The sequence below is a fragment of the Micromonospora sp. NPDC003944 genome (genome assembly GCF_053605225.1).
Genome location: NZ_JBSGIV010000013.1, coordinates 1 through 57,671, shown reverse-complemented (window position 1 = coordinate 57,671; position 57,671 = coordinate 1). Strand labels below are relative to the sequence as shown.

The following is a 57,671-nucleotide window of genomic DNA, read 5'->3' as shown; positions in this document are numbered from 1 at the left end:
AGTTGTCGGCATGGTGGGTGGCGGCCAGTTGGCCCGGATGACCCACCAGGCCGCTATCGCCCTCGGCCAATCACTGCGTGTGCTCGCGACAGCCCCCGACGACGGTGCGGTGCTGGTCGCCGCCGACGTCCAGTACGGCGACCACACCGACCTGGCCGCCCTGCGTACCTTCGCCAAGGGCTGCGACGTCGTCACCTTCGACCACGAGCAGGTGCCCTCCGAGCACATCCGCACGCTTGCGGCGGAGGGGGTGCCCCTGTACCCGCCGGCGGACGCGCTGCTGCACGCCCAGGACAAGCAGGTCATGCGGGAGCGCCTGACCGAGCTGGGTGCCCCCAACCCGGCCTGGCGGCCGGTCGGGGAGCCCGCCGACCTCGTCGGCTTCGGCGAGCAGGTCGGCTGGCCGGTGGTGCTGAAGGCGGCCCGGGGTGGGTACGACGGCCGGGGCGTCTGGATGGTCGACGACGCCACGCAGGCCGCCGAGTTGGCGACCACGCTGCTCGCTGGCGGCACCCGGCTGATCGTCGAGGAGCGGGTGCCGCTGCGGCGGGAGCTGGCCGTGCAGGTGGCCCGTTCGCCGTTCGGTCAGGTGGCCGCGTACCCGGTGGTCGAGACGGTGCAGCGCGACGGCATCAACGTGGAGGTGCTGGCCCCGGCGCCCGGCCTGGACGAGGAGTTGGCGGTCGCCGCCCAGCAGCTCGCCATCGACCTGGCCACGGCGCTCGGTGTGATCGGTCTGCTGGCCGTGGAGCTGTTCGAGGTACGCGACGACGCCGGTCGTCCGGCGATCGTGGTGAACGAGCTGGCGATGCGTCCGCACAACTCGGGGCACTGGACCATCGAGGGTTCCCGGACCTCGCAGTTCGAGCAGCACCTACGGGCCGTGCTCGACTACCCGATGGGTGACACCGCGCTGACCGCCCCGGTGGTGGTGTCGGCGAACGTGCTCGGCGGTGAGCCGGGCGGGATGTCGATCGACGAGCGGTTGCACCACCTCTTCGCCGCCGAGCCGGGGGCCAAGGTGCACCTCTACGGCAAGCAGGTGCGACCTGGCCGCAAGATCGGGCACGTCACGGTGCTCGGCGACGACCTGGACGACCTGCGGGCACGGGCCGCACGGGCCGCGCGTTGGCTGCGCGAGGGGCACGAGTGACACTGGTTTCGCGAACGAGGAGAGGGCCGCAGTGAGCACGGTTGGCTTGATCATGGGCAGCGACTCGGACTGGCCGACCATGCGGGCCGCCGCCGAGGTGCTCGACGACTTCGGCGTTGCCTACGAGGTACGGGTGATCTCCGCGCACCGGACTCCGGTCGCGATGATCGAGTACGGGCGCGACGCCGCCGGCCGGGGCATCCAGGTGATCATCGCGGGGGCCGGTGGTGCTGCCGCGCTGCCCGGCATGGTCGCCTCGGTGACGCCACTGCCGGTGATCGGTGTGCCGGTGCCGCTGAAGCACCTCGACGGCATGGACTCGCTGCTGTCCATCGTGCAGATGCCGGCCGGGATCCCGGTGGCCACCGTGTCGATCGGCAACGCCCGCAACGCCGGCCTGCTCGCCGTACGGATCCTCGGTGCCGCCGACGATGACCTGCGCGCCAAGATGACGACCTACCAGCAGGACCTGGAGAAGCTGGTGGCAACCAAGGAAGCCACCCTCCAAGCAACCCTCCCCTAACCCCGCCCCGCGCCGCCCCGCCCCGCCCCCGCTCCCGCCCCCGCCCCCCGCTCCCGCCCCCGCGATCTTGCACTTCCTGTCGTTGTTATGTGGCTTTCACGCCTTATGCCGCGACACAAAGTGCAAGATCGCGCACGGCCAGCCGGCAGGGTCCGTCCCACCCCGCGAGCCCCGACCTCGACGGGTCGATCATGGGGTTGTGGTGCCCGGAGGGAGGGGGATTGCGGCTTTTGTCCCCCACCACAACTCCATGATCGGCGCGGCTGGAGGCTGGGGCAGAGCCGGGGCAGGCAGCGCGAGTGCGGGCGGGGCGCGGGGCACGACGCCGGCATCGGCGCGGCGGTCGGGACAGCGCGCCCACGGGCCGCCCACGCCCCCGGCCCGCGCCGCTCACGAGCCGCGCTCACTCACCCGGCCTGCGCTGCTCACGAGCCGCGCTCATTCACCCGGCCCGCGCCGCCCACGAGCCGCGCTCACTCACCCGGCCCGCGCTGCTCACGAGCCGCGCTGACTCACCCGGCCCGCGCTGCCACGAGCCGCGCTCACTCACCCGGCCCCGTCACTCACCCCGCCGTGACCCTCCGACTCATCTCATCTCATCTCATGCCGCGTAGCGCGGTCTGCAGGCGTTCCTGGGCGCGGCGGCGGCGTTCGTTGCTCGCGCCGAGCACCAGCAGCAGGATGCCCACCGGGATCAGCGCCAGCCACGGGCCGAGGCTGAACAGGGCGTGGATCGCCGTGATCGCGGTGACTGAGGCGCCGACGATGACCGGGGCCTGCTGCCGACTGGACGAGCCGAAGATCAGCACGGCGACCGCGCCGAGCAGCAGCAGCATCTGCCGTGTCGTGCTGGACTCGGTGGCAAGCACGATCGCAAGTGTCGGCACGAAGGCCGCGACCAGCGCGGGCCCGTACGCGACCCAGCTGCTCATGTCGGGTCGGTGGCGCAGTTCCAGAACTCCGACGAGGAGGGCCAGCGCGGCGAACGGCAGCGTGTATGCCTCGGGAAGCGCCACGTCGGCGACTCGCATCAGGATCCACCACGCGGTGATCTCACAGACCACCACCGCCCAGAACAGGATCCGGCGTTCCACCGGACGGCGGCCGGGTCGGGTCGCCGCCACCCCGAGGACGGCGCCCCAGGCGGCAAGCAGGGCGGCGATGTGCCGGGGCGAGTCGAAGGCGAGGGCCAACGCGATGAGCGCGGCAGCGTAGCCGGTCCACTCCACTGTCGAGGCTTCCCGCTGCGCCTCGGGGCGGCGAAGTCGGGGCAGGGTCGCGGCGAGCACCTGGAGGACCGCGCCGACGGCCAGCACGCCGAAGGCGGACCAGACCGCCGCCAGCCCGGCGACCAGGCCGACGGTGAGCACGAAGAGCTGCGCCATGAGTGAGGCGAAGAGCCAGCCGAGGATGCGGGCCCGCTGGGTGGTGCCGAACAGTGCCGCCACCGCCCCCACCCCGACCGCGCTGCCGAGGGTGAACAGGGTCATCTGCCGGTCGGACAGGCTGCCGGCGAGCCCGGCGCTGCCACCGGCCAGGCCGATGACGAACACCAGCACCCGGGCCAGCCGCAGCGAGCGGGCCCGCTCCACGAGCGGCGGCGGTGGGGTCAGCGCGAGGCCGAGCATCGCGATGGTGAAGACGGAGAGCGCGGCGACGGTGCTGGCGGGCCAGCCCTGACCCAGCGCGATGGGTGCGATCAGCAGCGTGATGGCTGCTCCGGGCAGCACCACCGGCACGGCCCGGGACCGCCGCCCGCCGCTGAACCCGGTGGCCGCCAGCGCGGCGGTCGCGGTGAGCAGCAGCGCGGTCAGCACGTGGGTCGGGTTGACCACGTCCGGCGGTGGGGTGAGCAGCTCCGGCGGCGGGCCCTGCCAGATCCGGGTCAGCGTGCGGTGCGGCTCGACCAGGGCGGCGACAAGTGCGGGTGCGACGGAGGCGAGGGCGAGGGCGGTCGGGAGCGCCGCCGCGGCCAGCGCGCCAGCGGCCGGGTTGACCCGCCACCGTCGTCGCTCCGGGTCGTCCGGCAGCCGACGTAGTGCGCCATCGAGTCGTACCGCCCAGCGTCGGACCGGCTGGGCGGCCCCGGCGGGCGGCACGGTGGCCGCGCGGATCAGCTCGGCCAGCACGCCGAGCAGGGCGGCTGCGGCCGCGTAGACGCCGGCGGCGAGGCCGGTGGGGATGGCGGCGAGGGCGCTGATGGTGGCCCCGCCGACCACCGCCACGCTGACCCAGGGCAGATATTGCGGCACCTGCCGGCGGACCGCGGCCACGGCGGCCAGGCCGAGGCTTGTCGCGGCCAGCGCGGCGGTCAGCACCACCTGCGCCGAGTGCTCGAACTCGGCGGCCAGCGCCGCCACCGCACCGGGGAGGGCGAGCAGGGCGGCACCGATCGCGGCACCACCGATCTGTGCCAGGTGCGGCGGCATCCCCTCGGTGTCGATGTCGTCGACCTGAGGACCGGCGAGGACGCGGGCCAGCGTGGCCACCACCACGCCGATCAGAGCGATGCTGCCCAGCGCCAGGGCCGTCGTCCACGGGCGGACCAGGCCGGCTCCGGCGGCGTGCAGCGCGACGACCCCGGCCACGGTGGCCCGGGACAGCGCGGCGCGCGCCTCCTCCGTGGCCACCGCGGCCATGCCGAACACGGTGGCGACCACTCCACCGACCAGGACCGGCGACCACCAGGTCAGATCGAAGGCGGCCGGCGCGCCGATCGTGGCGAGCACCACCGCCACACCGGAGACGTCCCAGCGCCAGGGTGGTGGTAGCAGGATGCCGGCGGCGAGGGCCAGCAGCGCCAGCGCGACCGGTGCCTGCCAGGTGGCGCCGCCGACGGGTGCGGCCGGCCAGCCGCTCAGGTCGCCCCTCCAGATCGGGCCGGGGGTGGCCAGCACGCCCACCCCACCGCGCACCGCCGACCAGCCGGCGAGTACGCCGATCAGGGCACCGCCGACGGCGAGCCCGAGGATCGGCCCGCGTCGCCACTCCTCCGGCATGCTGCGGGCGGCCACGGCGACCACCAGGAGCAGAGCGGAGGCCACTGCCAGCTGCCCACCCGGGGCGAGTACCGCCCCGATCCGCACCAGCGTGGCGATCAGGGCCGTGGTGACCGCCGCGGCGGCCAGGTCCGAGCCGTCGAGGGTGAGGTCGGCTCGACGGCCGGCGTCGATGGAGGGGGCCAGGAAGAGCAACACCGCCGCGACCAGCAGGAGTGCACCGACCCAGGCGTCGGCGACTGTCGCGCCAGGCGCCCCGAACGCGGCGGCGGTGACCATCAGCGCGCCCAGCCCGGTGCCGACCGAGAGCGGCACGGGGATGCGGCGCTGGGAGACCTGCACGACCGCGGCGTAGCCGAGAGTCACGCACACCGCCAGGAAGCTGGCCGCCAGGACCGGAACGGTCACCTCGCGCAGGCTCGCCGGTGTGGGGGTCGGGTCGCTCGGCATGGTCGCGGCCACGAACGCGGCCACCGCCCCGGGCAGCGCGAACGCGGCGCCACCGGCGGCCCACGCGGTGACCGTGTCGGCGGCGGCCGAGGCGATCCGGATCCGGGGTGCCACCGCGACGAGTGTGCCGGCCAGGAACAGGCTGATCAGGACCGCGGCCGTCAGGGTGGGGCTGGCCAGGCTGGCACCCGCACCGAACAGGCCGACCACGGCCGCCCCGATGGCGTGCGCCAGCGCGGCGCGGTCGGTGCGGGCGGAGAGCCCGATGACCCCGATGCCGATCGCGGTGACCACCATCGGCCAGGGTGCCACCGCCCAGCCGAGACCGAACGAGGCCGGGACGGCGAGCGCGGTCAGCACCGCCCCGGCGACCGCGAACTCCCGCCGGATCTCGGTGGGCAGGGCCAGCACCGCCGCGATGGTGAGCAGGAATGCGGCAGCCGCGAGCTGCCAGGTGGTCGGCCCGACCGCGGCGGCCAGCTCACCCGGGTACCGGCTGAGGTCGGGGTTCCAGGCGGGCAGCGCCGCCCGGACCGGCGCCACCCCGGCGCGCAGCGCGCCGCCGGCGACCACCAGACCGCTGACGGTCAGCGCCACCGCGGAGGCGATCTGTGGGCCGCGTCGGGCGGCCTCCGGGACCGCGCGCACCGCCAGCCCGGTGACGGTGATGACCGCCGCGATCAGCAGCAGCGCCCGGCCGGGCAGCGCCACCGAGGCGACTCGGCTGAGTGCGCCGATCACGGCCAGGGTGACGATGCCGGCCGCCACGTCGGGCAGCGGCGGGCGGCGCAGCACCAGTGCGCCGGCCAGCCCGACCACTGCGGCCAGCAGCAACACCACCCCGGCGCCGGTCGCGGCCGGCACGGTCTCCGCCCGCAGCAGGGCGGTGACCGCGTACGCCAGTGCGACGGCGACGGCGACGGCGTGCAGCAGCCAGGTCAGCTCCCGCAGGCCGGGCACCGGGCGGGTCGGCCGTGGGTCGGCCCTGCCGGCGCTGACGTCGATCAGCTCGGCGGCCTCCTCGGGGTCGCCCTCCGGCCGGCTCTCGGCGTCGCGTTGCCGGGGCGCTGACGGCGCGCTCGGCGATGGCAGGTCCTGCCGGACCTCACGTTCGACGGTCACGCCGGAGCAGGCCAGGCCGAGGTTGACGAGGGCGACCAGGGCCAGCACCAGTGCCCAGCCGCCCGGACCGGTGATGTGGTCGTACGCCAGCAGGGGCAGCACCGGCTGCGCGGCGAGCACGGTGGCGAAGCGGGGGGCGCGCAGACCCGTCCAACCGGCGTACCCGAAGGCGACGGCGGCGGTGACCGCGAAGATCACCCCCGCGAAGACGGTGCCGGAGCCGCCGCCGCCGATCCGGTCCACCGCCCAGAGGGCGTTGCCGGCGAGCGGCACCAGCAGCAGACCGACAGCGGCGATGGTCTCTGCGGTCGAGGTGAGCCCCCGCCGGGCCAGGACCGGTGGGGCGAGCAGCATCAGCACGGTGGCCAGCAGCAGAATGCCGAGCCGGGCCAGCGCGTCCATCGAGCTGGTGGCCACCGCGGCGAAGACCACGGCGGCCACGCCGAGCAGCAGCGCGCCCAGCCCGAGGGGGATGTTCTGCACCTCGCGCGACGAGGCCTCCGGCGGGTGCTCCGGGTCGTCCGCGTCCAGCCAGGTGGCCCGGGTCGGCGGCGGTGGCGGTGGCGGCTCTTCCGGGCCGGACGGGGTGCCCTGCCGGGGCACCCGGGGCGGCGCTCCGGTGGTGGCGGTCGGTGGCCGCCGCCCGGGGCGGCGGCGGAGCACCCGGCGGGGCCGGGTGGCCTGCTTGAGCCGTTCCTCGCTGGCGTGGGCGAGGATGTCCCGCTGGAAGAGCGCGGCCTGCATCTTGGCGGCGATCTGCCGCTGTTCACGCGCGATGGCGGCGTCGCGCGCCTTCATCTCCGCTATCGAACGCTCGATGTCGGCCAGATGCTCGACCCACTGTGGTTGATCTGCCCCACAGTGCGGGCATCGGACGGCCGGCTTGATCTCCCGGCCGCACGAGGAGCATTGAAAGGTCGCCACGACACCCCTCCACCCGCACTGTGGACATCCACTGTCGCAGCATGCCCAAAGCTGGCGCGGATTTCGACTCTTGTCGGCGGGTCCGGGGCAAACAACGACACCGGCCGGCCGTCGAGACGCTCGATGGCCGGCCGGTGCGCGTCGGTGTCGTCAGGGGCGACCCATGCCCCGGTACTCCCAGCCCGCCTGGGTCCACAGTGCGGGGTCGAGGCAGTTGCGGCCGTCGACGACCTTGCGGCCCTTGACCAACTCGCCGAGGGCTACCGGGTCGGCGTTGCGGAAGTCGGCCCACTCGGTGAGGACACAGACCAGGTCGGCGTCGCTGACCGCCTCGTTGATGCTGCTCTCGTAGGTCAACTCGGGGACCGCACGGCGGGCGTTCTCGGTGCCCTGCGGGTCGTACACGTGCACGTCGGCGCCGGCCTTCTGCAACAGCGCGGCGACGGCGAGCGCCGGGGCGTCGCGGACGTCGTCGGTGTTGGGTTTGAAGGTGGCACCGAGCACGGCGATCCGGGTGCCGGAGAAGTCCGGGCCGGCCGGGCCGGAGCGGCGGCCGAGGAGGTCCGCGGCGAGCTGGAGCACCCGGGTACGCCGACGCAGGTTGATCAGGTCGACCTCGTGCAGGAAGCGCAGCGCCTCACCGGCGCCCAACTCCTGGGCGCGGGCCTGGAAGGCTCGGATGTCCTTGGGCAGGCAGGCCCCGCCGAAGCCGAGGCCGGCCTGGAGGAACCGGTTGCCGATCCGCGGGTCGTAGCCGATCGCGCGGGCCAACTGGGTGACGTCGCCGCCGGACGCCTCGCAGACCTCGGCCATCGCGTTGATGAAGGAGATCTTGGTGGCCAGGAAGGCGTTCGCGGCGACCTTGACCAGCTCGGCGGTGGAGAAGTCGGTGACCACCAGGGGGACCTCGCGGTCCTCCGTGGCGGCCAGGTCGAACACGCCCTTGTGCGCGGCGTAGAGCATGCCGTTGGCCCACTCGCTCTTGACGCCGACAACGATCCGGTTGGGCCGCAGGACGTCGTCGACGGCGAAGCCCTCCTGGAGGAACTCGGGGCTCCACGCCACCTCGACGTCCAGGTCGTCGGGGGTGTGCTTGCCGACGAGCTGCTCGACCCACTCGGCGGTGCCGACCGGCACGGTGGACTTGCCGACGATCAACGCCTTGCGGGTCAGGTGCTGCGCGAGGCTGGTGACCGATGCCTCGACGTACGACAGGTCTGCGCCCATGCCGTCGGCCCGCTGCGGGGTGCCGACGCAGATGAAGTGCACGTCACCGAAGTCCGCCGTCTCGGCGATGTCGGTGCTGAACCGGAGCCGGCCGGCGGCCAGGTTGCGCCGGAGCAGCTCGTCCAGGCCGGGCTCGTGGATCGGCACCTGGCCGGCGTTCAGCATGGCGATCTTGTCGGCGTCGACGTCGAACCCGAGTACCTCGTACCCCAGTTCCGCGTAGCAGATGGCGTACGTCGCACCGAGGTAACCGGTCCCCAGGAACGTCACCCGCGGCCGGGGTGCGCCTGAGGGCGGTGTCACCGCGGCGATGGCGGGGGTCGGCTGGATGGTGGGGTAGGGGATCGTCACGCCTGTCTTCTCCGCTCGCACTGGCGCCGCTTCGTCGCGTCGCATTCTGCTGCGGCGCCTGGGCGGGGCACCGGAGGGTGGCTCACTGTCTCGGTCTCCATCATCGCCCAGCGCGTTGGGTGCACCATCTTGCCCGTACCTACGCGCCGGTAACATCACCTGAACTGCAGTCGCTAGTCTTCAGTCTGCGCGGTCGGCGGTCAGGAGTCGTCACAGACTGCGCATGATAGTGGTGAAGGGGAGGGCCGAGATGGCCGCAGGGGAGTCGTTCGACGTCTACCGGTTGCCCGAGGAGCACGAGGCGATCCGGGAAGCGGTGCGTGCGGTCTGCGCCGCGAAGGTGGCTCCGCACGCCGCCGAGGCCGACGAGACCGGGGAGTTCCCCAAGGCGTCCTACGACGCGCTGCGCGCGGCCGACTTCCACGCCCCGCACGTCCCCGAGGAGTACGGCGGCGCGGGCGCGGACGCGCTGGCCACCGCCATTGTGATCGAGGAGGTGGCCCGCGCCTGTGCCTCCTCCTCGCTGATCCCGGCGGTGAACAAACTCGGCACGATGCCGCTGCTGTTGTCCGGTTCCGCCGACCTCAAAGCTCGTTACCTGACCCCGGTCGCGGCCGGTGACGCGATGTTCTCGTACTGCCTCTCCGAGCCGGAGGCGGGCAGCGACGCGGCGTCGATGACCACCAGGGCTGTGCGTGACGGGGATCACTGGGTGCTCAACGGCGTGAAGCGGTGGATCACCAACGCCGGCGTGTCGGAGTTCTACACGGTCTTCGCCGTCACCGACCCGTCTGCCCGGTCCCGGGGCATCTCCGCCTTCGTGGTCGAGAAGTCCGATCCCGGGGTGAGCTTCGGCGCGCCGGAGAAGAAGCTCGGCATCAAGGGCTCGCCCACCCGCGAGGTCTACCTCGACAACGTGCGGATCCCGGCCGACCGGATGATCGGCGCGGAGGGCACCGGCTTCGCGACCGCGATGAAGACCCTGGACCACACGCGGGTCACCATCGCCGCGCAGGCCGTCGGGATCGCGCAGGGCGCGCTCGACTACGCGAAGGGGTACGTGACCGAGCGCCGGCAGTTCGGCAAGGCGGTCGCCGAGTTCCAGGGGATCCAGTTCATGCTCGCCGACATGGGGATGAAGCTCGAGGCGGCCCGGCAGCTCACGTACGCGGCCGCGGGCAAGTCGGAGCGGGGCGACGCGGATCTCACCTACTTCGGCGCGGCGGCGAAGTGCTTCGCCTCCGACGCCGCCATGGAGATCACCACGGATGCGGTGCAGCTGCTCGGTGGCTACGGCTACACGCGGGACTACCCGGTCGAGCGGATGATGCGGGACGCCAAGATCACTCAGATCTACGAGGGCACCAACCAGGTGCAGCGGATCGTCATGGCGCGGCAACTGCTCAACGGCTGAACAGCTGGGTCCAGGTCCGGTGGGTGAAGCGCCAGCCGGCGTCGGTACGCGCGAACCGGTCGTGGTCCTCTCCGACCACCCACGGGGTGGTGATCGGTCGGCCGTCGGCATCGTTGAGGTACACCGTGAGCACGGTGACGCCCTCGGCGGTGTCGCGGCCGTCGGTATCGGCGCCGGTGGCGACGAACCGCATGTTCGACGCCAGGTGCCGGATACCGGGGTACGGGTTGTTCCGGTCGAGTTCCTCGCCCCAGGCGCGGATCGCGTTGCGGCCCTGAGCGGGTTGGCCGAGGTCGAGGACGCCGTCGTCGACGAAGAGTTCGTGCAGGGTGCCGGCCTGTCCGGCGTCGACCCGCCAGGCGCTCTCCTCGACGAGCCGGGACAGGCTCAGGTGATCGGCGTCGCTGACGAGTCCCGGCAGGGAAGCGCCTTGTTGGGTCATGTCATCCACCACATCTGCTCTGCTGCTCCGACGAGCACGTCAACACGATCCTAGAAGCGGAACGAACTGCGCATAGCGACAACATGCGAGCGGGGCGGGTCTCGCTCGCGGACGTCGCCGTGGAGTGACTCCCCACACATCGGGAACGTCGTGAGCCCGAAGGGTGTTGGCGAGCGAAGTGACGAAGAAGTTGGTGGATAAGACCGGACACGGTTCCGCCGTCGCAGACGAGGTGCTGCCCGGCGACCTGATGACGAACCGCCAGCGGGCACAGCTCGTTCTTGTGCTTGGCGCCCTGATCGCGATCGGGCCGCTGACCATCGACATGTACCTACCCGCGCTACCCGCCATCACGGCCGGCCTGCAGACCACCGAGACCGCTGTGCAGTTGACGCTGACCGGCACGCTCGTCGGTCTCGCGTTGGGCCAACTGCTGATCGGGCCGCTCTCCGACGTGGTCGGGCGGCGCATGCCGCTGCTGGCTGGCCTGGCCGCGCACATCGTGGCCTCCGTGCTGTGCGTCTTCGCACCCAACATCGCGATACTCGGCGGTCTGCGCGTACTGCAGGGGCTCGGCGTCGCCGCCGCCACAGTGGTCGCGACGGCAGTGGTCCGCGACCTGTTCAGCGGTGCCTCCTTCGCCCGGATCTTCTCCCGGCTGATGCTCGTCATGGGCCTGGCGCCCATCCTCGCCCCGACGCTCGGCAGCGGCCTGCTGAGCTGGACCGACTGGCGCGGTGTCTTCGCGGCGCTCGCGGTTCTCGGCGCGCTGCTGATCGTCGTGGCAGCGGTCCGGCTCCCGGAGACCCTGCCGGTGACGCGGCGGCGGCACGGTGGGGTGAGCGCCACCCTCCGCGACTACCGGGGGTTGCTCAACGACCGGGCGTTCGTCGGCCTGGTGCTGGTCGCCGGGCTGGCGATGGCGGCCCTGTTCGCGTACGTCTCGGGGTCGTCGTTCGTGCTCCAGCAGGAGTACGGCCTCGACGAGCAGCAGTTCGGCATCGCCTTCGGGGCCGGCGCGGTGGGCCTGATCGGGGCCACCCAGTTCAACGTGCGGCTGCTGCGCCGCTACACCCCGCAGCAGATCCTGGTCAGCGCCCTGGTCGCCGGAACGGCCGCCGGTCTGCTGCTTGTCATGTTCGCGGCGACCGGTTTCGGTGGTTTGGGCACCCTGCTCGCGTCACTGTGGCTGGTCCTGGCCGCCGCCGGCCTCGCCCTGCCGAACGCGCCGGCCCTGGCCATGAGCCGGCACAGCGAGGCTGCCGGCACCGCCGCGGCGCTGCTCGGCGCGGTGCAGTTCGGCATCGGTGCGCTGTCGGCGCCACTTGCCGGTCTGTTCGGCACCGGGAGCGTACCGATGGCGATCGTCATCGCGGGCGGCATGGCCGCCGCGCTGGTCGTCATGCTCCTCGTCGTGCCCCGCGCCAGCCTCGGCACGGTCGAGGGGGACCTGGCGGTCGCGCTGCACTAGCCCAGAAGAGACGAAAGGGGCGGGCCGGTCCACCCGGCCCGCCCCGACGATCAGCGGATCTCGGTGGTGGTGTCGTCCTCGGGGCGCGGCTGCCCGCGCGGTGGGGCGGACCAGGGTGACTCGCCACCCACCCGGCGGGGCAACGGTTCGGTGGGCGTCGAGTCGGCCGGGTAACCCAGGGTGAGGGGCGCGGTGTCGCGTTCCGCGGGCGCGGGGGCCGGCCAGTCGGTCAGGGTGAAGTCGTCGGTGCGGGGGCCTCCGTCAGACGCGGGGGTGGGTGCCGGGGCGGGCTCGATCGTCCGGTTCGGCCACTGCCGCCACCGCTGCTGGCTGAAGGTCGCCATCAGCAGCAGGAGGCCGACCAGGAAGAGGGTGCCGTTCTCCACTGGCAGCCGCAGCGGTAGCGGGTCGCCGAACACCTTCCACTCGTGGGGGATCGCGTCGCGCACCGAGAAGGGTGCCACGAACATCCCGACGTACGGGGTGACAAGCAGCGCCCCGGCCACCAACGGGCCCAGCGGCGAGAAGCGCAGCGTGCCGAGCAGGCCCAGCAGGACACCGCCGACACCGAGGTACACGGCCGGCTCGATCAGGTTGGCGGTGTTGAACGTGCCGATCTCCACCCAGCGGTCGACCGTCCGGCTCGACCCGTCCTGCCCCAGTGTGACCAGCACCCAGGTGATGGGCGCCACCACCAGCCCGGCGAGGAAGCTCCAGAGATGTCGCATCCGCGCACCGTACCGTTTCCGTCATGACTGAGCACCTCTCCGCCGCTCCCATCGGCAAGCCGACGTCGTACTCACGCGTCACTCTCAGCAAGATCATGACGGCGGTGGACGTCAACCTCTACGGCACCGTGCACGGCGGGGTTCTGATGAAGTTCGTGGACGACGTGGCCGGGGCCGCCGCCGCCCGACACAGCGGCGGAACCGCGGTGACCGCGGCGATCGACGAGATCGTCTTCTCCGAGGCGGTCCGGGTCGGTGACCTCGTGCACGCGCACGCCCAAGTCAACTGGACCGGCCAGACCTCGATGGAGGTGGGCGTGCGGGTGGTCGCCGAACGGTGGGACTCGGCCGAGGACGCGCCGGTGCGGGTGGCCACCGCATATCTGGTGTTCGTCGGTGTGGACGTGGGCGGCGCGCCGCGGGCGGTCCGCCCGGTGCTGCCGGAGACGGCGGAGGACGAGCGCCGCTACAAGGAGGCGGAGATCCGCCGAGCGCACCGCCTCGCCCGCCGCCGTGCCATCCAGGCCCACCGGGCGGGCTGACCCACATCGGGTGGTGGGTCGGAGTGTGGGACGGGCACGCGTCGGTCGGCCTACCCGGTGCGCAGAATGGCGCTTCGAGGTAGGGCAAGATGGCGCCACGGCCCAGTCACAGTGTCGTGTCGGGCCAGGGGGAGGGTGGAGCAGTGGGTGACATGCTGTGGGCGCCGCCGGCGGACGTCCGTGAGCGCTCCCGGATCGGCGCCTACCTGCGCTGGCTGTCGGAGCACCGAGGGTTGGACTTCGCCGACTACGACGCCCTGTGGCGCTGGTCCACCACCGACCTGGACGGGTTCTGGCGCTCGATCTGGGACCACTTCGAGGTGATCGCGCACACCCCGCCGACCGCCACCCTGGCCGAGCGGGGGATGCCCGGCGCCCGGTGGTTCCCCGGCGCCACCCTCAACTACGCGGAGAACGTGCTGCGGATGCCGGGTCGGGCCGACGACGACCCGGTGGTGATCGCCCACGGGCAGACCCGTCCGCCGGTCACGCTCACCGCCGGTGAGCTGCGCGAGCAGGTCCGCCGGGTGTCGGCTGGGCTGCGCCGGCTCGGCGTGACCGCCGGTGACCGGGTGGCGGCGTACGCCCCGAACATCACCGAGACGTACGTGCTGCTGCTGGCCACCGCCGGCCTGGGCGCGATCTTCTCGTCCTGCGCGCCCGAGTTCGGCACCCGCAGTGTCACCGACAGGTGGCAGCAGATCGAGCCGACCGTGCTCGTCGCCGTGGACGGCTACCGGTACGGCGACAAGCCGGTGGACCGGCGAGCCGAGGTCGCCGCGATCCGGGCCGCCCTGCCGTCGCTGCGCCACACCGTCAGCATCGGCTACCTCGACCCGACCGGCCCCGTGCCGGAGGGTGCGCTGAGCTGGGAAGATCTGGCCGCGCCCACCGACGAGCCGTTGACGTTCACGCCGGTGCCGTTCGACCACCCGCTCTACGTGCTCTACTCGTCGGGGACCACCGGGCTGCCGAAGGCGATCGTGCACGGCCACGGCGGCATCCTGCTGGAGCATCTGAAGATGCTCGCCCTGCACCACGACCTGGGCTCGGCCGACAGGTTCTTCTGGTTCACCACCACCGGCTGGATGATGTGGAACTTCCTGGTCTCCGGCCCGGCGGTCGGCGCGGCCATCGTGCTCTTCGACGGCAACCCTGCGGTCCGGGCGGAGCCCGGCCAGCCGGCTCTTCGGGCGGAGCCCGGCCGGCCGGCTGAGCCCGACCTCGGCGGGCTGTGGCGGCTGGCGGCGGAGACCGGCACCACGTACTTCGGCACCTCCGCGCCGTACCTGTTGGCCTGCCGCAAGGCCGGGTTGGTCCCCCGGGAGGTCGCCGATCTGTCGGCGCTGCGCGGCGTGGGTTCCACCGGCGCGCCGCTGCCCGCCGAGGGCTTCCGCTGGGTGTACGAGACCGTCGGCGACCGCCTCCAGCTCCAGTCGCTCTCCGGTGGCACCGACGTGTGCACCGGGTTCGTCGGCGGAGTGCCGCTGCTGCCGGTGTACGCCGGTGAGATCGCCTGCCGGGCGTTGGGCGCCAAGGTGGAGGCGCGCTCCGCCGACGGCACGCCTGTCATCGGCGAGCTGGGCGAGCTGGTGATCACCGAGCCGATGCCGAGTATGCCTGTCGGTTTCTGGAACGACCCGGACGGCACCCGCTACTCCGAGGCGTACTTCGACGTCTACCCGGGAGTCTGGCGGCACGGCGACTGGATCACCATCAACGAGCGAGGTGGTTGCGTGATCACCGGGCGCTCCGACGCCACCCTCAACCGCGGTGGGGTACGGCTCGGCACCGCCGAGTTCTACTCGGTCGTCGAAGGGCTCGACGAGGTGCTCGACTCGGTCGTCGTGCACCTGGAGGACGGCGAGGGTGGCGCCGGCGAGCTGCTGCTCTTCGTGGTGCTGGCCGAGGGTCTGGAGTTGGACGACCCGATGCGCACGAAGATCTGCCGTGAACTGCGGACGGCGCTCTCACCACGGCACGTGCCCGACGAGATCCATCAGGTGCGTGCGGTGCCCCGTACCCTCTCGGCGAAGAAGCTCGAGGTGCCGGTCAAGAAGATCCTCACCGGCACCCCGGTCGACCAGGCCGCAGCCAAGGGCGCCCTGGCCAACCCCGAGTCCCTGACCGCCTTCGCCGTCCTGGCCCAGTCCCGCCCCCAAACCTGACCCCGCCCGCCCGCCCGCGCTCCGTCGATCTTGCACTTTCTGTCCCGACATACGGGGCAACCCATGCATACCGGCAACCGAAACCGCAAGATCGCCGGAGCGCCGGAGCGCCGGAGCGCCGGGGTTGAGGTCAGGGAAGGGTGTGGGTGACCCTTTCGGTGTCCTGACGGGCGGCCAGGCGGGCGGGGTCCTGGTTGGCGCAGAGGACCACGGTGGCGGCTCGGGTCAGCGGGGCCAGCAGCCAGTCGACCGGGTCGGGGTGCCGGGCGGCGTCGACGAGGATCCGCGCGCCCGGATCGATGCCCAACTCGGTGGCGCGGGCCTCGGCCCGGGCCAGCAGGTGCGCGTCGGTGGGGCCTGGACCGGATTGCGGCGTGAAGTGGTCGCCGTGTCCGCGTACCTCGACGACGTAGTCGGCGAACCCGGGCGGCACCTGCCGTAGCGGGGCGGCGAGCGGGGCCAGCCCGAGTGCGTACCGCTCGTCGGCGGACCAGGACTGCGCCTCGTCGAACTGGTCGGCGGCGGCGAAGAGCACGCCCACGTCGCCCGGCGTGTCGACGACGCCGAGCTTGGCCGACCAGCAGCCCAGCAGCACCGCCGCGGTCTGCCAGTGCGGCGGCAGCAGCACGCCGGCCGGGGTGCCGGGGGCGAGGCCCACCTCGTCGACGAGGAGGTTTGCGGTCTTCGACACCCAGTTCGCCAGGGTGGCGCCGGACAGTTCGGTGCGGTCACCGCTCGCGTCGTCGTACCAGGTGAGCAGCGGTCTGGTCGGGTCGGTCGCGATCGCATCGGCGAAGACCCGGGCAATATTGTCGGCCATCGGCGCGAACGATACGCCCCCGCCGGCCGTACTCGATGGCGATGACAAGTCGGCGTACCGTCGGGTCGCAGTCAGCGCCGCCCCCACGCTCCGGCGTAGGCTTGGCCCCCGGAGTGTTTTTCCCCACAGTCCCGCCAGCGCAAGGAGTCGCCCCGTGACCGCCGGTCGCCCGCCCCGCGTGCTCATCGACGCCACGAGTGTCCCCGCCGACCGTGGTGGTGTCGGTCGCTACGTCGACGGTCTGCTCGGTGCCCTCGGCAAGGTGTGCGGGTCGGGGGTGGAGCTGGCGGTGGTCAGCCTCCGCACCGACCTGGAGCGTTACACCCGGATGCTGCCCGGCGCGGAGATCATCCCCGCCCCGGCCGCCGTGGCCCACCGTCCGGCCCGGCTCGCCTGGGAGCAGACCGGCCTGCCGCTGCTCGCCCAGCAGGTGGGCGCGCAGGTGCTGCACTCGCCGTTCTACACCTGCCCGCTGCGGGCCGGTTGCCCGGTCACGGTCACCGTGCACGACGCGACGTTCTTCACCGAGCCGGAGCACTACGACAAGTCCCGCCGCACGTTCTTCCGCAGCGCCATCAAGACCTCGCTGCGCCGCGCCGACCGGGTGATCGTGCCCAGCAAGGCCACCCGGGACGAGCTGATCCGGCTCCTCGACGCCGACCCGACGCGGATCGACGTGGCCTACCACGGTGTCGACCAGGCCGCCTTCCACGCTCCCACCGAGGAGGAGAAGGCCCGTGTCCGCGCCCGGCTGGGGCTCGGCAACAGCAGCTACGTCGCGTTCCTCGGGGCCAAGGAGCCGCGCAAGAACGTCCCCAACCTGATCCGTGGGTGGGCGCGGGCGGTGGCCGACCGGTCCGACCCGCCGGCCCTGGTGATCGCCGGTGGGCAGGGGCACGACGACGACATCGACCGTGCGGTGGCGGAGGTGCCGTCGCACCTGCGCCTGCTGCGTCCCGGCTACCTGCGCTACGCCGACCTGCCCGGTTTCCTCGGTGGGGCTCTGGTCGCCGCGTACCCGTCCTATGGCGAGGGGTTCGGGTTGCCGATCCTGGAGGCGATGGCGTGCGCCGCCCCGGTGCTGACCACGCCCCGGCTCTCGCTGCCCGAGGTGGGCGGCGACGCGGTCGCGTACACCTCGGAGGACCCGGAGCAGATCGCCACCGACCTGGGCGCGCTGCTCGACGACGAGCAGCGGCGGTTGTCGCTGGCGAAGGCGGGGTTCGACCGGGCCAAGGAGTTCACCTGGGCGTCCAGCGCCGAGGTGCACATCGCCGCCTGGAGTCGCGCCCGCGCCTGACCCTCCGTGTCGCTGCCGGTGACCCGGGCCACTTCCGGCAGGTACGTCGGGCATGATGTGCGGATGCTCTATGCGGTCATTCCGGCAGGTGGCAGTGGCACGAGGTTGTGGCCGTTGTCCCGCGCCGGCCATCCCAAGTTCCTCCACCCGCTGACCGGCACCAGCGCCTCGCTACTCCAGGCGACTGTGGAACGGCTCGCGCCGCTGACCACACCGGATCGAACCCTTGTGGTCACCGGGGCCGCGCACGTCACGGCTGTGGCACGGCAGCTGACCGTGCTGCCGGAGGAGAACATCCTGGTCGAGCCCTCTCCACGGGACTCCTGCGCGGCGATCGCGCTGGCCGCCGCGGTGATCGCGACCCGCGACCCGAACGCGGTGATGGGCAGCTTCGCCGCCGACCACCTGATCCGCGACCCGGACAGCTGGGTCTGCACCGTCCAGGAGGCGGTCCGCGGCGCCGAGCAGGGCATGCTGATGACCGTCGGGATCACCCCGACCCGCGCGGAGACCGGCTACGGCTACCTGGAGACCGGCGATCCGACCGAGGGTGTGCCGTGGCGGCCGGTGGCCGAGTTCAAGGAGAAGCCGGGCGCCGAGGTCGCCGAGGCGTACGTCAGTTCCGGCCGGCACCTGTGGAACGCGAGCATGTTCGTGTGGCGGGTGGACGTCTTCCTCGCCGAGCTTGCCCGCCAGCAGCCGGCGCTGCACGCCGGCGTCGCCGCGATCGCCGCCGCCTGGGGCACCCCGGAGCAGGACGAGGTCCTGGGCGCGATCTGGCCGACCCTGCCGAAGATCTCCGTCGACTACGCGGTGATGGAGGGCGCGGCCACGGCGGGTCGCGTCGCGACGGTGCCGGGCGACTTCGGCTGGAACGACGTCGGTGACTTCCACACCCTCGGCGACGTGCTGCCGGCCGACGAGGCGAACAACGTGGTGCTCGGCACGGAGGCCAAGCCTGGCGTGCTGCTGCGGGACAGCAGCAACCTCGTGGTCGTGCCGCAGTCGGGCCGGTTGGTGGCCGTCCTCGGCCTGCGCGACCTGATCGTCGTGGACACCCCGGACGCGGTGCTGGTCTGCCCGCGTGACCGGGCGCAGGACGTCAAGGCCCTTGTCGACGAACTCAAGGGGCGAGGCGAAGAGGCATACGTCTGAGGGCCGCGAGGGCCGGTGCGACAAGTTGAACGGTTCCACCGGCCAACGGCTCGGGCAGTTGGTCCGGTGGGAACCAGCCCAGCGCCTCGGCTTCGTCGCTGACCTGCTCCACCGCCGAGGGCGGTGCGAGCACGGCGAACCGGATGTCGTGGTGCGCCGAGCCGCCCTGGCACTGCACCTGGTGCACGTCCAGGTCGATCGGCACCGGGTCGATGCGCAGGCCGGCGATCCCGGACTCCTCGGTGGCCTCGCGGAGCGCGGCGGCGACCACCGTCTCGTCGGTCGGTTCGCAGTGCCCGCCGAGCTGCACCCAGCGCCCGAACTTGCCGTGCAGGCAGAGCAGCACCCGGGAGCCGGTGGAGTCCAGCACCAACGCGCTTGCGGTGACGTGCCCCGGGCGGTGTTGCCGGCTCATCGCGACCGGGCCGGCGGCGAGCAGCGCGAGGGTCCGGTCCCGCGCGCTGGCCGCGCCGGGGCTGGTGGGCTGCCAGCCCTCAAGCAACGCGGTGGCGTCGGCGTGCAGCGTCGCGTACGCCTCGGGGTCGGTCGGGTGGGGGATCGGTCCGGTGATCACGGTGTCGGGCACCCCGTCACTGTACGAGCGTGTGCTCCGGACGTTCGCCCACCACGACGGCTGGGTGTGCGTCTTCGGCTCGAAGGCGGGGGCGGGATGACCGGACGGCACCTCCGCGGAGCAAGGGCCGCAGACCCTCGTGGTGCCGTCCGATCACCGGGGCCTCCCCGGTCCCGGTGCCCCCGGCCGCACAGGCGTTCTGGACGCGTGGCGCCGTGTTCGGGCATGGGAAGCATGACGAACCGGCCCGGGAGGCGTCGAGGTTTTTCAGTCCAGACTTAAAGATGGAGATTACTGCCGGCCAGGTACAGTCGAATCGTCGTCCGGCATCCCCCTGCCGGCGACACAGGAGCGCTCCATGCTGAAGATCCACTTTTCTGGGGAGGACATCCTCCGGACCCGGGTGGCGCCGGCGGCTGACCCGGTCTGGGAGCTGGTCCTCAGCCTGCACGTGCTACGCGGCCGCACCCGTGACCCGTTGACGGCCAACTGGCGACGCAGCGTTGCCCGGGATCTGCGCCAGGACGCCTCCTCCGAGCAGCTCCGGTTGCTCTTCGCCCTGAGCCCGCCGCGCGGCTACTTCCCCGACTTCCTCACCCCGTACGCCAGCGTCGAGGGCTTCGAGGCCGGGCTTGACGCGCTCCGCCGTACGCCCGCCGAGCTGCTGCACCGTGACCTGAGCGTGCTGGCCGCCGAGAACCAGCTGCCCTCCTCGGCGGCGGCGCTGGCCCGGGGCGAGGTGGCGGTGCTGCACCACCTGGCCGAATCGATGGAGCAGTACCGATCGTTGGCGATCAGCCCGTACTGGAATCGGATCCAGGCAGCGGTGGCGGCGGACCGTGCGCGACGGGCGCGGGCGCTGCTCGACGGCGGTGTCGAGGGTCTGCTCACCAGCCTCCGCCCGGCGATGCGGTGGGAGAGCGGGGTGCTGGAGGTCCGCAACTACCCGCACAGCCGGGAGCTGCACCTCGACGGCCGAGGGCTGCTGCTGGTGCCGTCGTTCTTCTGCGCGGCCACTCCGGTCGCGCTGCTCGACCCGGCGCTTCCGCCGGTGCTCGTCTACCCGGTGGATCGGCTCGGCGCGCTGGTGTCCGCCGATGCCGGCACCGCGTCCAGCGCCGCCCGCGACTCACTCGCCGCGCTGCTGGGTCGCACCAGGGCGGCGGTCCTGGAGGCCAGCGACGAGGGCTGCACCACCGGTGAGGTCGCCCGCCAGCTCAACATCTCACCGGCGGCGGCGAGCCAGCACGCCACGGTGCTACGCAACGCTGGCCTGCTGGTCAGCCACCGGGAACGCAACAGCGTGCTGCACACGCTGACCCCGCTGGGCCGGGCCATGCTCGACGCGTGACCCGGCCGTCGGGCGCAGGTGCCCGCCCCGCCTTCGGCTACAGGGCGAGCGCCCACGCCGCTCGGGTTACAGGGCGAGCGCGGCGCTCGCCGGGCTGCCCGGCGGTGGCGGCAGCAGGGTCGACCCGATGCCCTCGGCGGCCAGGGCGACGCGCAGCCGGTGCAGGTCGGCACCGAAGCGGACCAGACCGATCGGTTCGACGGGAGTCGGGGCCGAGCCGAGCAGCAGGTCGGCGCCGTCCGGCCAGCCGGGCATCTCGGCGACCAGGCCGGCGCGTACCTCGGCTTCGTCGATCAGGGTGAAGACCGTGCCGGGGGCGACCACCTCGGCGACCGCGTCGATCGCCCGTCGTACCGCGGTCGGGTCGGCCGGCGTCGGGCCGGGACCGTCGCCCAGGGTGGCGGCGTCAGCCAGCCCCGCGGCGCGGGCCTCGGCGGTACCGAGCGAGAACAGGTCCTGTGTCGCGTCACGGACCAACACCCGCGCGCCACCGGCGTCATCCGGGTCGGTGGCGGGCAGGTAGCCCCGCACCACCGCGACGGGGACCTGGTCGCACTTGCCCTTGATCAGCTCGCCGGCACCCGCCAGCTCGTCGACCACGGCCATCTGGGTCAACTGCAACTCGTTGCCGTACGGGTCGATCTCACCTCGGTGGTCACGGATGGCGGGCATCCCGGCCACACCGAGCGCCACGTCGGTGAGCCCGTTGCGCCACGGCCGGCCCATCGTGTCGCTGATGATCACGGCCACGTCCAGGTCGTAGCGCTCCCGCAGCGCGTCGCGCAGAGCCCGCGCCGAGGCGTCCGGGTCGGCCGGCAGCAACACCAGTTGGGTCTTGTCCACGTTCGACGCGTCGATCCCCGCCGAGGCCATCACGAAACCGTGATGTGTCTGCACGATCCGGGTCGCCCCCCGGGTGGCGACCACCCGCGCGGTCTCACCGGCGAGAACCTCGTCCCGTGCGGCCAGCCGTTCCGGCCCGTCCGCAGGCACGTCGACCAGTCGCCCCTCCGCCTTGGAAACGATCTTGCTGGTCACCACAAGCACGTCACCGTTGCGCAACCACGGCGCAGCGGTCGCGATCACCGCGGTCAGGTCGTCACCCTCGGTCACGTGACCGATGCCGAGCACCGGCAGAATCTCCAGCCTCACGTCAACTCCACCGCGGCGCGGACCATGGCCGCCGTCGCCGCCTCGTCGGTCATCCGCAGCGGCACCGCGCGGACCGTCACCTCGGGCACCACCGTTCCCGCGTCCTCCTCGGCCACCAGCCAACCGTCGAGCAGGCCGCCGCTGGCCCGGCCGCCGTAGAGGCGACCCACACCCGCCGCGCTGCACTCGACGCCGAGCACCGCCAGACAGCGGTCGGCCATCCCCCGGACCGGCGCGCCGCCGATGATCGGGGAGACGCCCACCACCGGTGCCGGGCCGTCCGCCACGGCCTCACGCAGCCCGGGTACGGCCAGCACCGGCGCGACGCTCACCACCGGGTTGCTCGGTGCGATCAGCACCAGGTCGGCCGAGGCGATCGCGTCAAGCACTCCCGGTGCCGGCTTCGCCGACTCCGCGCCGACGAACACGAAACGGTGCGTGGCGATGTCGGCCCGGTACCGTACCCACCATTCCTGGAAGTGGATCGCCCGCTGCCCCTGGTCGTCCTCCACCACGGCGTGAGTCTCCAGGCGGTCGTCCGTCGCCGGCAACAGGCGTACGCCCGGCTCCCAGCGGCTGGCCAGTGCCTCGGTCACCGCGCTCAACGGGTAACCGCCGTTGAGCATGGTGCTGCGGACCAGATGGGTGGCGATGTCCTTGTCACCCAGGCCGAACCAGGTCGGCTCCGCCCCGTACGCGGCCAGCTCCTGCTTGACCGTCCAGCTCTCGCCGACCCGACCCCAGCCCCGTTCCGGGTCGGCTCCCCCGCCGAGCGTGTACATGACGCTGTCCAGGTCGGGGCAGATCTTCAACCCGTGTAACCACAGGTCGTCGCCGACGTTGACCACGGCGGTCACCTCCGCGCCGACATCACGGGCGTACGCCCGGACCCCGAGCAGGAAGCGGGCGCCGCCGATGCCGCCGGCCAGAACCACGATGCGCATGTCGACCATCCTCGCGCACGTGACGCCTCCGATCCGTGGGTGGCCCGGGAGACTAGGCTCACGTGCGCCCTGTCCGTTCATGCCCCGAGGGGGAGCTCGTGACCAGCCCCGCCGAGCCAGCGTCCTCCGATGCGACGCAGGCCCGCCAGCTGACCAAGCCACTACGTGAGCTCGCCGCGCTCGCGCTGCTCGGTGCCAACGCCGTGTTCCTGTTCGTGGGCCTGCTCCGGCTGATCACCCCGAACGGCTCCTCCACGGGTCGTGCCGGCGACGCCTTCGGCACGTTCATCGGGGTGGAGGCGGTGGGCCTCCCACTGCTGGCGGTGCTGCTGGCCACGCACATCTCGCCGGTGCTGCCGAAGGCCAAGCTGATCACGCAGGCAGCTCTCATCGAGTACGCGGTGAGCGCCATCTTCGGCACGCTGACCACGCTGATCTGGACGGTGGGCCGGCTGGCCGAGGCCGAGGTGCTCGACGCGCTGCTCGGTGTGCTCACCCGCTTCGCCTGGATGGTGATCTTCGCCATCGCCGCGTGGGTCGTCTACACCATCTGGCGCGCCCACTACTACGTGCCGCGGCCCAAGCCCCAACCCGGCATGTACGGCCAGCCCGGTCAAGCCCCGTCAGGCTGGCCGCACCAGCAGGGCGGGTGGCCGGCCCCGGGTCAGCCCGGTAGCCAGCCGCAGGGCGGTTGGCCCACGCCCGGCCAGCCCGGCGGTTACCCGCAGGCCGGTCAACCGGGCGGTTACCCGCAGGCCGGCCAGGCCGGCCAGTACGGCCAGCAGTCGCCGCCGTTCCAGGCTCCGCAGTCGGCCCCGCCCCACCCGGCCCCGCAGTCCGCGCCGCCGTTCCCGCAGTCCGCGCCGCCGTTCCCGCAGTCCGCGCCGCCGTTCCCACAGTCCGCGCCGACGCACCCGCAGTCCGCGCCGCCGTTCCCACAGTCCGGGCCCCCGGCGAACCCCACTCCCCAGTCGGCGCCACCGTCCCCGGCCGCGCCGCCGTTCGGGCAGCCACCGTCGGCCGACCCCACTCAGGCCATCCCGCGCCAGTCTGCGGACCCGACCGAGGTCATCTCCCACCCCACCAACCCGGACACCGACCAAACCCAACACATCAAGCCCAACGACCACCCCGACCAGCCCCGCTAACCGAGGCCCGCGCTGCCCCGAGGCCCGCGCTGCCCCGAGGCCCGCGCTGCCCCGAGGCCCGCGCTGCCCCGAGGCCCGCGCCGATCTTGCACTTTCGGTAGTCGAAACGAGCGAGATGTCCCCTAAGTCGGGACACAAAGTGCAAGATCGCGAATCGCCAGCGCCTTGGCTCCGTCGATCATGGAGTTGTGGTGCCAGATTCACGCCTTACAAGACGCTTTGTCACCCACCACAACTTATTGATCGACGGAGCCAGGCGGGCGGCGACGGGGCGAGGCGGGCGGCGACGGGGCGAGGGGGACGGCGACGCGGGCGGTGAGGCGGGCGGGGCGGCGCGGGCAGGGCTGGGCACGGGGGCGGGGCGTGGTGGGGACTGGTTCGGTGTTGTCGTGCTGCGCATAGGGTGAGCGGATGGTTGATCGCACCCATCCGGTTCCGAGCGATGCGAGCGTGCGGCGGGCCCTGGGCCGGGCCGCGAACGGGCGGGCGCTTGATGTCGACGAAGCGACCGCGCTGCTGTCCGCTCGCGGCGAGGCGCTCGACGAGTTGCTCCACATCGCCGGTGGGGTCCGCGACGCGGGGCTGCGGGACGCTGGCCGGCCGGGTGTGGTCACGTACTCCAAGAAGGTTTTCATCCCGCTGACCCGGCTCTGTCGGGACCGCTGCCACTACTGCACCTTCGCGACCGTGCCGCACCGGCTGCCGGCACCGTTCCTGGACCGCGACGAGGTCCTCGCGATCGCCCGCGAAGGTGCCGCGCAGGGTTGCAAGGAAGCGCTGTTCACCCTGGGTGACCGGCCGGAGGAGCGCTGGCCGGCGGCCCGGACGTGGTTGGACGAGCGCGGTTACGACTCGACCCTGGACTACCTGCGCGCCTGCGCGGTCGCGGTGCTTGAGGAGACCGGGCTGTTGCCGCACCTCAACCCCGGGGTGCTGTCCTGGTCGGAGTTGCAGCGGCTCAAGCCGGTCGCGCCGAGCATGGGCATGATGCTGGAGACGACGGCGACCCGGCTCTGGTCGGAGCCGGGTGGCCCGCACTTCGGTTCACCGGACAAGGAGCCGGCGGTCCGGTTGCGGGTGCTCGAGGACGCGGGTCGGGTGGGGGTGCCGTTCACCACGGGCATCCTGATCGGCATCGGGGAGACCGCGGCGGAGCGGGTGGACGCGCTGTTCGCGGTCCGTCGCGCCCACCGGGAGTACGGGCACCTCCAGGAGGTGATCGTGCAGAACTTCCGGGCCAAGCCGGACACGGCGATGCGCGGCATGCCCGACGCGGAGTTGCACGACCTGGCCGCCACGGTGGCGGTGGCCCGGCTGCTGCTCGGCCCGAAGGCCCGGATCCAGGCCCCGCCGAACCTCATCGCCGGCGAGTACGACCTGCTGTTGCGTGCCGGCATCGACGACTGGGGTGGCGTCTCCCCGCTCACCCCGGACCACGTCAACCCGGAGCGCCCCTGGCCGCAGATCGACGAGTTGGCCCGGCACACCGAGCTGGCCGGGTTCACGCTGCGGGAGCGGTTGACGATCTACCCGGAGTACGTGCGCGCGGGCGACCCCTGGCTCGACCCACGGCTGCTGCCGCACGTCGGTGCCCTGGCCGACCCGGTCACCGGGATGGCTGTCGAGTCGGCGATGCCGCAGGGCCGACCGTGGCAGGAGCCGGAGGAGGTGTTCGGCGGGCGGGTCGACCTGCACGCGACCATCGACACCACCGGCCGGACCGACGACCGGCGCGGCGACTTCGACAGCGTCTACGGTGACTGGTCCGAGGTGGCCGGCAAGGTCACGCCCGAGGCGGAGGCCCGCCGGACTGGCGTACCCCCGGTGTCGGCCGGGACCGGTGCGGACCGTGACCTGACGGCCGGGTTGCGGCTCGCCGCCGACGACCCGGCGGCGCTGCTCGACCCCCGGCACACAGATGCGGCGCTGGCGCTGTTCGGCGCGGACGGGCCGGCGCTCGACGAGGTGTGCCGCCTCGCGGACGACGTGCGTCGTGCGGCGGTCGGCGACGACGTCACCTACGTCGTCAACCGCAACATCAACTTCAGCAACGTCTGTTACGTGGGCTGCCGCTTCTGTGCCTTCGCGCAGCGTGAGCGGGACGCCGACGCGTACCGGCTCTCCGTCGAGCAGGTGGCGGACCGGGCCGAGCAGGCGTGGGCGGCCGGTGCCAGCGAGGTGTGCCTCCAGGGCGGCATCGACCCGAAGATGCCGGTCACCGGGTACGCCGACATCGTCCGTGCCATCAAGGCCCGGGTGCCCGAGATGCACGTGCACGCGTTCTCGCCAATGGAGATCGTCACCGCCGCCGCGAAGGCCGGGGTGCCGGTCCGTGAGTGGTTGCTCCAGCTGCGCGAGGCCGGGTTGGACACCATCCCCGGCACCGCCGCCGAGATCCTCGACGACGACGTGCGCTGGGTGCTGACCAAGGGCAAACTCCCGGCCGCCGCCTGGGTCGAGGTGGTGAGCACCGCACACGAGCTGGGCATCCGGTCCAGCTCCACGATGATGTACGGCCACGTCGACCACCCCGGGCAGTGGCTGGCGCACTTCCGGGTGCTGGCCGGGGTGCAGGACCGTACCGGCGGGTTCACCGAGTTCGTGGCGCTGCCGTTCGTGCACACGAATGCTCCGATCTATCTGGCGGGTATCGCCCGACCCGGGCCGACCTGGCGGGAGAACCGGGTGGTGCACGCCATGTCCCGGTTGCTGTTGCACGGACGGATCGACAACATCCAGTGCTCCTGGGTGAAGCTCGGCGACGAGGGCACCGTCGCGATGCTCCAGGGTGGCTGCAACGACCTCGGCGGCACGCTGATGGAGGAGACCATCTCCCGGATGGCCGGCTCGGACAACGGGTCGGCGCGTACCGAGGAGCAGTTGCGGGCCATCGCGAAGGCCGCCGGTCGTCCGGCGCGCAAGCGGTCGACTGCGTACGGTCACGCCCGGCCCTGACGTCGAACCTTTCCCCGCCGCCGGCCGTACCACGCGGTGCCGGCGGCGGTCGCGGCGAGGACCGCCGCCGGTGTCCCCCTCAGGGGCCCGGTGGCGTCGCGAGACGGCGCCGGACCCGTCCGTCTCCGCGGGCGCGTTCGCGCCACCGCCGGAAAGGTTGCCCATGACCAGTGATCAGCGGAAGCGGCAGTGGCCGCGACTGACCCGCCGGCAGACGTTGACCGCAGCGGCCAGCGCCACCCTCGGCGCCGCCGCGCTCACCGTGCCGGGCCTGTCGGCCGCGCAGAACGCTCCCGGCGCGGCCGGACGAGCCGACGAACCGATCGTTGTGCACCTGCGTGACGCCGACTCCGGAACGATGGACGTCTTCGTCGGTGAGACCCGGATCGAGGTACGCGACCGCGGCCTGGCGGACCGGCTGCGGCGCGCCGCCCGGCGCTGACCCGACACCCGCCCGCCCCGCCATCCTGTCCCCGCCCAGTGAGGTTGGTCCGCCATGTCTTCCCACCGCGAGGCCCCGGAGATCGCCAAGGATCCGGTCGCCGACAGCTCCGACCTGTACGCGTTCGTCAGCCCCGACAAGCGCGACACGGTCACGTTGATCGCCAACTACGTGCCGTTGCAGCTCCCCTCCGGGGGGCCGAACTTCTTCGAGTTCGGCGACGACGTGCGGTACGAGATCCATATCGACAACGACGGCGACGGTCGTCCGGATGTCACCTACCGGTTCGAGTTCACCACCGAGATCACGAACCCGAACAGCTTTCTCTACAACACCGGGCCGATCGACTCGCTCGACAGCAAGAACTGGAACCGGCGGCAGTTCTACAGCCTGACCCGGGTGGCCGACGGCCGCGAGCACCGGCTGGCGCACAAGCTCCAGTGCCCGCCGTGCAACGTCGGCCCGCTGTCCACCCCGAAGTACGCCGATCTGGTGCGGCAGGCCACCTACTCGCTCTCCACCGGGGAGCGGGTCTTCGCCGGGCAGCGCGCCGACGGTTTCTTCGTCGACCTCGGTGCGATCTTCGACCTGGGCACGCTGCGGCCGTTCCAACAGCTGCACGTCGCCGGGAAGAAGATCTTCAAGGCCGAGGGGGAGCCGGTCAACGCCACCGACCGGATGAACGTGCACAGCATCGCGGTGCAGGTACCGCTGGAGCGGGTGCGTCGGCGCGCCAACCGCTACGGTGCCGCCGACCGGGCCTCGGTGATCGGGGTGTGGACGTCGGCGTCGCGCCGCCAGGTGCGGGTGCTCGGTGACCGGGGTGGGGCGGACACCTCCACCGGCCCGTTCACCCAGGTCTCGCGGTTGGGCAATCCACTGTTCAACGAGGTCGTCGTGCCGATGTCCAAGAAGGACCAGTGGAACTCGCTGCCGCCGTCGGAGGACAAGCGGTTCGCCCAGTTCGTCGAGCACCCGGAGTTGGCGGCGTTGCTGCCCGCGCTCTACCCGGACGTCTTCCCGAACCTCGACAAGCTCACCAAGGCGAAGAAGGCCCGAGCCGACCTCGTGGCGATCCTGCTCACCGGCGTACCGGCCGGGCTGATCGACGGCTTCACCAACACCACCGGCGACGTACAGGCCGACATGCTGCGCCTGAACACCGCGATCCCACCGTCCAAGAGTCCGGACCGGTTCGGGGTGCTCGGTGGCGACCTGGCCGGGTTCCCGAACGGGCGGCGGGTGGGCGACGACGTGGTCAGCATCGCGCTGCGGGCGATCGCCGGGGTGACCGTCCCGCTGGTGGACAAGACGTTCCGACCGGACGCGGCGGCCGCCGCGGTCACCCCGGGGCTGAGCGCCGCCGACGTGACCGCGCCGTTCCTCGGAAAATTCCCCTACCTGGGTACGCCGTACGACGGGTTCAACAACCCGCCGGCGGCGTCCTGACCGGGGCGGTGAGCGAGCGGATGCACGAGCACGCGTACGGGCCGTCGGAGTCCGGGACTGTCGTCCTCGATCTGGGCGGCGACACCGGTGCACTGATCGTCTACACGGGTCGGGATCTGCACGGTCGGGAGATCGAGATCAGTCGCGACGACGACCGGCGGGTCCACTCGGCGGTACGCGAGCGTCTGGTGCGCGACGGCTCGTTCCACAGTGCGGTCTATCCCGATCTGCCGAGTGGAATCTATACCGTCTGGTGGGACGATCGTACGCCTGCCGGCACAATTACCGTCCATGGTGGAGAGATAGCCGAATTCGCTTGGCCGAGCAGCGGTTTTGGGGTCGCCAGCTGACCTCTAATCATCGGTTTCACCGCCACGCCCCGTCCACGATGTGGACGGGGCGTGAGTGCTGTCCGTAGCTCGACGGGCGGTCTGCGCCGCGCCGCGTTAACCTGTCCCCCACCAAGATCAGCTTAGGAGTGGGGGTGTCTGGCGTCCTTCGGGCGGCGAGCCGTCCGGGAAGCGCCACGGCAGAAAAGTCGGGCAACTCGCCGGAGAGGGCGTTACTCGGCCGGGGTCTGAATCGATAGGGCAGGTTGCGAGGCTGGGCGGCCCGAGTGGCCGACCGGGGGTGTCGGGAGGGCGACTCCATTATCAAGTTTGGCTTGACGGCGCACGCATTACACGCGTGTAATTTGAATGGGGTTGTTCGCGCGGAACGCAACAAAACGGGACCGGACGGACAAGCACGCCTTTCGCGTGGGGGGTTGCAGCGGCGATGACGCCGGTGCGCGACAAGGAGGCATTTGATGGACGGCCAGCTTGAGGTGGCCGACCTGCTCGGAAACGCGCCGGAGTGGCAGGAGCGAGCGTTGTGCTCGCAGACCGACCCCGAGGCGTTCTTTCCCGAGAAGGGCGGTTCGACCCGCGAGGCGAAGAGGATTTGTGGGCGCTGCGAGGTCAAGACCGAGTGCCTCGAATACGCGCTTGGTCACGACGAGCGGTTCGGTATCTGGGGTGGGCTCTCCGAGCGGGAGCGGCGCAAGTTGAAGCGGCGGGCCGCCTGAGTGGTGTGCGGTCGAGGCGGCGGGGGCCGCCCGACTCGCGCCGCTCGGCTGCCTGACCGAGTCGGTCCAGCGTGCGGGGGTGCGCTGAGCCTGGCTGGTTGGGGGATCGCTCGGCCTGGCTTTGCCGGGTGCGTTCGGCCTGGCTCGCGGGGGGACCGCTCAGGCCAACTCGTCAGGGTCGACCCCGAGAAGGTTTGCCACCTGTTCGATGATCACGTCATGGACGAGATCGGCGAGGTCCTCGCGGTCCATGGCCCGGAACTCCAGGGGCCGTCGGTACAGCACGATCCGCGGCGGCACCTCCTGCCGCCCCGGGCGGCCGGGTAGCAACCGGGCCAGCGGGACCTCGCCGTCCTCCAGCACATCTGAGTCGTAGACGTTCAGGTCCGGCGGGACGTCCTCGACCGCGAACTCGACACCCGCCAGCTCCTTGGCGAACCGACGCTCAAGCGTCTCGACGGTGTCCAGGACCAGGTCGTCGAAGACCTCGGCCTTGGTCCGCGCCAGCGGCACGGTGGCCGGCACCAGCCGCCCGCGCAGGCCGCGCCCGTGGCGGTCGCGGTGCGCACGCCGGCCGGAGCCGGGGCGGCGGTGTTCCGGGCTCGTCATGAGGCAAAGGGTAGCGCCCGTGTCGGGCCGGTCAGCGGCAGCGCCGCTCCTGTGGCGCGGCGCGCCCAGGGCGGTCGACTGTGATCACCATGACGGGCGTGTCGCAACGCGAAGCGGTGCGCCGGACCCGGTAATGGAGATACCCTGCCGCACGTGAGGTCACCACGGCGCTGCTCCCGTAACGGCTGCCCCCGGCAAGCGGTCGCCACATTGACCTATGTCTACAACGAGTCGACAGCGGTGGTGGGGCCGCTTGCGGCGTTCGCCGAGCCGCACACGTACGACCTGTGCGAGCCGCACGCCCGCAGCCTGACCGCGCCGCGAGGCTGGGACGTCGTCCGGCACGAGGGCGAGTTCGAGCCCCCGCCGCCCACCACCGACGACCTGGTGGCGCTTGCCGAAGCGGTCCGGGAAGCCGCCCGCCCGGCCCCCCGCCCCCCGGAGCCGGACCAGCACCACCCCGAGAACCCCCACCAGACCGGCCGCCGAGGCCACCTCCGAGTAATCCCCCCCAACCACTGACCCGCCAGGGTGCCCCACACGGCCCCCTGGCTCCAAGATCGCACTCGATCCTGGTTGTAGTGGCCGCACGCCGTTCGGACCCCACTCTTTCCATGTTCGAGCGCGATCTTGCGGTGCGGTGGGGCCTTTCCGCGTTGATCAAGAGGTTTCGGTCACCATTCGGCGCCTTCCTGACGCAAACCTCTTGATCAACAGGGGTCAGGGGTGGGGTCAGGGGTGGGGTTAGAGCTTGGTCCAGGCTTCGGTTAGGACCGTGCGGAGGACCTGCTCGATCTCGTCGAAGTGCTGCTGCTCGGCGATCAGGGGTGGGGCCAGCTGGATGACCGGGTCACCTCGGTCGTCGGCCCGGCAGTAGAGGCCCGCCTGGAACAGGGCGGTGGAGAGGAAGCCGCGCAGCAGGCGCTCCGACTCGGCCTCGTCGAACGTCTCCCGGGTGGTCTTGTCCTTGACCAGCTCGATGCCGTAGAAGTAGCCGTCTCCGCGGACGTCGCCGACAATCGGCAGGTCGTGCAGCTTCTCCAGGGTGGCGCGGAAGGCGTCCTCGTTGGCGCGTACGTGCCCGACGAGGTCCTCGCGAGCGAAGACCTCCAGGTTGGCCAGGGCTACCGCGCAGGAGACCGGGTGCCCGCCGAAGGTCACCCCGTGGGCGAACATGCCGGTCTCGGTGAGGAACGGTTCCATCAGCCGGTCGCTGGCGATCATCGCGCCGAGCGGGGCGTACCCCGAGGTGATGCCCTTGGCGGTGGTGATGATGTCCGGCTGGTAGCCGTAGCGCACCGCGCCGAAGTACTCGCCCAGCCGGCCCCACGAGCAGATCACCTCGTCCGAGACGAGCAGCACGTCGTACGCGTCGCAGATCTGCCGTACCCGCTCGAAGTAGCCGGGGGGTGGTGGGAAGCACCCACCGGAGTTCTGCACGGGTTCGAGGAACACCGCGGCGACCGTGTCGGGCCCTTCCCGCTCGATGGCCCGACCGATCTCGTCGGCGGCCCAGCGGCCGAACGCCTCGGGGTCGTCGCCGTGTTCGGGCGCCCGGTAGAAGTTCGTGTTCGGCACCTTAATCGCGCCGGGCACCAGTGGTTCGAAGTCGCTCTTGATGCCCGGCAGGCCGGTGATCGACAGGGCGCCCATGGAGGTGCCGTGGTAGGCGATGTACCGGCTGATCACCTTGTACTTGTTGGGCTTTCCGGTGCGCTTGAAGTAGGCGCGGGCAAGCTTCCACGCCGCCTCGACCGCCTCGGAGCCGCCCGTGGTGAAGAAGATCCGGTTGAGGTCGCCCGGGGTGAGCGCCGCGATCCTCTCGGCCAGCTCGACGGCCTTCGGGTGCGCGTACGACCACAGCGGGAAGTAGGCGAGCTCGCCCGCCTGCTTGGCGGCAGCCTCGGCCAGTTCGGTGCGGCCGTGGCCCGCGTTCACCACGAAGAGCCCGGCGAGACCGTCCAGGTAGCGGCGCCCCTGCGCGTCCCACACGTAGGCTCCCTCGCCGCGCACGATGGTCGGCACCTCACCGGCGGAATAGCTCGCCATCCGGGTGAAATGCATCCAGAGGTGGTCGGTGGCGTTGGCCATGTCAGCCCCATCGGTCGTCGGGCCGGTCAAAGGGGTGAGGCCGGCCGCTCTGCAAACGGTTATCGCACAGGTGCGGCCTCCGGGGCAAGTGTTATCGGCGGTATCACGGTCATCTGGCGACGGAATCAGTGCGTAGATGTCATGGTGGCAACGGAATTCGTACTGCTGCCGGTTGGGTGACTGACTGTCGGCAGGAGTCGGACGTGTGCTGCTCGCTGCCTTTGGAGCTGAATCGTTTGCGACATCACGGCCGCAGGTCGGGGTGGCGCCTGGCTCGGTGCCAGTCGCCCCCCGGGTTCACCCTGTCGCTCTCCGAATCGTCTGCGACATCAACTCCAAAGGGCCCGCCCGGTGGTAGCGCCTCCCTCGGCCGCCTGCTCGATCCACTCCGGTTCGCCCGAAATCGCGGTGTCCGGGCGTGGTTGATACCGCGATATTGGTGAAGTCGAGTGGATCAAGCGCGGAGTGCGGGCCACGCGAGATCGGGGGGCGTGTGCCGCAGAGGCGCGGGGCGGAGTCGGGAGGCGGGGCCGGGGAAGCGGGGCATCAGGGCAGCCCGGACTCCCCGACTTACTGAAGCCCGAGCCGGCCAAGCCCCGGGCGGATCAACCGGGCGGATCGAAGGGGCTGGCGTCAGGCCGTACCCCAGGTGTAGGTCTGCTTGCGCAGCTTGAGGTAGACGAACGCCTCGGTGGAGACCACCCCGGGCACCGCGCGCAGCCGTTGCAGGATCTCCAACAGGTGGTCGTCGTTGCGGCAGACCACCTCGGTGAGCAGGTCGAACGACCCGGCGGTGATCACCACGTAGTCGACTTCGTCCAGTTCGGCCAGCCGGTCCGCTACCGCCTCCAGGTCACCGTCGGTGCGGAGGCCGATCATCGCCTGGCGGTTGAAGCCGAGTTGGAGCGGATCGGTCACCGCGACGATCTGCATGACGCCGGAGTCGAGCAGTCGTTGCACCCGCTGACGGACCGCCGCCTCGGACAGCCCCACCGCCTTGCCGATCGTCGCGTACGGACGGCGGCCGTCCTCCTGGAGCTGCTCGATGATCTGCTTGGCCACGTCATCCAGCAGAGCGTGATTGGCGCCTTCACGGACAGCGACGCGTCGACCGCCGTTGCTGTTCTCGTGCTGCCGGTTCGTCATTGCCTGCTCCCCATGTCCCGAATCATGATGTCGCGCGGGTTTCCCCGCGCAGTCTGGCGTATTTCGTCGTCTATCGCTATTCCCGCAACGGAATCCCTTGTAAGGGAGGTCACCTCATGTCAGGATCAGTCGTCCATGGCACTTGACCCTCCCGACATTCCCGCCGGCGTGCCACCCCCGTCCCGCCCGCCGACGATGACCCCTAGGAGTCGTCATGCGTACTCCCCTCCGGCCCCTCTCCCGGCGTGGACTGCTCACCGGCACTCTCGGTTCGGCCGCCCTGCTCACCATGGGCGGCAGCCTTGTGGGCTGCGGCACCAAGGGCGCGCAACAGACCGAAGCTGGCTGCGTCAGCGAGGACCTTTCCGGCACCGAGAAGAAGCTTGCCTTCTCCAACTGGCCCCAGTACATGGACGTGGACGACAAGGACGAGTCCCGGCGGCCGAGCCTCGACGAGTTCATCACGAAGACCGGCATTCAGGTGACCTACACCGAGGACATCAACGACAACAACGAGTTCTTCGGCAAGGTGCAGAACCAGCTCGCCGCGTGCCAGAGCACCGACCGGGACATCATCGTCCTGACCGACTGGATGGCGGCCCGGATGATCCGGCTCGGCTGGATCCAGAAGCTCGACCCAGCGAAGATTCCGAACGTGCAGGCCAACCTGCTTCCGTCGCTGCTCAAGCGCCCCTTCGACACCGAAAACCGGATCTCCATCCCGTGGCAGTCCGGCCTCGCCGGGCTGGCGTACAACGGCAACGTCACGAAGGAACTGCGTACCGTCGACGAACTGCTCACCCGCCCCGACCTCAAGGGCAAGGTGACCGCGCTCAGCGAGATGCGCGACACGATGGGTCTGCTGCTCGGGTCGAACGGGCACGACCCGGCGAACTTCACCCCCGCCCAGTTCGACGACGCCCTCAACAAGCTCAAGAAGGCCGTCGACTCGGGGCAGATCCGTAAGTTCACCGGCAACGACTACGCGCCCGACCTGGCCAAGGGCGACATCGCCGCGTGCATCGGCTGGTCCGGCGACATCATCCAACTTGCCACTGAGGACGAGAAGGTGCGGTTCGTCGCACCGGACTCCGGCGTGATGCTCTTCAGCGACAACATGATGGTCCCGAACAAGGCCACCCACCGGGGCAACGCCGAAGCGCTGATCAACTACTACTACGAGCCGGCGGTCGCGGCGAAGCTCGCCGCGTACGTCAACTACATCTGCCCGGTCAAGGGTGCCCAGGCCGAGATGGAGAAGATCGATCCGGAGCTCGCAGGCAACCCGCTGATCTTCCCGGACGAGGCGTTGCTCTCGAAGTCAAGAGTGTTCATGGCCCTGGACGAGAAGCAGGAGAGGGAGTACGAGGGCAAGTTCCAACAGGTCATCGGGGCGTGATGAGGATGGCGCGCGAGACACCCGCCGGCGACCTGCGCCTGGCCAACCTCGGCAAGCGGTTCGGCGTCTTCACCGCCGTCGACGACCTGAGCCTCACCATCGAGCAGGGCTCGTTCTTCGCGCTGCTCGGCGCGTCCGGCTGCGGCAAGACCACCACGTTGCGGATGATCGCCGGGCTGGAGGAGCCGACGAGCGGCCAGGTGCTGCTCGGTGACCGGGACATCGGCCGGCTGCGGCCGTACAAGCGGCCCGTCAACACCGTCTTCCAGAGCTACGCGCTCTTCCCGCACCTCAGCATCTTCGAGAACGTCGCCTTCGGGCTGCGCCGCCGGGGCATCCGCTCGGTCGACGACGAGGTCACCCGGATGCTGTCGCTCGTGCAGCTCGACGGCTACGGCAGCCGCCGCCCCGCCCAGCTCTCCGGCGGCCAGCAACAGCGGGTCGCGCTGGCCCGCGCGCTGATCAACCGACCGCAGGTGCTGCTGCTCGACGAACCGCTCGGCGCTCTCGACCTCAAACTGCGCCGACAGATGCAGATCGAGCTGAAGCGCATCCAGACCGAGGTCGGCATCACCTTCGTCCACGTCACCCACGACCAGGAGGAGGCCATGACCATGGCCGACACCGTCGCGGTGATGAACGCCGGCCGGATCGAGCAACTCGGCGCTCCGGCCGACATCTACGAGTATCCCGCCACCGCCTTCGTGGCGAACTTCCTCGGCCAGTCCAACCTGCTCGCCGGCGAGGCCAATGGCGTCGACGGTGGCGACGTCGCGGTGACGGCACACGGCGCGCGCTTCTCGGTGCCCGCGGGCCGGTCGCGGGCCGACCACGGCCCGGTCCACCTGGGGGTACGCCCGGAGAAGCTGATGCTGGTCGGCTCCGCCGACCAGGTGCCCCAAGGACACCAGCACGTCACCGGGGTGGTCACCGACGCCTCCTACGTGGGGGTCAGCACGCAGTACCTGCTGCGCACCGGCTGGGGCACCGAGGTGTCGGTCTTCGCCGCCAACAGCGGTACGTCGGAGCGGGTGGCGGTCGGCAGCGAGGCCGCGGCGTACTGGGATCCGCGGCACGCGTTCCTGCTGCCCCGCGACGCCGCCGACGCCGACCGGACGGCACCGGTGCTCGACGAGCCGGTGGGTGCGTCGTCGTGACCCTCCTGGCCCCCGGCGGGTCGGGGCACCCGCCGTCCGCGCCACCGGCAGCCCGGTCCGGGCGACGCCGACTCCTGCCGTACCTCCTGTTGTTGCCGGGTGCGGCCTGGCTGTTCGTCTTCTTCGGTGTGCCGCTTGTGCAGTTGGCGGCGGCCAGCCTGTACGACCCCAGCGGCTCGCTCTCCACCGGGTACGCGATGACCTGGGCGGTCGGCAACTACCCGGACGTGGTGCAGGCGTACTGGCCGCAGTTGCTGCGCTCGTTCGGCTACGCCGGACTGGCTCTGGTGCTGGCGCTGCTGCTGGGCTACCCGCTGGCATACGCGATCGCGCAGAAGGCCGGCCGCTTCAAGAACCTGCTGCTGGTGTGCGTCGTCGCGCCGATGTTCACCAGCTTCCTGGTCCGCACGCTGGCCTGGAAGACGATCCTGTCGGACAACGGCGCGCTTGTCGGTCTGCTGCGGGACGTGCACCTGCTCGCCCCGGACGGTCGGCTGTTGGCCACCCCGTTCGCGGTGGTGCTCGGCCTGACGTACAACTTCCTGCCGTTCCTGGTCCTGCCGCTGTACGCGAGCCTGGAGCGGCTGGACCACCGGTTGCTGGAGGCGGCCACCGACCTGTACGCGAGCCCGGTGCAGGCGTTTCGTCGGGTGACGCTGCCACTGTCGATGCCCGGTCTGGTCGCCGGCACGCTGCTGTTCTTCATCCCGGCAAGCGGCGACTACATCAACGCCGAGCTGCTCGGCACCCCGAACGAATACATGATCGGCAACGTCATCGACTCGGCGTTCCTGGTCCGACTGGACTACCCGCAGGGCGCGGCGCTGTCGTTCCTGCTGATGGCGGCGATCCTCGCGGTGGTGTTCGCGTATCTGCGCAGGGCCGGCACGGAGGAGGTGCTCTGATGAGTGCGAGGAGTGCAGCGAAGCGGAGCCCCGCAGTCGCGAATGAAAGGCGGCTCTGATGCGGGTGTCGCGCTGGTTGGCGGACCGGTGGGTGATGATCGTGGCGTTGCTGGTGCTCGGCTACCTGGCGCTGCCGATCCTGGTGGTGGCCGCGCTGTCGTTCAACCGGCCGTCGAGCCGGCTGTCGTACGACTTCAACGAGTTCACATTGGACAACTGGCGGCAGCCGTGCGCCACCTCGGACATGTGCGACGCGGTGGTCCGCAGCGTGCAGATCGGTTTCCTGGCCACGGTTGTCGCCACGGTGCTCGGCACCCTGATGGCGTTCGCGCTGGTCCGGCACCGCTTCCGGGGCCGGTCCGGGGTCAACCTGCTGATCTTCCTGCCGATGGCCACCCCCGAGTTGGTGATGGGCACGTCGTTGCTGGCGCTGTTCGTGTCGGCGGGCGTACCGCAGGGTTTCTGGACCGTCGTGATCGCGCACGTGATGTTCTGCGTGTCGTTCGTGGTGGTGACCGTGAAGGCCCGGCTCGCCGGGATGGACCGGCGGCTGGAGGAGGCCGCCATGGACCTCTACGCCAGCGAGTGGCAGACGTTCCGGCGGATCACCCTGCCGCTGGTGCTGCCCGGCATCGTGGCCGCCGCGTTGCTTGCCTTCTCGTTGAGCTTCGACGACTTCATCATCACGAACTTCAACGCCGGCACCACTGTCACGTTCCCGATGTACGTCTGGGGTGCCGCCCAGCGTGGCATCCCACCGCAGGTCAACGTGATCGGCACCGCGATGTTCGCGGTCGCGTTGCTGCTCGTGGGGCTCAGCTCGCTGCGCGGTCGACGGGCTCGCCGCGCCAGCCTGCTGGCCGGGCCGGCGGTTCACCCGCGCCGGTCCCCATGACCCGACCCGACGGTACGGCCACCGTCCGCGCGGTCGGCATCGATCGCACCCGCTGGTCACCGGCCCGCGCCCAGGCGCGTGAGGGCCGGCGCGACCTCTGACTCCGTACTCTCGATCGTCTCGGTTTGGGGTTTGATTCCTGATGCGTGTCCTCCTCGTCGGCGCCGGTGGCGTCGGCTCCGCCGCCGTAGCCATCGCCGCCCGACGGACCTTCTTCGAGACCATCGTGGTCGCCGACCACGACCCCGTTCGCGCCGAACGCGCGGTCGCCGGACATGGTGACCGGTTCGTCGCGGCGCAGGTGGACGCCGCCTCGGCCGACGCGGTCACCGCGCTGTGCCGGGAGCACCGGATCACGCACGTGCTCAACGCCGTCGACCCGCGGTTCGTCATGCCGATCTTCAATGGCGCGTTCGCGGCCGGCGCGGACTACCTGGACATGGCGATGTCCCTGTCGCGCGCCGACACGGGGGTGAAGCTCGGTGACGAACAGTTCGCCCTGGCCGACTCCTGGTCGGCGGCCGGTCGGCTGGCGTTGTGCGGCATCGGGGTCGAGCCCGGCCTCTCCGACGTGTTCGCCAGGTACGCGGCAGACGAGCTGTTCGCCGAGATCGACGAGATCGGCGTGCGGGACGGGGCGAACCTCACCGTCGACGGGTACGACTTCGCGCCCTCGTTCTCCATCTGGACGACGATCGAGGAGTGCCTCAACCCGCCGGTCGTGTGGGAGAGGGACCGGGGCTGGTTCACCACCGAACCGTTCTCCGAGCCCGAGGTCTTCCACTTTCCGGAGGGGATCGGGCCGGTCGAGTGCGTCAACGTCGAGCACGAGGAGGTGCTGCTCATTCCGCGTTGGGTGAAGGCCCGGCGGGTCACCTTCAAGTACGGCCTCGGTGACGAGTTCATCGAGGTGCTCAAGACGCTGCACAAGCTCGGCCTGGACGCGGTCTCCCCGGTGCGGGTACGCGGCGTGGAGGTCTCCCCGCGCGACGTGGTGGCCGCGAGTCTGCCCGACCCGGCCACGCTCGGTGCCCGGATGCGTGGCAAGACCTGCGCCGGCACCTGGGTACGCGGCCTCGGCCCCGACGGGCAGCCCCGCGAGGTCTACCTCTACCACGTGGTCGACAACGAGTGGTCGATGCGGGAGTACGGGCACCAGGCGGTGGTCTGGCAGACCGCCGTCAACCCGGTCGTCGCGCTGGAGTTGCTCGCCACCGGCACGTGGACCGGTGTCGGGGTGCTCGGGCCGGAGGCGCTACCCCCGATGCCCTTCCTCGACCTGCTGAACGCCTACGGGTCGCCGTGGGGCCTGGAGGAGCGATGAGCCTGCCCCGCTGACGGCATCGCGACAGTTCAGTCGTCGCCGTTGGACCTCCGAACGCTTGTCGACCCGGTTGCGTGGGGATCTGCGGCTTTTGGTGGTGCTGGTCCCCGCACGATCGGCCTGCCCCTCCGGCCTGGAGGGTCGCCGCGACTGTCGACTCGTCGTGCGTAAGCGCGCCCACCGATCCTCACTCCGCAGCGAAAGGATCCTCTCCGCACAGCGAAAGGCGCAGGTGACGAGCGCGACGGTGGATATTGCACGCTGTGTTTGCGACGACACTCATCGCCGTGACGATGCAACCACCACAGAACCCGGGGCCGCCGTATCCGCAATCGATCGGCCAGCCACCCCGACCGAACTGGTTCCGCCGGACCACTCCCGCTGCCCGGGCCGCCGTGATCCTCGGCTCGGTGACCCTGTCGATCCTGCTGCTCTGCTGCACCGGCGCCGCCATCGTCGGCGCGTTCACCGGCGAGCCGGAACCGACCAAGACCGGCACCGCAGCCGAAGAGGCACAGCAGCCGATCCTGGCGGCACCCGGCGAGGAGTCGACGGGTGCCGAGCCCTCGTCGGTGCCCTCGTCGGCGCCTCCGTCCGCGCTGCTGTCGACGCCCCCGTCGGCGCCCCCGTCGGCGTCCCCGTCCGAGGCAGCCGCGCCCGTGGTGCAGGTGACGACCGTGACCGAACGGGCCACGGTCCGGTACGCCGAGCGCACCGTCAAGGACTCGTCGCTGGCCGAGGGCAAGCGGGTCGTCCGCACCAAGGGGGTCAACGGCGTCCGCACCCTGACCTACGAGGTGACCACCACCGACGGCGTGCGGACAGCCAAGAAGCTGGTCAAGTCCACCGTGACGAAGCAACCGGTGACCCAGGTCGTCGCCGTCGGCACCAAGAAGCCGAAGTCCTCGAACTGCGACCCGAACTACAGCGGCTGCGTCCCGATCGCCAGTGACGTCGACTGTGCGGGTGGCAGTGGCAACGGCCCCGCCTACGTCAGCGGACCCATCAGAGTGATCGGCAACGACATCTACGACCTGGACCGAGACGGCGACGGCATAGCCTGCGACTAATCCCACGCCGTCCCCGGCGTGCTGGCGTCCCCGGCGTGCTGGCGTCGATCATGGAGTTGTGGTGGGCGAAGACTGCTATTTTGCAGCTTATGTCGGGCACCACAACTCCATGATCGACCCAGAGGATGGGCCTTGGGTCCTTAGCACGAGCGGGCGGTGCTTCGGGGGTTGTGCACAGGGCTGGCGGTTATCCACAGAGGGCTGGGTCGGGGTCGAGAATCGGTGAGCTGGTGCTGCAGATTGCTGCGGCATGGCAGAGCAGTCGTATCGATACTCAGAGTTGCGCGCAACCGGCCTCAGCCGGGAGCAGGTGCGCAGGCTGACTGGGCAGTCCCGCCTTCACCGGATGTCGCGGAGCATCTACGCGCCGTCGGCCGATCAGGCTGGGCGCCTACCGGCGATCTTCCGGCGGTTGCCCGCTACGGCGGTCGTTGGCTTCCATACGGGCGCACAACTGCATGGCTTCGGTGATGCGAGGAGTCCAGCCGTGCACGTGATCGTGCCGGCGGGGGAGAAGGTCCCACAGATTCGGGGCGTCGTTATCCACGAGGCGGTGCTGCCGGTGCGCGATCCGGTGCTGCTGGATGGTGTGCCGTGCGCCTCTGCCGTCAGGTGCGCCGTCGACCTAGCCCGGTCGTTGCGTCGGATGGATGCGATGCCACTGCTGGACCTATGTCTTCGTGTAGGCGCCTGCCAACCCGAGGAACTTCGGGTCGAGGTTGCTCGGCACGATCGTCTGCGTGGAGTCCGTCAGGCGCGTGATCTCGTGCCACGCGCTGATCCTCGCGCGGAGTGTCGGCAGGAGAGCCAGTTGCGCCTGGTGTTGATAGACGGCGGCCTGCCAGCGCCGGAGCCGCAGATCTGGGTGTTGGACAGTAATGGGATACCGCTCTACCGCCTGGACCTCGGGTACCGGCGACGCCGGGTCGGTGTCGAATACGACGGTTCGTCCCACCTGGACCGCGCCCGCCTCCGGCACGATCGCTCCCGAACGAACTGGCTTGCCGCCAACGGCTGGCAGGTGCGCCATTTCACCGACCGGGACCTCTACCAGCACCCCGCCCAGATCATCCGAACCCTGGCCCCCCTCTTCCACCCCTAGCCCAAGCCCGCGCACCCGCCATCCCGCCCTGTCGATCATGGAGTTGTGGTGCCCCTCGAAAGCCGCAAAAAAGGACTCAACGCCCACCACAAGTCCATGATCGGCGGGTGAGGGCGGGGTGAGGGCGGGGCGAGGGCGGGGCGAGGGCGGGGGATCGGCGGGGTGGGCGACGTTGGGGGGCTTTGTGACGTGGGTTACTTGGGAGCCTGTGGTTTGGGGACGGGGGGCGCAGGTGGGGTTTGGCGGGTATGAAGGCGACGGGGTCTGGCTTGGGGTGGTTTGCCCGCTGGACGCTTGCGTGGAGGATTGCTGCGGCGGGTGCTTACAGAACCCTTAACCCGGGCCTGCGACGGTATGCCGGGCAAGCGGACCTCGGGGGAGCGGAAGACGTGCGGGTGCTGGTGGCAGACGACGAACGGTTGTTGGCGGACACGGTGGCCGAGGGGTTGCGCCGCCTGTCGATGGCCGTCGACGTCTGCTACGACGGTGACGGTGCGTTGGAGCGGGTCGGGGTGAACCGGTACGACGTGGCGGTGCTGGACCGGGACATGCCGGGGCACACCGGCGACGAGGTGTGCCGCAGCATCGCCGACTCACAGGTCGGCACGCGGGTGCTGCTGCTCACCGCGGCGGCCGGCATCCGCGACCGGGTGGAGGGCCTCGGCCTCGGCGCGGACGACTACTTGACGAAGCCGTTCGCCTTCGCCGAGTTGGTGGCCCGGGTGCAGGCTCTCGGGCGTCGGTCCACGCCGGCGCTGCCACCGGTGCTCGCCCAGGATGGTCTGGCGCTGGACGTGGGCCGGCACGTGGCGACCCGGGACGGTCGTCCGCTCGCGTTGAGCCCGAAGGAGTTCGCGGTGTTGCACGTGCTGTTGCGCGCGGACGGTCAGGTGGTCAGCGCCGAGGAGTTGCTGGAGCAGGCCTGGGACGAGTTCGCCGACCCGTTCACGAATGCCGTACGGGTCACCGTGATGACCCTGCGCAAGAAGCTCGGCGATCCCGCGATCATCCACACCGTGCCGAAGGCCGGCTACCGCATCGGCGGTACGGCGTGAGCTGGACCCCCCGACGTCGGGTGCTGCTGGTGGGCCTGTTGGCGCTGCTGGCCGGGCCGGTGCTGCCGGCGATGGGCAAGTTCGTGGCCGGGTTCACCTGGACGTGGGGGCAGCAGTTCTGTGATGTGCCCCTGCCCGGGTTGTCGGCGGTGTGCCGCGACGTGCGGCCGGGAGCGTTCCTGCTGCCCCTGGTGGCCGTCCTGCTCGTCACAGTGGCCGCGCTTGTGGCGCTCTGGTTCGGCGCGGTGTGGTGCCTGCGCCCGGTCGCCGACCTGGCCGGGCCGATCGGGCAGCTCGGCCCGCAGAACCTCGGTCACCGGATCCGGCCCCGGGGTCGCGACGAGTTGGCCCGGCTGTCCCGGGCGATCGACGGAATGATGGAACGCGTCTCCGCCGGGTACGAGGGGCAGCGGCGGTTCGCCGCGAACGCCTCGCACGAGTTGCGGACGCCCCTCGCCGTGCAGCGGACGCTCATCGAGGTCGGCATGGCCAGGGCGCTCACCGGCGAGCAGTTGGAGTTGCTGACCAGCCAGTTGCTGGAGACCAACGAGCGCAACGAACGCCTGATCGAGGGCCTGCTCGCGCTGAGCGAGAGTGACCAGGGCCTCCGGTCGCGGATACCGCAGCGGTTGGACGCGATCGTCGAGGCGGTGCTCGCCGGCTACCTGGACCGCGCCCGGGAGGCGGAGGTCACCGTCGAGACCCACCTCGAACCGCGGGTCGTCGTCGGCGAGCGCGTGTTGTTGGAGCGCCTGGTCACCAATCTGGTGGAGAACGCGATCAAGTACAACCGGCCGGGCGGCTCGCTGACCGTCGTGGTGGGCGGCGTACCCGCGTTGTCCGTGGTCAACACCGGCCAACCCGTACCGGCCGAGGCGGTGGCCGGTCTGTTCGAGCCGTTCCGTCGGCTCGCCCGGGACCGGACCTCGCAGGGCGGCGGGGCTGGCCTGGGTCTCGCCATCGCCCGTTCGATCACGCAGGCGCACGACGGCATCATCGCGGCCCGGCCGGCCGAGTACGGCGGCCTGCGGGTCGACGTCCAGCTGCCCACCCTGACCACCTGACGCTTCCACCCACCTTCACCGGGGTCCACGTACCGCTGGATCCCGCCTGTGGTGTGCCCGAAAGTGCCCGAGAAGGAGAAACGATGTCACGCACCCTTGGCCAGGTTCGGGCCGATGTCGAGGAGGCCAGCCGCTGGCTCGCCGGCCGCGTCGTCCGTACCCCCGTGCTGCGATCCCCGGTGATCGACAAGCTTGCCGGGGCGCGGGTCCTGCTGAAGGCGGAGAACCTCCAGAACGGCGGCTCGTACAAGATGCGGGGCGCGTTGCGCGCCGTTGGCCGCCTCGCCGCGGACGGCCACACCGGGGTGATCGCGCAGAGCACCGGCAACCACGCGGTGGCGGTGGCGTTGGCGGCCCGGCAGCACGGGCTCACGGCGACGGTGGTGCTGCCGGTCGACGCGGCGTCGACGAAGGTCGACCGGGCGCGCGCGGCCGGGGCGCGGGTGGTGTTCGCCGGCACCGGCGTCGAGGAGCGGGTGGCGGTGGCCAACGGGCTCAGCGACGAGAGCGGCCACCCCGTCGTCGACGCCTACGACCACCCGGACGTGGTCGCCGGGCAGGGCACCGCGAGCCTGGAGCTGATCGAGGACGCCGAGCGGGCGGGGACGCCGTTGGACGTGCTTGTCGTACCTGTGGGTGGTGGTGGCGGGGTGGCCGGCGCGTGCCTGGCCGCCGCCGGCTCCGGCATCGAGGTGTACGGCGTGGAGCCGGTGGGCTGCGACTCGCTAGCCCGCAGCCTGGCGGCGGGTGTTCGGGTGCCGGTCGTGCCGGCGCCCACGATCGCGGACGGGCTGCGGCCGTCCTGCGTGGGTGAGCTGCCGTTCGCCATCGTGCGGGACACCCTGCGCGGTGTCGTCCGGGTCGACGACGACGAGATCGCTGCGGCGTTCCGGCTGATCCTGACGGAACTCAGGGTGCTCGCCGAGCCGTCCGGGGCGACGGGTCTGGCCGGTGCCCTGCGGCTTCCGCCGCAGGGAGACCGGCAGCGGACGGTCGGCGTGGTGCTGACCGGCGGAAACGTGGAGGCGGTGCTTGTGGCCCGGCTGCTGGCCCAGCGGCCCGCCGACGTGACGACCGGGGAAGGGGTGGCGGCGTGAGCGCGCCAGTTCGGATCGGAATCCTGTTCGGGGGGCCGTCGGCGGAGCACGAGGTCTCCGGTGCCTCCGCGCTCGGGGTGGCCCGGGCGCTCGCCGGCGGCGGTTACCGCACGGTCGCCATCGGTGTCACCCGCAGCGGCGGGTTCCGGTTGATGCCCGACGCGCTGCTAGCCGAGCTGCGCGACCGACCGGCCGGCGAGCGGGCCATCGACGACCAGTTGGTGGTGACCGGGCCGGCCGTCGAGCTGCGGGCCGGCCCGCGTCCGGGCGTCGTGCAGGTGTTCGCCGGTAACGCCCCCGGCGCGGTGCACGCCGAGCTGGACGTGGTCTTCCCGGTGCTGCACGGCCCGTACGGCGAGGACGGTGTGGTGCAGGGCCTGCTGGAGTCCCTGAACGTGCCGTACGTGGGGTGCGGCATCCTCGCCTCGGCGGTGGGCATGAACAAGGTGGCGATGAAGCGGGCGCTGCGCGCCGAGGGCATCCCCGTCACCCCGTACGTGGCGTTCGACGCGCACACCTACCGGGCTGTCGACGACCCGGAGAAGCTGGTGACCGGGTTGACCCGGCCGCTGTTCGTCAAGCCGGCAAGCATGGGTTCGTCGATCGGCATCTCCCGGTCGGGGAGGGTGACGACCTGGCCGCCGCAGTGGAGGAGGCGTTCCGCCACGACCAACTCGTCATTGTCGAGCAGGGGGTCGCCGGCCGGGAGTTGGAGTGCGCGGTGCTCGGTGGCTGGCGTCCGGAGGCGTCGGCGGTGGGCGAGGTGCGGGTCACCGGCGGCTGGTTCGACTACCAGCAGAAGTACTTCGGCGACGCCGATCCGATGATCGTCCCCGCTGTGCTGCCGGACGAGGTGACCGAGCGGGTCCGCGAGCTGTCGCTGCGCGCGTTCGCCGCGATCGGCGGTTGGGGTCTGGCTCGGGTCGACTTCTTCTACGACGAGACGACGGGCGAGCTCTACGTCAACGAGCTGAACACGATGCCCGGCTTCACCGCGCACTCGATGTACCCGAAGGTGTGGGCCGCCGTCGGGGTCAGCTACCGGGAGGTGGTGGACCGACTCGTCGAGCTGGCCCGGGTGCGGCACGCGGAACGGCCCGCGGGCACGGCGGGGAGCGTCAGATGATCCTGCTCTCCGACCCGCGGGTGGCGGCCGTGCCCAGCGCCGACGACGGCGAGGAGTTCGTGGACCTGCGTCAGGTGCCGGAGCTGCGGTTGGACGGCCGGGCGGCCGACCCGACCGGGGCGTACGCCCGGCTGCGGGTTGGTGTCGTGGACCGCTTGCTGGCCGCGCAGCGCGCCCTGCCGGGTGGGCTGCGCCTGCTCGTGGTTGAGGGCTACCGGCCGTACCAGGCGCAGTTGGCCATCTTCACCGGCTACCGGGACGAGCTGCGCAGGCGGCACCCGGACTGGTCGGCGCAGCGGCTGCACGTGGAGACCACGAAGTTCGTCTCACCTGTCGAGGTGGCCCCGCACAGCACGGGCGGCGCGGTGGACCTGACGCTCTGCACCGACGACGGGGTGGAGCTGGACCTGGGCACTGTCATCGACGCCACCCCGGAGGACAGCGCCGACGCGTGCTTCACCGACGCGCCCGCGATCGGCGGTACCGCCCGCCAACACCGGCAGATCCTCGTCGACGCGCTCGGCTGGGCGGGCATGGTGAACTACCCGACCGAGTGGTGGCACTGGTCGTACGGCGATCGTTACTGGGCGCTGATCACCAGGGCGGCGTACACCCGCTACGGGCCTGTCGACCTGGCCGCCACTCGATCGGTGCCGGTATCGGCTGAACGGTAGGCCCCTCCCGCCCGTACCAGGAGGCGACGTGATCACCGAGGACGGGAGTGACGGCGATGAGGGTGCAGCGCAGGCACGTGCTGGCGGCGGGCGTGGCGGTGGTCGCCGCTGTGGGCGTGGCGGTGGGGACGAGCTTCGGCTTCGCCGACACGTCCCCCGCGCGGTCGTCTGTCTGCTCCGGCTCGGTCACCTTCTCGGCGGAGGGCGGGGCACCGGCGGCGACGAGTGACCGCTTCCCGGTGGGCACCCGGCTGCGGGTGACGAACCTGGACAACAACAAGGCGGCCACGCTGACGGTGACCGGCCCGTCGGGCAGTTGCGTGCTGCTCAACGCGGCGGCCATGAAGCTGGTGCGGGAGCCGGGCAAGAACGTGATCCGCCGCAACGTGGTCGAGCGCGTCGACGGGGCCGCGCCGCCGGCCGCCGCACCGGCACCCGGCACGGTCCGTCCCGGTGCCGCGTCGCCCCCCGCCTCCGGGCCGGCGCCCCGGTCGGCGTGCTCCGGGGCGATCACCTTCTTCGAGGAGGCGGCCGGGCCGGCGGCGACAAGCGGGCAGTTCCCGGTGGGCACCCGGTTGCGGGTGACCAACCTGGACAACAACCGGGCGACCACGGTGACGGTGACCGGCCCGTCGGGCAGTTGCGTGCTGCTCAACTCCGCCGCCATGAAGCAGATCCGTGAGCCGGGCAAGAACCTGGTGCGCCGCAACACGGTCGAGGTGCTGCGCTGAGGTAGGGGCGGGGGCCCGTGCACCGGGCCCCCACCCCCGCTCAGCGGAACGCGGCGTCGAGCAGGTCGGCGCCCCGGCTGAGCTGGGCGTCGGAGATGACCAGCGGGGGCAGGAAGCGCAGCACGTTGCCGTACGTGCCGCAGGTCAGGGTGAGCAGGCCGGCGGCGTGACAGGCCGCCGAGACCGCCGCCGTGGCGACCGGGTCGGGGGTGAGCGTGCCCGGCAACACCAGCTCCATGGCCAGCATCGCGCCCCGGCCGCGTACCTCGGCGACCCGGGGATCCCGCTCGGCGATGGCCCGTAGTCGGGGGACCAGCGCCGACTCGATCCGTCGGGCCGCGCCGGCCAGGTCCAGCTCGTGCATGGTCTCGATGGTGGCCAGCGCGGCGGCGCAGGCGATCGGGTTGCCGCCGTACGTGCCACCGAGGCCGCCGACGTGCACCGCGTCCATCAACTCGGCCCGACCTGTCACCGCCGCCAGCGGCAGGCCACCGGCGATGCCCTTGGCCAGGGTGGTCAGGTCGGGTTCGACGCCCTCGTGCTGGCAGGCGAACCAGTCGCCGGTCCGGCAGAAACCGGTCTGGATCTCGTCGGCGACGAAGACCACCCCGGCCGCCGTCGCCCAGGCCCGCAGCGCGGGCAGGAAACCAGGCGCGGGTACGACGAAACCGCCCTCGCCCTGGATCGGCTCGATCAGCAGCGCGGCGACGTTCTCCGCGCCGACCTGCTTCTCGACCAGCTCGATGGCCCGTGCCGCCGCCTCCGCGCCGGAGAGCCCGCCGTCGCGCAGCGGATACGACATCGGCACCCGGTAGACCTCCCCGGCGAACGGCCCGAACCGGTGCTTGTACGGCATGTTCTTCGCGGTCAACGCCATGGTCAGGTTGGTCCGGCCGTGGTAGGCGTGGTCGAACACCACGACCGCCGGCCGCCCGGTGGCGTGTCGGGCGACCTTCACCGCGTTCTCCACCGCCTCCGCACCGGAGTTGAACAACGCCGAGCGCTTCGCGAACGCGCCGGGAGTCAACGCGTTGAGCTGCTCGCACACCGCCACGTACGACTCGTACGGCGCGACCATGAAGCAGGTGTGGGTGAACCGCTCGACCTGCGCCCGTACCGCCTCGACCACACTCGGGGCCGAGTTGCCCACGCTCGTCACCGCGATGCCGGCGGCGAAGTCGATCCACTCCCGGCCGTCGACGTCGGTGATCGTCGCGCCCGACGCGCTGTCCACGTAGGACGTGATGACGCTGCCGACTCCCCGGGCGACGGCTCCGCCGCGCCGTTTGTGCAGCTCCTCGCTCGACGGCACGGCTCAGCCCTCGATGTTGTGCATGACGTGCTTGATCCGGGTGTAGTCCTCCAGGCTGTAGACCGAGAGGTCCTTGCCGTGCCCGGAGTGCTTGAAGCCACCGTGCGGCATCTCGGAGACGAACGGGATGTGCGTGTTGACCCAGACGCAACCGAAGTCCAGTCGACGGGTCATCCGCATGGCCCGGCCGTGGTCACGCGTCCACACGGACGCGGACAGGCCGTAGTCGACGCCGTTGGCCCAGCGCACCGCCTCGTCCTCGTCGAAGAACCGTTGCACGGTGATGACCGGCCCGAACACCTCGTCCTGAATGATCTCGTCGGCCTGGCGCAACCCGGAGACGACCGTCGGGGCGTAGAAGTAGCCGCGTTCGCCCTGTCGGGACCCGCCGGCCTGGATCGCCGCGTGGTCCGGCAGCCGGTCCACGAAACCGCTGACCCGGGCCAGCTGGTTGGCGTTGTTCAGCGGACCGTAGAGCACGTCGGGGTCGTCCGGGGCGCCGGTCTTCGTGGTGCGTGCCTGCTCGGCGAGCGCGGCAACGACGTCGTCGTGGACGCCCGGACCGGCCAGCACCCGGGTCGCCGCCGTGCAGTCCTGCCCGGCGTTGAAGTAGCCGCCGAGCGCGATGGCCTCGGCGGCCGCCGCCACGTCCGCGTCGTCGAAGACCACCACCGGGGCCTTGCCGCCCAACTCCAGGTGGGTCCGCTTCAGGTCGGGGGCAGCCGCGGCGGCCACCTCCATGCCCGCGCGGGTCGAGCCGGTGATCGAGACCAGCTGCGGGGTCGGGTGCGACACGAGGGTACGACCGGTGTCCCGGTCGCCGCAGACCACGTTGAACACCCCGGGCGGGAAGAACTCGGCGGCGATCTCGGCGAGCAGCAGCGTCGACACCGGCGTGGTGTCGGACGGCTTCAGCACCACGGTGTTGCCGGCGGCGAGCGCGGGGGCGATCTTCCAGACCGCCATCATCAGCGGGTAGTTCCAGGGGGTGACCTGCGCGCAGACGCCGATCGGCTCGCGCCGCACGTAGGAGGTGTGCCCGGCCAGGTACTCCCCGGCGGACCGCCCCTCCAACATCCGGGCCGCGCCGGCGAAGAACCGGAACTGGTCCACCGCCGGGGGAAGCTCCTCCTCGGCGGTGAGCTGCCGGGGCTTACCGGTGTTGCGCACCTCGGCGTCGACAAGCTCGGCGGCGCGCGCCTCGACGGCGTCGGCGAGCTTGAGCAGTGCCCGTTGCCGCTCGGCCGGGGTCGTCTCCCGCCAGCTCTCGAACGCGGTGGCGGCGGCGCTCATCGCCGTGTCCACGTCGGCGGCACCGGAGACCGGGGCCTGGGCGAACACCTCGCCCGTGCACGGGTCGACGAGGTCGGCGTAGCCGCCGTCGGCCGGGTCGACGTAGGAGCCGTTGACGAAGTTGCGCAGTTGCTGCTGATCACTCATGGCGGGATCACTCCGAAGGGGCTGAGGGTGCGTTCTGCGGCGGTTATCGCAATCTCTCTGCCATCTTCGCTACCGAATTCGCGGCAGACAAGGGTTATTGCGACTGTTTCCGTTGACTCACCGCTCGGCTACGCTGCTCGGCGTGGAGCCCGCACCCTTCTTCGTCGCCTCCCGCCCCGCCACCGGCGAGGGTGAGCTGACCGTCCACCACCCGTACGACGGTCGTCCGGTGGGGCGTACCACTGTCGCCACGCCCGACCAGGTCGACGCCGCCGTCGCCGCGGCGGCCGCGGTGGCCGCGCAGGCCGCGGCCCTGCCCGCGCACGCCCGCGCGGCGGCCCTCGACCACGTGTCCCGGCGGCTCGCCGAGCGGGCCGACGAGATCACGGCGCTGATCACCGCCGAGAACGGCAAGCCGGTCAGGTGGGCCCGCGCCGAGGTCGGGCGTGCGGTGTCCACCTTCCGGTGGGCCGCCGAGGAGGCCCGCCGCTTCTCCGGCGAGTTGCAACGACTCGACACCGACCCGCAGTCCGACGGCCGGATCGCGCTGGTCCGGAGGGTGCCGAGAGGGCCGGTGCTGGGCATCACGCTGTTCAACTTTCCGCTCAACCTCGTCGCGCACAAGGTGGCGCCGGCCATCGCCGTCGGCGCGCCGATCATCGTCAAGCCCGCGCCGGCGACGCCCCTGACCGCGCTGCTGCTCGGCGAGCTGCTGGCCGAGACCGACCTACCGGCCGGGATGTTCTCGGTGCTGCCGCTGCCCAACGACCGCGCCGCCGAACTGGTCACCGAGCCCCGGCTGCCGGTGGTGTCGTTCACCGGCTCCGGGCCGGTCGGCGCGGCCATCCGCCGCGCAGCGCCGGAGAAACACGTGACGCTCGAGTTGGGCGGCAACGCCGCCGCGGTGCTCTGCGCGGACTGGACCGCCGACGAGGACCTCGACTTCGCCGCCGAGCGCATCGCCACGTTCGCCACCTACCAGGCCGGCCAGTCGTGCATCGCCGTCCAACGGGTGTACGTGCACCACGCCCGGTACGCCGACTTCCTGCCCCGACTGGTGGCGGCGGTGCGGGGGTTGCGGACCGGAGACCCCGCGTCCGAGCTGACCGACGTCGGGCCCATGGTGTCCGAGGATGCGGCCCGCCGGGTCGAGACGTGGGTGGCCGAGGCCGTCGCCGCCGGCGGCACCGTCGAGGTGGGCGGCCTCCGCGCCGGCGCGACCTACCCCCCGACCGTGCTCACAGGCGTTCCTGCGGACGCCAAGGTCGTGGCCGAGGAGGTGTTCGGGCCCGTGCTGGTGCTCGCCCCGGTCGCCGACGACCAGGCCGCGTTCGCCGCGGTCAACGACTCGGCGTACGGCCTGCAGGCCGGCGTCTTCACCCGACGCCTGGACGTGGCCTTCGCCGCCGCGCGTGCGCTCGAAGTGGGCGGGGTGATCGTCGGGGACGTGCCGTCGTACCGCGCCGATCAGATGCCGTACGGCGGGGTGAAGGGCAGCGGCGTCGGCCGGGAAGGGCTGCGCAGCGCCATGGACGACTACACCGAACCCCGGGTCATGGTGCTGACCGGCCTCGCGCTCTAGTCGGCCGACCAGGTGCCGTCGTCAAGGACCCGGGCGGGCGCGCGGCCGAGCAGCAGAGTGGTGAGCGCGGCGTCGACGGTGTCACCGAGGAACCACTCACCGGCCTGGTCGAGCGCGAAGACCCGCCCGCGCTCGTCCACCGCCAGGATGCTGTCCTGCTGCTCGGTGCCGATCGGGAAGAGGCGTACGCCGAGCACCGCGCCGAAGTCCGCCAGGGTGTCGGCGGTGTGCGCGATGGTGTGCGGTCGGATGTCGAAACGGGAGATCCACACCTGCTCGCCCCGACCACGCCGCGCGCCGACCAGGCTGGGGAACGCGGTGAGCGCCTCCACGGCGGCGGGGAAGACCTCGTGCTGGTGGTTGCGCCCCGGCACCGACGTGACGTCCCGTACGGCGGCGGCGGCCATGATCTGATCCCCGATGTGTGGTCGCCACCCGGCGGCGACCAGCGCGTTCGCGACCTCTGGCGGGAAGCGCCCAGGATCGGGGTCCGGCGCCTCCGGTGCGGTCCAGGTCTCGGTGTAGGCGCGGGCCGCCTCCGGCAGGACGTTCGCCCGCACCAGGAAGCTGATGCACGAGTCGCAGGGCAACTCGGCGGGCCCACCGGCGGGATCACCCGGCTCCCGGACTCGGAAGATCTCGAAGCGGGCACCCTCCAGCAGCGCGGCTGCCTCGGCCCGCCCCATCGGCGCGATGCCCTCGGCGGCGCGGCGGTGGTCGTACTCGTGCAGCACGTCGGAGACCACGATCAGCTCGGCATGAGCCTCCCCGCCGCGAACCAGCTCGCCCGGTGGCAGGCGGTGGAGATAGTCGCGCACCAGCGGGTGGTGGTTGAGCGGCACGTCGGCCTTCGTGCCCTGGGCCGTCCAGATCCGACCGTCGATGGTCAGGTGCGCGGCGGTGTTCGGGGTGGCGCCACGGTGGATCTCCCGGACCAGCAGGCTCGACGGATCGACCGTGCGGGCAGCGGTCGGCCCGGCGGGTCGGCTACGTCGGTACAGCTCCGCGACCACGCTGCTCGGCACCCGGGGCCAGGTGGTGACCGTGCCGGTCTGCTTGTCGATGACGCTCGTCGGCAGGTCACCCGGCACCGTGCGCACCTCGGTGGGCACCACGGACGTGATGACGTAACCCAGGTCGAACTCGTCGACAATCGCGGTGCACTCGTGGCCGAGGCGCTGCGAGTCACGGCGGGCCCAGGTGGCGGCGAGCTGCTCGGCCTGTTGTCGGTCGATCACGCATTGAAACTACCGGACTACACAGATCGATGGCAGCCGGTATCGTTTCGCTCTACCGACGGTGACGGGAGGGGCGGCGGTGGACGAACAGGCCGACCGGGGCGTCAATCGTGAGCTACGGGCCCGATTCGACGACGTCTATGGGCAATACCAGCAGCTCAGGTCCGGTTTGGACACTCTCCAGGCGCGGCTCGCCGCGCTGCGGGTGACCCGGCGGTCGGCCGACGGGCAGGTGACGGCGACCGTGGGCGCGCAGGGCCAGCTCATCGAGGTCGTGCTGACACCGGCCGTCTACCGTGACCGGGACGCTGCTGCGCTCGGCCGAAAGATAACCGAAACGATCCGGGCCGCCGCGACCGACGCCGCCGACGCCACCCGCGACCTCGTCGCCGAGAGCATGCCGGCCGGCTCCGGAGCGACGGACTTCCTCAAGACCGGCGACTACGCCGCGCTGCTCGGTCGGGCCGACGCCGTCCTCGGCAAAGGTGAGGCGACGGCATGACCGACGGGCAGCTCTGGCTTGATCCGTTCCGGGCCCGTCGGGGCGGCGCCGACCTGGCGCTCGCCGGTGAGGCGGTGACGGCCCGGCGTGCGGCGGAGGGCGGTGCGATCGAGGCCGCCAGCGGTGCCCGGCCCTGGGGTCGCGACGACATCGGCGCCGCCTTCGAGCGCAACTACCGTGGCTTCGAGCAGACCGTGCTGCGAGCCTGGGCCGGCGTCGGGCACCGGCTCACCGAGCTGGGCGGCGACGTGGTCGAGGCGGTCGACGCGAGCGTGCAGACCGACGGGGCCAGCGCCGCCCGGGTCGGCCGGGCCGCCGACCGGCGTTGACGGCTGGCGGTCGGCGATGAGCGTGCTGCCCAGTCCCATCCCGCACCCTCTGGACCACGCCCCGTGGGACGTGCCCGGCTGGATCTACGAGGCCCTCGACTGGGTGGTCGGGGTGCAGTGGCCGGAGGGCAACGAACGGGCCGTCTGGGACGTCGCCGACAAGTGGTACTCGGTCGCCTCGGTGCTCGCCGGGCCGCACGCCGACGCCGCCGCGGCCGCCGTCGAGGTGCACAACGGGTACGGCGGTGTCGGGGCTGTCGACGCGGCGTTCGAGGCCGCCTGGCGGGGGATCGCCGAGGGCGCCGACGCCCCGCTGCCCGTGCTGCTCGCGGTCACCGCCGACCTCGGCCGACTTGTCGAGGAGTGCGGTTGCGACATCGAGGGCGCCAAGCTCGAAGTCTGGATCGAGCTGGGCATCCTCGTCATCGAGCTGCTCACCGTTGCGGTGGCGGCCGTGTTGACCGCCGGTGCCGCCACCCCGGTCGCCGGCGCGGCGATCACCGCGACGCGGTTGCTGGTTCAACAGATCTTCAGGCGGCTGATGGGCCAACTGGCGAGCAAATCCCTCAAACACGGGCTCAAGGAGGCCGGCGAGCGCGCCGCCAAGGAGGTCGCCCGAGGGGGTGTGCGCGGGTTCGCCAAGCGGGCCGCCCGGGAAGGGCTGGAGGAGGCCACCGAGGAGGCCGGGGTCACCCTGGCCACCCAGGCGTACCAGAACTCCACCGGCCGGGCGCACGGCCTGGACCTGACCGATCTCGGCGTGTCGGCGGTCGGTGGGCTGGCCGGCGGCGCGGTGGCGCCGCTCGCCGGCCTGGGCCGGCACGCGACCGGGCGGGCCGCGAAGGTCGGTGAGCACCTGGGGCGGGAGATGACCGGCGAGGTGCTCGCCGAGAGCGCGGCGAGCCTGGCCACCGGGCAGGGCCTGACCTCGATGGAGGACGTGGCGCGCGCCGCCGCGTCCGGGGCCACCGGTTCGGCCACCGGCCAGACCGACCACGCGCTACGCGCCCGGCTCGACGCGCAGGCCAACGCGCTCGCCGGGACATCGTTCGCGGGTCCGTCCCTACCGTCCGTGCTGCCGGTCGCGGGGGACGCCGGGGCGTCACCCTCCCTGGGTGCTGCCGCGTCTGCGGGAGCGGTCCCCGCTGCGGCGGTCAGTGGCGTGGCTTCCGGTGGTCCGGTTGCGTCTGCGGGTGTTCCGGCGGAGGCCGTTGCCGCCCCGTCGAACCAACTGGCAGCGCCGACGTCCCCGGTCATCGGGCAACCATCGGAGGTCGGGTTGGCGGCTGCTGTCGCCGCCGATCCGCACACCTCGTCACCGACGCCGGTCGGAGCGGTGTCCGACCTGGACAGTTCGGGGCGGCCGACCGAGGCGACACCGTCGACGGATCGGCAGTTCGGCGTACCGCACCCGGTCACGGCCGACCCCACGCTCCCGGCGGCGCCCCCCGCACCAACCACGTCGGGGCTGAGTGCCGACCCACGGCTCTCGTCGGTGGGCGCGCCCGTGGCCGGCCCGCTGGAATCGAGCAGTGGGCCGGCTGCCCCCGCCGTGCCCACCGCGCAGCCCGGCAGCTCGCCACACGCCACCACCTACGGACCCAACGCCTGGTCCCCGGCGACCGTCCCCTCCGCGTCGACGGTCACAGCCGGCCCGACGCCTGTCACCTTCGGCGCCCCCGCCACCACGAACGGCCCGCCGTCGGTCGCTGCCAGCCCGCCGGCTGTGGGTCGGTTCGGCGTGCCGTCCCGTATCCCGGCACAGCGGACGCCCGCACCGGTGCGAGCCCCGGACCATCCGGCCCGGGGGAGGGCGTCGATTCCCGTCGACGTGGCAGCGTTCGGTGCCCCGTCGCCGCGCGAGCCCGACACCGACGACTCGTACGCGGCGCAGTGGGCCGCAGCGGCGGAGGCCGCCGAGCGGCGGCGCTACCAGGACCACTACGAATCACTGCGGAGCGGGTTCGAGACCAACCGTCGGCAGGCCGAGGCCGCCCGACTGCGCACCCGGGCCGTGGAGCACGATCGCCGAGCCGTCGAGTACGCCAGCTACGCCCGACAGCTGCACCAAGCCGGCAACCGGCAGTGGGCCGACGGCTGGCAGCGTGCCGCGAACGAGGAGTCTCGCGCGTACTCCGAGTGGCGTGACCTGGCAGACGCGGTGCTGGCCGGCACCACGGCCCCGTCGGTCGTGGACATCAGCGCCACCTTCGAGCACGCCAACCGGGACGTGGGGGCGCTCGCGCTCGGCGCGGTCGAGACCGCCGGCCCGTCCAGGCTCACCAGCGACGACGATCCGCCGCCGATCGACGACTCCCGGCCGTACGGTCAGCCCGGGGGACTCCGTCCACCGCTCGCCCTGCACCAGGTCGACGTCGAACGGCAGATGCCCCGCGATCCCGACGGCACCGTCACCCGCACCGCCGACCCCCGACAGGGCGGCTGGTTCGGGCTCCTCAACGACGGTGGTCCCGCCGCCGACGCCACCCGCGGCATCAACTGCCTCGACTGCACGCTGTCGCTGTTCGAGACGTGGGTGCACGGGCGGCCCCGCGTGTCGGCGCCACGCACCTTCGACGGCTACCTGGACGGCGACATCCGGCGTCCCATCCGGGGCGAGGCAGGCGGCCCGGGCCGGGTCGAGGACGTGACCGGCGGCCGCTTCCAGCAACTCCTCGCCCCGGCGTCCAGCCAACCCACAGACGTCACGCACGCGCGGCAGGCCGCCGACCGGGGCTACCGCAACCTGCACGACCAACTGCTGCTGGGCGGCCACGGCAGCTACTCGTTCCTGGTCACCGAGTGGGCGCACGGTGGTTCGCACGCCTGGGTGGCGCTCAACCAGCACGGCACGGTGCTCTACGTGGACCCGCAGAACGGCGTTGTCCGGGACCGGCCGCTCTACCCCGACGTGGTCGGCATCGACGCGCTGGTGCTCAGCGGGGACGGCCGACCGATGCCACTCGGCGGACTACCCCGGGGCCGGTTCAGCGAGCGCCCTGACCTGCCCGATCACCCGCCGACGCAGGATGACGGCGGCCACGGCGACCCGTACATCAACCGGATGTACCTGCTCCTCGACGGGCCGGGCTCGGCGCAGCAGCCACACGGTTCGGGAGGTGACCCAACCGCGGCGAGTGAGTTGAGTGGTCCAGCCATCGAGTTGGCGCAACTTACAGCCGGCGAGTTAGCAGCTCTGACGGAGCTTCGGCATCGCGCACTTGCGGTCGCCGATCGAGTCGAAGAGACTTTGACTCAGGTCGGGCGCAGCGTGACAGAGGCCTTGGGTCTGCAAGAGCCGGTGCGGTTGCGAGACCGCGCCTCTCGTGTCAAGGGGCTTGGTTCTTTGGCACGGAAGTTCGTCGATGAGGCGCGCGGTCTCAACATCGGGGTCGAGGAGTTCTCGCAGACGGTGAATGACGTCCTCCGGTTCCTGTTCGAGATGCCACCTGGGGAGAGCTATAGGCAAGGTGTTCAATTGGTCCTCGCGGGCCTCCGAGAAGCGGGGTTCCTCGTCCCGCAGTCGGACCTCAAGAACTTCTGGCGGGCAGGCAACAGGTTCTATGGATTCAACTGCACCCTCCGCACCCCAGACGGGTTCCTTGTCGAACTGCAGCTGCACACGCGCCACTCGCGCGAGGTGTGGATACAGACTCACGACGACTACGAGATCCTGCGTCGAGTCTCCAGCCGTCCTGAGGAGCATGTGCACGCGTTTCTGCGGATGCTTGCCGCGAACCGTGGGTGCCAGATGCCAGACTCCGTTCCGCCTGGCTTGGAAGACCTGTTCCCGACCAAGGACGCAAGCTTTGCCAAGTGGTTGAGCAAGAACGGGGACGCTTGGCAGAAGTATCGGTCGTGGCTTGACCGTCAGGGGGTCAGCTTTTCGCAGGTGGTGCATGAGTCGGGGGGGTGGACCCGCACCCCAAAACCCCGACCGCTGAGCTGGTTGG

The 57,671-nt window shown here is 71.5% G+C and carries 47 protein-coding genes and 1 pseudogene (1 of these 48 running past the window's edge); 34 read left to right on the top strand and 14 right to left on the bottom strand.

Annotated features, from left to right (window positions below):
- Positions 1-1,153, top strand: partial view of a 5-(carboxyamino)imidazole ribonucleotide synthase gene (locus ACWER9_RS09095; protein ID WP_452301295.1) — the 3' portion only. Its footprint begins 23 nt before the window's first position; the window shows 1,153 of its 1,176 coding nt (coding positions 24-1,176); its start codon lies beyond the left edge, outside the window; it ends in the stop codon at positions 1,151-1,153.
- A gap of 31 nt (positions 1,154-1,184) precedes the next feature.
- Positions 1,185-1,676, top strand: a complete 492-nt coding sequence (gene purE, locus ACWER9_RS09090) for a 5-(carboxyamino)imidazole ribonucleotide mutase (protein WP_452301294.1) — start codon at positions 1,185-1,187, stop codon at positions 1,674-1,676.
- A 596-nt stretch (positions 1,677-2,272) separates the two neighbouring features.
- Here the strand turns inward: purE and ACWER9_RS09085 are convergent.
- Together ACWER9_RS09085 and ACWER9_RS09080 are read right to left on the bottom strand one after the other, a co-directional pair.
- Positions 2,273-7,171 carry an SCO7613 C-terminal domain-containing membrane protein gene (locus ACWER9_RS09085; RefSeq protein ID WP_452301293.1) on the bottom strand — a complete coding sequence of 1,633 codons (4,899 nt, stop codon included), beginning with the start codon at positions 7,169-7,171 and terminating at the stop codon, positions 2,273-2,275.
- A 150-nt stretch (positions 7,172-7,321) separates the two neighbouring features.
- Entirely contained in the window at positions 7,322-8,749 is a 1,428-nt protein-coding gene (locus tag ACWER9_RS09080) for a UDP-glucose dehydrogenase family protein (RefSeq protein WP_452301292.1), read from the bottom strand.
- Between the two features lie 250 nt (positions 8,750-8,999).
- Between ACWER9_RS09080 and ACWER9_RS09075 the strand changes: the two genes are divergently transcribed.
- Positions 9,000-10,163: an acyl-CoA dehydrogenase family protein gene (locus ACWER9_RS09075; RefSeq protein WP_452301291.1), complete on the top strand. Its 1,164-nt coding sequence runs from the start codon at positions 9,000-9,002 to the stop codon at positions 10,161-10,163.
- Here ACWER9_RS09075 and ACWER9_RS09070 read toward each other — a convergent pair.
- Complete coding sequence (locus ACWER9_RS09070; RefSeq protein WP_452301290.1) at positions 10,153-10,605, bottom strand: nuclear transport factor 2 family protein; 453 nt, start codon at positions 10,603-10,605, stop codon at positions 10,153-10,155. The two genes, ACWER9_RS09075 and ACWER9_RS09070, sit on opposite strands and share 11 nt — an antisense overlap.
- A gap of 250 nt (positions 10,606-10,855) precedes the next feature.
- On the opposite strand from ACWER9_RS09070, the gene ACWER9_RS09065 reads away from it, so the two are divergent.
- Entirely contained in the window at positions 10,856-12,076 is a 1,221-nt protein-coding gene (locus ACWER9_RS09065) for a multidrug effflux MFS transporter (protein WP_452301355.1), read from the top strand.
- 50 nt (positions 12,077-12,126) lie between these two features.
- On the opposite strand, the gene ACWER9_RS09060 is transcribed toward ACWER9_RS09065, so the two are convergent.
- Positions 12,127-12,804, bottom strand: a complete 678-nt coding sequence (locus tag ACWER9_RS09060) for a hypothetical protein (RefSeq protein WP_452301289.1) — start codon at positions 12,802-12,804, stop codon at positions 12,127-12,129.
- 23 nt (positions 12,805-12,827) lie between these two features.
- On the opposite strand from ACWER9_RS09060, the gene ACWER9_RS09055 reads away from it, so the two are divergent.
- Together ACWER9_RS09055 and ACWER9_RS09050 are read left to right on the top strand one after the other, a co-directional pair.
- The gene (locus ACWER9_RS09055; RefSeq protein WP_238657289.1) at positions 12,828-13,346 is read left to right on the top strand and encodes an acyl-CoA thioesterase; all 519 of its coding nucleotides are present in this window, start codon (positions 12,828-12,830) and stop codon (positions 13,344-13,346) included.
- Positions 13,347-13,489: 143 nt separating this feature from the next.
- Positions 13,490-15,514, top strand: coding sequence for an acetoacetate--CoA ligase (locus ACWER9_RS09050; RefSeq protein ID WP_452301287.1), 2,025 nt, complete (start codon positions 13,490-13,492; stop codon positions 15,512-15,514).
- A 130-nt stretch (positions 15,515-15,644) separates the two neighbouring features.
- Here ACWER9_RS09050 and ACWER9_RS09045 read toward each other — a convergent pair whose 3' ends face one another.
- Entirely contained in the window at positions 15,645-16,334 is a 690-nt protein-coding gene (locus ACWER9_RS09045; protein WP_452301286.1) for a TIGR03089 family protein, read from the bottom strand.
- 154 nt (positions 16,335-16,488) lie between these two features.
- On the opposite strand from ACWER9_RS09045, the gene ACWER9_RS09040 reads away from it, so the two are divergent.
- Positions 16,489-17,634, top strand: coding sequence for a glycosyltransferase family 4 protein (locus tag ACWER9_RS09040; protein WP_452301285.1), 1,146 nt, complete (start codon positions 16,489-16,491; stop codon positions 17,632-17,634).
- 63 nt (positions 17,635-17,697) lie between these two features.
- Positions 17,698-18,789: a mannose-1-phosphate guanylyltransferase gene (locus ACWER9_RS09035; protein ID WP_452301284.1), complete on the top strand. Its 1,092-nt coding sequence runs from the start codon at positions 17,698-17,700 to the stop codon at positions 18,787-18,789.
- On the opposite strand, the gene ACWER9_RS09030 is transcribed toward ACWER9_RS09035, so the two are convergent.
- The gene (locus tag ACWER9_RS09030; RefSeq protein WP_452301354.1) at positions 18,758-19,360 is read right to left on the bottom strand and encodes an NUDIX hydrolase; all 603 of its coding nucleotides are present in this window, start codon (positions 19,358-19,360) and stop codon (positions 18,758-18,760) included. The two genes, ACWER9_RS09035 and ACWER9_RS09030, sit on opposite strands and share 32 nt — an antisense overlap.
- 361 nt (positions 19,361-19,721) lie before the next feature.
- Here ACWER9_RS09030 and ACWER9_RS09025 point away from each other — a divergent pair, with 361 nt between their 5' ends.
- Complete coding sequence (locus ACWER9_RS09025) at positions 19,722-20,714, top strand: ArsR/SmtB family transcription factor (protein ID WP_452301283.1); 993 nt, start codon at positions 19,722-19,724, stop codon at positions 20,712-20,714.
- Between the two features lie 66 nt (positions 20,715-20,780).
- Here ACWER9_RS09025 and ACWER9_RS09020 read toward each other — a convergent pair whose 3' ends face one another.
- Complete coding sequence (locus ACWER9_RS09020) at positions 20,781-21,866, bottom strand: coenzyme F420-0:L-glutamate ligase (protein ID WP_452301282.1); 1,086 nt, start codon at positions 21,864-21,866, stop codon at positions 20,781-20,783.
- Positions 21,863-22,810: a 2-phospho-L-lactate transferase gene (gene cofD, locus ACWER9_RS09015; RefSeq protein WP_452301281.1), complete on the bottom strand. Its 948-nt coding sequence runs from the start codon at positions 22,808-22,810 to the stop codon at positions 21,863-21,865. The genes ACWER9_RS09020 and cofD overlap by 4 nt, the downstream gene beginning before the upstream one ends.
- Positions 22,811-22,908: 98 nt before the next feature.
- Between cofD and ACWER9_RS09010 the strand changes: the two genes are divergently transcribed.
- The 6 genes from ACWER9_RS09010 to ACWER9_RS08985 all read left to right on the top strand — a co-directional run bounded on the left by ACWER9_RS09010 (position 22,909) and on the right by ACWER9_RS08985 (position 29,870).
- Entirely contained in the window at positions 22,909-23,958 is a 1,050-nt protein-coding gene (locus tag ACWER9_RS09010; RefSeq protein ID WP_452301280.1) for a hypothetical protein, read from the top strand.
- Positions 23,959-24,369: 411 nt separating this feature from the next.
- Positions 24,370-26,913, top strand: a complete 2,544-nt coding sequence (locus tag ACWER9_RS09005; protein ID WP_452301279.1) for a bifunctional FO biosynthesis protein CofGH — start codon at positions 24,370-24,372, stop codon at positions 26,911-26,913.
- 163 nt (positions 26,914-27,076) lie between these two features.
- Entirely contained in the window at positions 27,077-27,355 is a 279-nt protein-coding gene (locus ACWER9_RS09000; protein WP_196921188.1) for a hypothetical protein, read from the top strand.
- Between the two features lie 54 nt (positions 27,356-27,409).
- Entirely contained in the window at positions 27,410-28,804 is a 1,395-nt protein-coding gene (locus ACWER9_RS08995) for a DUF4331 domain-containing protein (RefSeq protein WP_452301278.1), read from the top strand.
- 20 nt (positions 28,805-28,824) lie between these two features.
- Entirely contained in the window at positions 28,825-29,154 is a 330-nt protein-coding gene (locus ACWER9_RS08990) for a phospholipase (protein ID WP_452301277.1), read from the top strand.
- A gap of 458 nt (positions 29,155-29,612) precedes the next feature.
- Entirely contained in the window at positions 29,613-29,870 is a 258-nt protein-coding gene (locus tag ACWER9_RS08985; protein ID WP_088986255.1) for a WhiB family transcriptional regulator, read from the top strand.
- Between the two features lie 159 nt (positions 29,871-30,029).
- On the opposite strand, the gene ACWER9_RS08980 is transcribed toward ACWER9_RS08985, so the two are convergent.
- The gene (locus tag ACWER9_RS08980; protein WP_074316962.1) at positions 30,030-30,479 is read right to left on the bottom strand and encodes a metallopeptidase family protein; all 450 of its coding nucleotides are present in this window, start codon (positions 30,477-30,479) and stop codon (positions 30,030-30,032) included.
- A gap of 153 nt (positions 30,480-30,632) precedes the next feature.
- Here ACWER9_RS08980 and ACWER9_RS08975 point away from each other — a divergent pair, with 153 nt between their 5' ends.
- The gene (locus ACWER9_RS08975; RefSeq protein ID WP_357352900.1) at positions 30,633-31,001 is read left to right on the top strand and encodes a DUF3499 domain-containing protein; all 369 of its coding nucleotides are present in this window, start codon (positions 30,633-30,635) and stop codon (positions 30,999-31,001) included.
- 222 nt (positions 31,002-31,223) lie between these two features.
- Here ACWER9_RS08975 and ACWER9_RS08970 read toward each other — a convergent pair whose 3' ends face one another.
- A complete protein-coding gene (locus tag ACWER9_RS08970) occupies positions 31,224-32,570 on the bottom strand; it encodes an aspartate aminotransferase family protein (RefSeq protein WP_452301276.1) in 1,347 nt (448 codons plus the stop codon).
- Positions 32,571-33,203: 633 nt separating this feature from the next.
- Complete coding sequence (locus tag ACWER9_RS08965; RefSeq protein ID WP_452301275.1) at positions 33,204-33,716, bottom strand: Lrp/AsnC family transcriptional regulator; 513 nt, start codon at positions 33,714-33,716, stop codon at positions 33,204-33,206.
- 214 nt (positions 33,717-33,930) lie between these two features.
- Here ACWER9_RS08965 and ACWER9_RS08960 point away from each other — a divergent pair, with 214 nt between their 5' ends.
- From ACWER9_RS08960 to ACWER9_RS08895, 14 genes and pseudogenes are all read left to right on the top strand, one after another.
- Entirely contained in the window at positions 33,931-35,115 is a 1,185-nt protein-coding gene (locus ACWER9_RS08960; RefSeq protein WP_452301274.1) for a polyamine ABC transporter substrate-binding protein, read from the top strand.
- Positions 35,115-36,272, top strand: a complete 1,158-nt coding sequence (locus ACWER9_RS08955; RefSeq protein WP_452301273.1) for an ABC transporter ATP-binding protein — start codon at positions 35,115-35,117, stop codon at positions 36,270-36,272. Before ACWER9_RS08960 ends, ACWER9_RS08955 begins: the two co-directional genes overlap by 1 nt.
- Complete coding sequence (locus ACWER9_RS08950) at positions 36,269-37,177, top strand: ABC transporter permease (protein WP_452301272.1); 909 nt, start codon at positions 36,269-36,271, stop codon at positions 37,175-37,177. The genes ACWER9_RS08955 and ACWER9_RS08950 overlap by 4 nt, the downstream gene beginning before the upstream one ends.
- A gap of 58 nt (positions 37,178-37,235) precedes the next feature.
- Positions 37,236-38,072, top strand: a complete 837-nt coding sequence (locus tag ACWER9_RS08945) for an ABC transporter permease (RefSeq protein ID WP_452301271.1) — start codon at positions 37,236-37,238, stop codon at positions 38,070-38,072.
- 142 nt (positions 38,073-38,214) lie between these two features.
- Positions 38,215-39,396 carry a saccharopine dehydrogenase C-terminal domain-containing protein gene (locus ACWER9_RS08940; RefSeq protein WP_452301270.1) on the top strand — a complete coding sequence of 394 codons (1,182 nt, stop codon included), beginning with the start codon at positions 38,215-38,217 and terminating at the stop codon, positions 39,394-39,396.
- Positions 39,397-39,689: 293 nt separating this feature from the next.
- A complete protein-coding gene (locus ACWER9_RS08935) occupies positions 39,690-40,466 on the top strand; it encodes a G5 domain-containing protein (RefSeq protein WP_452301353.1) in 777 nt (258 codons plus the stop codon).
- Positions 40,467-40,716: 250 nt separating this feature from the next.
- Positions 40,717-41,568 carry a DUF559 domain-containing protein gene (locus ACWER9_RS08930; protein ID WP_452301269.1) on the top strand — a complete coding sequence of 284 codons (852 nt, stop codon included), beginning with the start codon at positions 40,717-40,719 and terminating at the stop codon, positions 41,566-41,568.
- 389 nt (positions 41,569-41,957) lie between these two features.
- The gene (locus ACWER9_RS08925) at positions 41,958-42,623 is read left to right on the top strand and encodes a response regulator transcription factor (protein WP_357710359.1); all 666 of its coding nucleotides are present in this window, start codon (positions 41,958-41,960) and stop codon (positions 42,621-42,623) included.
- The gene (locus tag ACWER9_RS08920) at positions 42,620-43,687 is read left to right on the top strand and encodes a sensor histidine kinase (protein ID WP_452301268.1); all 1,068 of its coding nucleotides are present in this window, start codon (positions 42,620-42,622) and stop codon (positions 43,685-43,687) included. Before ACWER9_RS08925 ends, ACWER9_RS08920 begins: the two co-directional genes overlap by 4 nt.
- Positions 43,688-43,770: 83 nt before the next feature.
- The gene (locus ACWER9_RS08915; protein WP_452301267.1) at positions 43,771-44,784 is read left to right on the top strand and encodes a threonine ammonia-lyase; all 1,014 of its coding nucleotides are present in this window, start codon (positions 43,771-43,773) and stop codon (positions 44,782-44,784) included.
- Positions 44,781-45,341 (top strand): annotated as a pseudogene (locus tag ACWER9_RS08910) (D-alanine--D-alanine ligase family protein); the annotation flags it as partial. The gene ACWER9_RS08915 and the pseudogene ACWER9_RS08910, both read left to right, overlap by 4 nt.
- 89 nt (positions 45,342-45,430) lie before the next feature.
- Complete coding sequence (locus ACWER9_RS08905) at positions 45,431-45,910, top strand: hypothetical protein (protein WP_452301266.1); 480 nt, start codon at positions 45,431-45,433, stop codon at positions 45,908-45,910.
- Complete coding sequence (locus ACWER9_RS08900; protein WP_452301265.1) at positions 45,907-46,584, top strand: M15 family metallopeptidase; 678 nt, start codon at positions 45,907-45,909, stop codon at positions 46,582-46,584. Before ACWER9_RS08905 ends, ACWER9_RS08900 begins: the two co-directional genes overlap by 4 nt.
- Positions 46,585-46,640: 56 nt before the next feature.
- Positions 46,641-47,315, top strand: a complete 675-nt coding sequence (locus tag ACWER9_RS08895; protein ID WP_452301264.1) for a hypothetical protein — start codon at positions 46,641-46,643, stop codon at positions 47,313-47,315.
- Between the two features lie 40 nt (positions 47,316-47,355).
- Here the strand turns inward: ACWER9_RS08895 and gabT are convergent, their stop codons facing one another.
- Both gabT and ACWER9_RS08885 read right to left on the bottom strand, forming a co-directional pair.
- A complete protein-coding gene (gabT, locus tag ACWER9_RS08890; RefSeq protein ID WP_452301263.1) occupies positions 47,356-48,627 on the bottom strand; it encodes a 4-aminobutyrate--2-oxoglutarate transaminase in 1,272 nt (423 codons plus the stop codon).
- A gap of 3 nt (positions 48,628-48,630) precedes the next feature.
- Positions 48,631-50,067 (bottom strand): gamma-aminobutyraldehyde dehydrogenase, encoded by a 1,437-nt coding sequence (locus ACWER9_RS08885; protein ID WP_452301262.1) that lies wholly within the window; start codon positions 50,065-50,067, stop codon positions 48,631-48,633.
- Between the two features lie 142 nt (positions 50,068-50,209).
- On the opposite strand from ACWER9_RS08885, the gene ACWER9_RS08880 reads away from it, so the two are divergent.
- Complete coding sequence (locus tag ACWER9_RS08880) at positions 50,210-51,649, top strand: aldehyde dehydrogenase family protein (protein ID WP_452301261.1); 1,440 nt, start codon at positions 50,210-50,212, stop codon at positions 51,647-51,649.
- On the opposite strand, the gene ACWER9_RS08875 is transcribed toward ACWER9_RS08880, so the two are convergent.
- A complete protein-coding gene (locus ACWER9_RS08875) occupies positions 51,646-52,887 on the bottom strand; it encodes an SUKH-3 domain-containing protein (RefSeq protein ID WP_452301260.1) in 1,242 nt (413 codons plus the stop codon). The genes ACWER9_RS08880 and ACWER9_RS08875 overlap by 4 nt on opposite strands.
- 79 nt (positions 52,888-52,966) lie before the next feature.
- Here ACWER9_RS08875 and ACWER9_RS08870 point away from each other — a divergent pair, with 79 nt between their 5' ends.
- The 3 genes from ACWER9_RS08870 to ACWER9_RS08860 form a co-directional block, all read left to right on the top strand.
- Positions 52,967-53,389 carry a YbaB/EbfC family nucleoid-associated protein gene (locus tag ACWER9_RS08870; protein WP_452301259.1) on the top strand — a complete coding sequence of 141 codons (423 nt, stop codon included), beginning with the start codon at positions 52,967-52,969 and terminating at the stop codon, positions 53,387-53,389.
- A complete protein-coding gene (locus tag ACWER9_RS08865; protein WP_452301258.1) occupies positions 53,386-53,718 on the top strand; it encodes a hypothetical protein in 333 nt (110 codons plus the stop codon). The genes ACWER9_RS08870 and ACWER9_RS08865 overlap by 4 nt, the downstream gene beginning before the upstream one ends.
- Positions 53,719-53,734: 16 nt before the next feature.
- A partial coding sequence (locus ACWER9_RS08860; RefSeq protein WP_452301257.1) for a toxin glutamine deamidase domain-containing protein occupies positions 53,735-57,671 on the top strand: 3,937 nt, incomplete at its 3' end.

What these genes read in the sequence shown, in the direction of transcription:
- cofD (WP_452301281.1), bottom strand. Translation starts at nt 22,810, where the DNA reads ATGCGCATCGTGGTTCTGGCCGGCGGCATCGGCGGCGCCCGCTTCCTG.
- ACWER9_RS08900 (WP_452301265.1), top strand. Translation starts at nt 45,907, where the DNA reads ATGATCCTGCTCTCCGACCCGCGGGTGGCGGCCGTGCCCAGCGCCGAC.
- ACWER9_RS09075 (WP_452301291.1), top strand. Translation starts at nt 9,000, where the DNA reads ATGGCCGCAGGGGAGTCGTTCGACGTCTACCGGTTGCCCGAGGAGCAC.
- ACWER9_RS09070 (WP_452301290.1), bottom strand. Translation starts at nt 10,605, where the DNA reads ATGACCCAACAAGGCGCTTCCCTGCCGGGACTCGTCAGCGACGCCGAT.
- ACWER9_RS08885 (WP_452301262.1), bottom strand. Translation starts at nt 50,067, where the DNA reads ATGAGTGATCAGCAGCAACTGCGCAACTTCGTCAACGGCTCCTACGTC.
- ACWER9_RS08895 (WP_452301264.1), top strand. Translation starts at nt 46,641, where the DNA reads ATGAGGGTGCAGCGCAGGCACGTGCTGGCGGCGGGCGTGGCGGTGGTC.
- ACWER9_RS08930 (WP_452301269.1), top strand. Translation starts at nt 40,717, where the DNA reads ATGGCAGAGCAGTCGTATCGATACTCAGAGTTGCGCGCAACCGGCCTC.
- ACWER9_RS08865 (WP_452301258.1), top strand. Translation starts at nt 53,386, where the DNA reads ATGACCGACGGGCAGCTCTGGCTTGATCCGTTCCGGGCCCGTCGGGGC.
- ACWER9_RS09035 (WP_452301284.1), top strand. Translation starts at nt 17,698, where the DNA reads ATGCTCTATGCGGTCATTCCGGCAGGTGGCAGTGGCACGAGGTTGTGG.
- ACWER9_RS08970 (WP_452301276.1), bottom strand. Translation starts at nt 32,570, where the DNA reads ATGGCCAACGCCACCGACCACCTCTGGATGCATTTCACCCGGATGGCG.
- ACWER9_RS09065 (WP_452301355.1), top strand. Translation starts at nt 10,856, where the DNA reads ATGACGAACCGCCAGCGGGCACAGCTCGTTCTTGTGCTTGGCGCCCTG.
- ACWER9_RS08915 (WP_452301267.1), top strand. Translation starts at nt 43,771, where the DNA reads ATGTCACGCACCCTTGGCCAGGTTCGGGCCGATGTCGAGGAGGCCAGC.
- ACWER9_RS08965 (WP_452301275.1), bottom strand. Translation starts at nt 33,716, where the DNA reads ATGACGAACCGGCAGCACGAGAACAGCAACGGCGGTCGACGCGTCGCT.
- ACWER9_RS08985 (WP_088986255.1), top strand. Translation starts at nt 29,613, where the DNA reads ATGGACGGCCAGCTTGAGGTGGCCGACCTGCTCGGAAACGCGCCGGAG.
- ACWER9_RS09025 (WP_452301283.1), top strand. Translation starts at nt 19,722, where the DNA reads ATGCTGAAGATCCACTTTTCTGGGGAGGACATCCTCCGGACCCGGGTG.
- ACWER9_RS09055 (WP_238657289.1), top strand. Translation starts at nt 12,828, where the DNA reads ATGACTGAGCACCTCTCCGCCGCTCCCATCGGCAAGCCGACGTCGTAC.
- ACWER9_RS08955 (WP_452301273.1), top strand. Translation starts at nt 35,115, where the DNA reads ATGAGGATGGCGCGCGAGACACCCGCCGGCGACCTGCGCCTGGCCAAC.
- ACWER9_RS08990 (WP_452301277.1), top strand. Translation starts at nt 28,825, where the DNA reads ATGCACGAGCACGCGTACGGGCCGTCGGAGTCCGGGACTGTCGTCCTC.
- ACWER9_RS09060 (WP_452301289.1), bottom strand. Translation starts at nt 12,804, where the DNA reads ATGCGACATCTCTGGAGCTTCCTCGCCGGGCTGGTGGTGGCGCCCATC.
- ACWER9_RS08960 (WP_452301274.1), top strand. Translation starts at nt 33,931, where the DNA reads ATGCGTACTCCCCTCCGGCCCCTCTCCCGGCGTGGACTGCTCACCGGC.
- ACWER9_RS08945 (WP_452301271.1), top strand. Translation starts at nt 37,236, where the DNA reads ATGCGGGTGTCGCGCTGGTTGGCGGACCGGTGGGTGATGATCGTGGCG.
- ACWER9_RS09045 (WP_452301286.1), bottom strand. Translation starts at nt 16,334, where the DNA reads ATGGCCGACAATATTGCCCGGGTCTTCGCCGATGCGATCGCGACCGAC.
- ACWER9_RS08980 (WP_074316962.1), bottom strand. Translation starts at nt 30,479, where the DNA reads ATGACGAGCCCGGAACACCGCCGCCCCGGCTCCGGCCGGCGTGCGCAC.
- ACWER9_RS08995 (WP_452301278.1), top strand. Translation starts at nt 27,410, where the DNA reads ATGTCTTCCCACCGCGAGGCCCCGGAGATCGCCAAGGATCCGGTCGCC.
- ACWER9_RS08935 (WP_452301353.1), top strand. Translation starts at nt 39,690, where the DNA reads ATGCAACCACCACAGAACCCGGGGCCGCCGTATCCGCAATCGATCGGC.
- ACWER9_RS09005 (WP_452301279.1), top strand. Translation starts at nt 24,370, where the DNA reads ATGGTTGATCGCACCCATCCGGTTCCGAGCGATGCGAGCGTGCGGCGG.
- ACWER9_RS09000 (WP_196921188.1), top strand. Translation starts at nt 27,077, where the DNA reads ATGACCAGTGATCAGCGGAAGCGGCAGTGGCCGCGACTGACCCGCCGG.
- ACWER9_RS08940 (WP_452301270.1), top strand. Translation starts at nt 38,215, where the DNA reads ATGCGTGTCCTCCTCGTCGGCGCCGGTGGCGTCGGCTCCGCCGCCGTA.